A 51,555-nucleotide genomic window follows, 5' to 3' on the forward strand; every position below is an offset into this window, starting at 1 on the left:
GACGACGGCGAAGTGGCGGAGATTGAAGCGCTGATCAAACAGCGTAACGAAGCGCGCGCCGCGAAGGATTGGGCGCTGGCGGATGCCGCTCGCGATCGGTTGAACGAGATGAACATCGTGCTGGAAGACGGCCCGCAGGGCACCACCTGGCGCCGTAAGTAATCCGGCCGCAGGGAAAAACAAAAAAGGCGCTGAATTCAGCGCCTTTTTCTATGGCTGCGGGTTAGGGTTTAACCATGACCTTGCCGCCGTTGAACTCCACGACCTGATCGGCGACGATCTTGCAGCGTTTGCGGGTTTCGACCTTGCCGTCGACTTTCACCCGCCCTTCGGCGATGACTTCTTTGGCGCCGCCGCCGCTTTCACACCAGCCCTGGAACTTCAGCAGATCGCACAGTTCGACGTGGGGATGATTGTCCAGATTGAAAATTTCCATACTGCCTTACTTATTTAGGTTGAACGTCGTGATATTCCTCGCAGGCCTGCAAGGTATTTTGGATCAGTGTAGCAACGGTCATCGGGCCGACGCCACCCGGTACTGGGGTTATGTAGGCGGCGCGCTCGCTGGCGGCGTCGAAATCGACGTCGCCGACCACTTTACCGCTTTCCAGACGGTTGATGCCGACGTCCACCACGATGGCGCCCGGTTTGATCCAGTCGCCCGGAATGAAGCCCGGCTTACCGACCGCCACCACCAGCAGATCGGCGTTCTCGACGTGATGACGCAGATTTTTGGTGAAGCGGTGGGTGACGGTGGTGGTGCAGCCGGCCAGCAGCAGCTCCATGCTCATCGGGCGGCCGACGATGTTGGACGCGCCGACCACCACGGCGTTCAGGCCGTAGGTATCGATGTTATAACGCTCCAGCAGGGTGACGATGCCGCGCGGCGTGCACGGGCGCAGCTTAGGCGCGCGCTGGCACAGGCGGCCGACGTTGTACGGGTGGAAGCCGTCGACGTCTTTGTCCGGGTGGATGCGTTCCAGCACCTTGACGTTATCGATGCCGGCCGGCAGCGGCAGCTGCACCAGAATGCCGTCGATTTCTGCGTCGGCGTTCAGCTGGTCGATCAACGCCAGCAGCTCGGCTTCACTGGTGGCAGCGGGCAGGTCGTAGGAGCGGGAAAGGAAGCCGACTTCATCGCAGGCGCGGCGCTTGCTGGCGACGTAAATTTGCGAAGCCGGATTCTCGCCGACCAACACAACCGCCAGCCCTGGGGCGCGCTTGCCGGCCGCCAGACGTTGTTTCACTTGCTCAGCCACTTCGTTTCTAACCTGCTGCGCAATCGTTTTACCATCAATAATCTTTGCTGACATCAGTGTGGAAATCCATCAATTAAGAAAAGCGGGGATGCCGCTATTCTGGCAGAAGCTGAGCGCGCTGTCAGGCGCAGAATCACCCTCGCCGCCGTTGCCGACGGCGATTTACGCTTTTTTTATATCGGCCTCAGGATCCTCTACGCCATTTTTACCTGCATTTGCATACGCTGGGGCCATACACAGGGCGAAAGAGGGCAGGATCATGAGAGCGATAACCCGGCTTTATCCGTTGCATCATCAACCTGATCAGCAACCGGCGGAGCCTAAACACGTAGGGGAGACGGTGTTCGATTCTTCACGGCATCCGGCGGGCAGTGCGCAACTCACCGCGCTGCATCAGCTCGGCCAGCACCAGGCAGCGCCGTCGTGGCGGGCGCGCCTGAGCGCGCTGTGGCGGAAGCTGTGCGCATGAACGGCAGCGCATGGGGAGGTTGCGCGCTATTGCTGGCTTGGGCGCCGTGGAGCCAGGCATCCTTAAACAGCGCACGCCCTGACTCCGCATTGGGGGAAAGGGGGGAAGCGACCTGCAATATGCAGGTGGTTGAGCATGCCGATTGGGGGGATATTGCCGCAGTGGTACAGTCTACGCGCCTTTGTCTGCGGCGGGGCGGTGGGCGGCAAGAGGCTGAGCGCACACCAGGCGATACCGCGGTCGGCCTGGCGCACCGTAACATAGCGCGGGCGCTGGCGGAAAAAACGCCATAAAGCGCCGTCGCCGCCGTAACGTCATGAAAAGGCATTGACTCGCTAACCTCTGACCGTATAATCGCAACCCGCAACCACAGGTTGCCGCATCTCAATGCGCCCTTAGCTCAGTTGGATAGAGCAACGGCCTTCTAAGCCGTAGGTCATAGGTTCGAATCCTATAGGGCGTGCCATTAAGTATCAATGAGTTACGCTCATTCACCCACTGCAAGATTTTCCAAAAGTGCCAGATTAGTGACATTGCCCGCCAAGACTTCGTCAATTTTTCTCGCATGTTCGGTTAGATGGGTTGGGGATAGGTGGGCATAGCGCTGAACCATTTCTATGCTCTCCCAGCCGCCCATTTCTTGCAGTGCCGAAAGCGGCACACCTGCCTGAACCAACCAACTCGCCCACGTATGCCGCAGATCGTGAAAGCGGAAATCAGTTATTCCCGCTCTCCGTTTCCCAGTGTTCCAAGCTGAGTTATCATCAACCCGCATTTTCCTAACTGCTGGGGTCACTCCGCCGCCAGGTCGTTTCCGTGCTGTCGTATGCACAAAGACGTACCGTGAGTGTTTGCCGATCTGATCGCGTAATGTCCGGCATGCGGTATCGTTCAGTGCAACGCCAATAGCCTTGCCCGCTTTGGCGTTCTCTGGGTGAATCCATGCCACCTTTCTTTGCATATCAACCTGCGACCATTCGAGATCGATGATATTTGAACGGCGTAGGCCAGTTGCCAGAGCAAAAACGACAACGGGCCTAAACTGTTCAGGCATGCACTTGATCAATGTGGCCGCCTCTTCCTTTGTCAGCCACCTGACGCGCTTGCTTGCAGGCTTCCTTACCTTTATCACCGGAGCTTTGCGCAGCCATTTCCATTCATCGGCAGCAATTTTCATCAGCCCCCTCATGAAAGAGAGGTGCTGGCTTCGAGTTGCCGCTGATACTAGTTTAGGCTCGTATGCAGGCACCGGTTTACCTTTTCTCTCTGCCGCGGCCTTTTTCAGTTCCCATCTTTGACGATGTTTCCTGTTGGGCATTTTGGCGACAGCGGCCATAATCCTATCTTCCGTGATGGATGAGAGAGTTTTTCCGGCGAAGTACTGAAGGAAAAACTCTATCTTCGTTCGGTCGTCGTCCAATGACCTTTTCTCTTCTTTCTCAGTTAGCCAGCGAAGACACGCCTCTTCAAAAGTATGCTCCGCTATCTCCCCAAGCTTGTTTACCCGCCAAGCCTCAGCCCTTAGCTGATCGTAGAGCTCTTGCGCTTGGAGCTTGTCCGTCGTGTTAAGGCAACGTCTAATTCTTTTACCACTGCCCGGTTCGACAAAATCGCAGTACCAATTTCCGTAACGTTGTTTGAGGGCCATCTGTTGTTACCTTTCTGTTGATGGCCGTCTGCATTCACGGCCCGATTTTCTGTCTCTCTTGCGTAATATGCAAGGCACTCGGACTTTAAAATCTCCCATCTACCGCCGCCTTTCTTCCCGCTTTTGTTGGCATGAAGCAGCCCCTCTTTAATCAGTGCTCGAAGGGTTCTCGGCGACTTCTTCATGAATGCAGCCGCTTCAGGGAGCGTGAACGGCACATCGTTTATGTTGATTTCTGACATGGTCATCTCTCTGTAAAACGCCCATTCAGCATGCCGATCGTGTAGTTGAATCGCGGCAAAGAAATGCCGAGCAGTTCGACCTGAGCGAAATGCTTCATGATGATAGGGCGGGATAGGGTGTCGAAAGGGATTTTCGGGTGTTGCTTAATCGCGGCGTGGAGTTCGTCGTTACAGCGTTTTGCTACTGATCGGAGTGCGTTTTGCTGAATGCTGCCGGCAGCAATTGCAGGCTGTTTACTGGGCATTGATTCCCCCAATGATCCCAGCCAGGCGCATCGCCACGGCTGAATAGTTCGATTCGTGTCACGTCGCCGTATAGCAGCTCAAGGCGCCGGCGGACTTCCCAGGGTTTCGCGCTGTGCTCGCCGAGGCAACTGAACACAACCTGTTTTACTGAGGCACTTGCGCGCTCGATGCCTTGGCCGCGAACGGCGATCAACACGTCTTCGGAGTTGGCGCGAGTGTAGTTACCGCCATTCATTCGGGTTTCGGCGTTGAGCATGTCGAGTAGGTCGGTGAAGTCGAAGATGGTTTGCTGCAGCAGCGCCTTGTTGAAGCGCAGTTCGGCCTGCTGGTTCAGCTTCACCCAGGTGAACGCTTTCATCGTTCTGACGCTGAATCCCCAAGCCTCTGCCAGTTCGATCGCCTCTTGGCTGTGGTTGCCGGTATACCACATCGCGAGCACGCTATCAGGGGCAGCCATAGCCCATGCCGGCAGGCGCTTCAGGTCTGCCATGCTCATCGTGTTGTAGTGATTGCCGGCGGCGCCATTACTGATTGTGTTGCCGTAACTCCAGGGCGGATCTGCATAGATGAGCTGATAGGTCATTGAGCATTACCCCAGCAGCGAGCAGCCGCGTTGACGCAAAACTCTATGCGGACGTTAACCCAGACGACATCCACCGCCCGCGCCGCATCGATCGCTTGGCGCCATAGGTCTGCAGCATCTGCAAAATGCGCGCGACGTTCTGCCTCGGCCGCCTGATGGGCCAAAGATTTGTATTTGAATGACATGGTTATCTCCGGGTTCAGTAGGCGCGCTGGTGGGCAATAGGGTTGATCAGTTGGTTGAATTGCTGGACAAGAAGAATCATTCTCACCACTTCCGGCGGTTCACTGCGGATGTAGCTATCGGTGATTTTGCCTGGCGTGGTCGGTGGCCTTGCCCTGGCGTATGTGATGTAACTTGGGTCGATAGAGATAACCTTGAAGGCCTTTTTACCTTCAGTGAATTTGCTTTTGGCAACAACCAAGGGAGAGCGTTGGATAGCACTGCGCAGCGACTTTATGTGATTTTCGGTAATTTCGGGGAACTTGGATTTCAGTAAATCGAAATGGCCTACTGCGGTATACCAGCCCCCGTCATCGATGAGGAATTGCAGCATCTCATAATTGGTCATGTCAGATCCTTATCTGGTTGTTGTAGCGCTCATGGCTCATCACTTCCCATGAGCTGCCGTTGTCTTTCGAAAGCATTCGCCAGCAGCGGGCCACTGGCAGCGTCAAATACTTGTGCTGATAGGTTTGGTTGGGTTTCTTTTTGCCCTCCCTGTAGGCGCATAGAACCCCCTCAGCTTTGATGCTGATTCGTTGCGGAATTCGTGGTTTCATTTTTACCGGTGGGTTATTTGGTGATTGGCACCCAGCATGCGGAGCGAATGCCTGGGCGGCGGACTTTCTCAACGGCTTTTTCTTTTTCCAGCTTCATCAAGCGCTGGCGGATGGCTTTGCCTGTCATGCCGTTGTAGCCGGCACAGCGTAGGAGATTTGCGACAGAATCCGGCGTGGATCCGGCAATGCTGAGCCGCGAGATGATTTCGTTATCGTCGGGTATCGTGATCATTCTCACCCTCCGGCGCTGCTGCCAGCAATTCTCGAACTGCGTTGAATGCAGGAGTCACATACTCAACATCTTCAGTGCAAACCGCGTCGATGTTATTTAGTGTGTCGCCCATAAATTCCATAGCATGAAGCGCCAAAGTTAAGGCTTCTCGCACGTTGTCCGGCAACTTGTAACCGCTACTTACAGGTTGAGCCAGCATTGCGGTGCGGCAGGAGTTCCACCCTAGAACATAACTTGCAGCTGGGCCGCAGCGCATGGCTTCAATTGGTGCCGTGATAATGGCATCCGGCACTGCTGGCGCTGGCGGGGCGGTGTAGAGCGGCAATCTATCTTCTCCGCTAAGTTTGTCGCGAATACTCGGCCAAATGCGCCCGCAACTCCGTGTCCCATCAGTTAAATCTTCCAGCATTCTAGCCCCGATATACCCCACCGGCTGCGCCTCCCGGTTAGCCGCCAACTCATCAAAAGCGTCGGCGTTCTGCAGCATGTCCTGCGCGATGCTCACCGATTCCCATTTCGCTTCTACCGCTTTTTCGCGCCAGAACTTAGCGCGCGCTCTCAACTGCTCAGTCGTTAGTGTCATTTAGTTTTCCCCATAGCGAAGTGAGTTGCGAACAAGATAATGCCGATACCGGAGGCGGTGGCCAGACCCAAGCGGAACCACTCGCTGTTAACTATTCCCCAGCCTAGGCCGTAACCCAGCCCCCAGATTGCTACCGTGTAGATGCACGTCCGCAGATTAGGCGTTAGTGTCATGCACCCTCCTTGATCATTAGATATACAATCGCCACTGCCCGCAGTGGGTTTCGGTGCGTAGCGTTCGCTCCAGATTCATGGTTCGCTTGCCATACCGTTTTTCCTGACGGCGCCAGGCCAATTTTGTGTTTCTTCATGACATGGAATAGTTCTTCAGGGCGCCGAAGAGGGAAGAATCCAGTGGTATGCACTGTGTTAATCCAATTCCATGAAAGCTGCGCTCCAGTCTTGTCGATTGGGTTGATGATCGCGCTGTGTTTTGGCTTGAGGTAATAGGCCAGCCTTACGCTGATTTCACCGTCGCTCATCTTGCTGTAATCGACCATCTACTCATCCCCCACAAACTTGAATCCTGCCGCGCTGATGGCTCGCTCAACTGCACGGTCGAACTTCGCAACCTGGAACACGGCATCGAACCAGAACTCGTCATCGCCCTTGTTCGGCAACCGCACCGGCGTAGCCAGCCGCTTTTCTGCCGCTCCCAATGACCGCCCTAAATCTCCGTTTTTCTTCTCCAGAGAATCGATTCTGTCCTGCTGCTGATTGATGTGGTCGTCCTGCGATTGATTGGCGCGTTCCAGCTCGGCGATGCGCTTTTTCAGCTCCTGATTTTCAACGTTCAGCGATGCCGCAGCCTCCCAGTTAACAGCGGATTCGTGTTGTAGGGCGGAGACGTACTCTTGCGAGTAGAGGGCAGCAGGTGCCTCTGGCACAGAATCAACAAGCCAGTCGATCAGCATCGTCGATGAGTCATGCTCATCGTAATACGCCTGTGCCACCGGCTTGCTCAGTTCGCTCAGCTTCTCAGTGCTCATAATGCTTTCTCCCGGGCCTCGGCCTGCTGCACCTTGACGTGCTTTGTGATGTTCCGGCCACAGTCGCAGCAGTAGAACGCTTTACCGCTTCTGATGCCGCTGGTGTGTTGACCTTCCTGAAACTCGCCTGACCAGTCGTAGAACTGCTTGAAGTCCACGATCTCTTTCGTGTGGTAGCCGTTCTCGCCGCCGCAATGCGGGCAGGCGGTTAACCCTGCCGATTTACCCACGCTCCACCTCCCTAGCGCTGTCACCGGAGCGGTGATTCCATCGGTCTGCTGCATCGTCATGATCTCCATTCGGGCCTCTAGCGCCACACGACAAGCAGAGGACTTGCCACCCAGTTGGAAGACTGCAACGGTGCTGCATCTGTACGTTTCGATGCCCGCTCACACCGCAGAACGGGCACGGCTTCAGTTCATATGCTGGCATCACTGGGCGCTCTTTCATTTGGCCTCCCGCAGCTTCTTAGCGAACGAGCGAGCCATTCCCGCGTAAGCGCCTGGGGTGGTGTTGTCCGGCTTGACTGAGCACATAGCCATAGCGGTTTTGTGAAGGTCATCAGCAAACTTCTCCACTCCCTGCGCTTCGAAAGCTGCAATGGCGGAGTCAGTGTCTGGTATGCCTCGCAGAACGCTGCACACGTCGTCAGTGGCGCACGGGTCATCTTCACCACACCTTTCACAGAAGTGCGTAGAGTTTTTGTGGTCGGTAATCGCTCTAACGAGGCAGGCATTCTCCACAGCCAGCGCATTAACTCGAGCAGTCAGCTCTTTGATGGTTTCAGCCATTGTCAGCTTTACCTGCAGCGTTTGGGCGTTGATCTGCCGGCTGCTGGCGAGTTCTGACACCAAGGATTCATAATCGGAGAATTTAACGAACTCACCATGCTCAGCTTCACGGGCGAAAGCCTCAAAGCGAACTGCGTGCATTTTGTAGTCAGGGGTAAAGCGCTTGATGGTAGTCATTCGTCGTCTCCCAACACCCAACGCAGTGCCTGAGCGTAATCACCGCTCGCACCTTCCAGGGCTTTCGTTATTTCTTTTCGGGACTTCATGCGAGGTTTTGCATTGCCGATCACCTGGCGCTGCCGGCGCGCTTTTTCGTGGCCTTTGGTGCCAGCAGTTGCCGCTTCAACCTCTTTCACTTTTTCGCGCTGTTCGTCGGGCGTGAGGTTCGCCAGCTGCCGCGCCTGGGTGACAGTGACGGTGCCAGATTCAACCGCATCTTTAACGGCCTGAGTGGCATCAAGTAGTGCCAGTGTGGCGCGGATCGTCTGCACGCCGACGCCAAACATCAGTGACAAATCGTCTTCATCGTGGCCCCGCGTAAGCGCATCAGCCATTTTTTTAGCGCGTCCCAGCGGCGTATCTGCCTGAAAGATTTCATTAGCACTGATCATTACCTCTGCGACGCTAAACGGCGATCCGCGTCTGACAACTGCCGGCACCAGAAGAGGTTTTTTGCCTTCTTCTCGCAGACGTTTATTTGCTTCAAGAGTGTTTTTAACCCGCTGACGACCTTCAACTACGCATGAGCGGCCTGTTTCTGGGTCTTTCCAGATAACGATCGGCTCAATCACCCCCAACTTCATGATGCTAAGCACCGTTGGTTCATGGAGAGGCAGATGGATGCGTTCGTCGTAAAGCGGGTGCGTTTTATCGGATACCAGATGCAGATTTTCAGGCTCGAACATCAACACGTTGGTTTTACCGCTGGCGCCGTAGGCTTCCGTTGAGTTTTTGGCCATGCATCAACTCCAGACCGCGCCGGCGGTGAGCAGGCACAGGGTAAAAATGAGAAGGTAGAAGAGGTGTTTGCCGTGATGGCGCTTAGGGGCGAAATCGCCCCCGGTCAGGTCGTACTTGTGCTGAATACGAGCGTTGAGGCTTACCATGTTGGCCTCCGCTGCTGAGTGTGCAGGCGGCGCTGCAGTGTTCGGATGTTCTGGCGGACGACGTACACCGGCGCGCAGGTGTCGGCGCAGACGAGGATTCTCACGGCCTTATATCTGCCGTCTTCGTAGCGCTGAATGCTCACTGCTTTTTTCTCTACGTCGCGCGTCTGGCCGCAGTGCTCACAGCGTTGGGTAGTGGTTTGCATAACATGTCCTCTCAATGAAATTCACATGGGCAAAGGCGCTGCCTGAGTTGATGCACGCGCTCGGTTTCCCTACGGTTCCAGCACACTGGAGCAGGGCAGCACCTTTGCTGATGTGAAAAAAAGAGCCCCGGCGAGCGGGGCAAAGGATGTGACAAGGGAAGTGGTACTGAGCAGGCTTGTGATTTCTCACGCACCTGGTGGCGCATCGAACCGGGGCTTTATACTGTGTAGGTTAAAAGAGGAACCGGAACGATACGCCACCAGATAATTGAGATGCCGGCGTTAACCGGCGATCAGAAAACCAACTGCTGACCAGAACGCGACGCAAAGGACAACCACGCCCAGCCAGACTTTTTCGTTGAATGTCATGATTGCCTCAGTGCGCCCCGTAGGGCGCGGTGGGTGTTAATAGCCGCGTTTTGCTTTGCGCGCGTAGAACAGCGCTGCTATGGCTGCAAATCCATCTGCACGAAGTTCACGGTAGAGAACCAGGTCGTAACTTTTCATCGTGTAACCCTCTGCTGTTAGTCGGCCATCTGACGAGCAAACCAGCGTTGCGCGCCTGCTTCGGTTTTGAAACCATCCCAGCTCTTGCTGAACGTCATCGCGGTAAACGTGCCGTCGCCGTTTGGAAAAACGCCGGTCTTTACTGTTTCGTTGTTGCCCGTATCGTGAGTCGTGTTCATCGCTAATCCTCGGATTTACCCCGGCGAACCGGGGTAGCTGTTAGATACTGATCACGCCGGCATCAAATAGGCGCTTTAGCGAGTTACTGATATCAGCTTTAAAACATTCAATTGCTTTCCGGCGCTCTTCGTTTTTGGAAGGACGAGAACGAGGGTTTGCTATTTGCTTCTCAAGCTGAGCGATTTCAGTTTTACGGTGAGCAATGACGTTTTTTGCGAACAAAATCTGCTGCTGGTTCATCGATTCAATCCTCAGTGGTTTTATGCCTGCCGCCCCACACTGGCAGCGGCAGGGTAAAAGCACTCCGTAACCGTTACATTTTCCAGCCCTCCAGTTGCTCGCCTGTTGAATGAGTCAGGCTCTCGGAGTTTGTTTGCATGACTTATCAGCCTCTCGCTGCGTAATCCTCTGCGTAAGCTATCGCCCGCGGGCGACTCACCTACCTGCCTGGTATCCGTACCGGCGCCATTTCAATTTGCCAGGGCGCTGCGGTCAGCCTGTCATGCGGTTCTGATTGTTAAAGAGCGTCCCGGTGGTTTGGGATGACGTTGTTGCTGTTGATGGGTTGAGTTTAATAAACAATAAACTTTATCGTCAAGTAAATGCTAAACATAAAAATGCAGTCAAGCGTTAACTAATTGAGTGTTTAGAGAATTTATTTTTTTGACTTTACTTAAAGGGAAAGACCTAGCGGGAGTGTTGGGTTATTTTGAGTGAAATTTGTACGGAGGTGTGTGGTGGAACCAGATTCATATCCGGCATATGAGAGGCGTGTAAGATAGTGGATGATGTTGGTGTAGAGCGGCAGATAAATGGGAAGGGTGCAGAGTTGTAGGCACAAAAAACCCGGCGCGGTGGCCGGGTTGCTCAGGATTGGGCAAACTTAATTATTATCCCTGACGCTATGCTAATAATGGCGATCATTGATCCAATTATGGTAAGGGCTTGTAATCTAAGGGCGCTGTGTAAATCAGCTTTTGTATTAGCCACCTCAGTTTTTACTGCCGCAACGTCACTTCCTGTCGCATAATTTGATTTGATGACTGCAATATCAATAGCTAGCGTAGATAGCTTGTCTTCAAGTTTTTTTACTCGTTCGAGCATGTCATCGCCTCCACCGTTGCCATCACCATGCTTTGTAGTATGGGGCTGTTCTGGCTCTTTTTCAATCGGAGTCGATTTGTTTGGGAACTGGTACATTTGAGCCACAAATCACCCCTTAACCGGTGGTACGATGAAAAAACATTCTTTTTTATCTACTTGTCTAATCAACGACCTAACGTCATTACCTTCATGAAGCTCTAGCACAACATTATAAACACCAGATTTATCCAGTCGAACCCCACCTAGAAACATTGATGACATAACAATAGTTTGCCCAGGCACAGCTTTACTAAACATCAAAGTATCCATTTGGTTGTCATCCTGATGCTCTTTGTCAAGAACTGACACCCCGTCATAGAAGATATCTAAAGACGTTACATATTCTTTCGAGTCGTCAAAGACGAAACCAGCGGTAACTATAAACGGATAGGATTTTCCAAGTTCGACTCCATCGACAACCAGGTCAGGAGATGGCACGACATTAGCCTTATCTCCTTCTCCAATTAGCGATGGGTACAAAAAAGAAATCATCTCGTTAGCATTTGACATATCAAGCCTGTTTTGATTGTTCGTTACAATTCCAGTTGCAGTTACCCATGACGTGACAAGGCTGGCACTTTCGTGATTCTAGGGCATCGCATACCCACCGATGATGAACCAAGCCAGGAGCACTACAGCCGCCACGATGATGGCGACGGGGAACAGGTATCCGATCTTCATGTTGTTCTCATTCTTGTGATTTTGCATGTCAGCCATGCCGCTTAAAAGCCTGAGATTGGCTAAGCAACACTTTTCCTATGACCTTCAATTTGTTCTCATTTTCTTCAGTGATCACCCAGTCGACATACTCTGGATTATCCGAGTGAACAAGAAGATGATCTGGTAGCATCTGAAGTCTTTTTACATGGAGGTGGTTCTTGTAAAGAAACACATAGATGCCATCCCCACTAAAGTAGTCCTTGCTCACATCTACAAAAATCGCATCACCTAACTCGATCGTGCCGGCCATGCTGTCGCCATCAACGGTGATCATTTTTATCTGTGATGCTTGCTTTCCTCCGAACATCTGTACTGCGTGATCATCGGTATACTCAATGGAACGTATTGTCTGAACCACTTCGCTATTGATCACTCCTGGCCCGGCGCTTGCCTGAACATCAAGAACCTCAATTTTAAAATTTTGGCTTTCCTGTTCGGCAATTCGTTCATCATCGGTGCCGTCTAGAAATCCTGATGGCATTCCATAACTTTGCTCAAGGCGCCTGGCCGCCTTTTCACCAAATGAAGCTTTACCCGTCATAAGTTGTGACAGGTAGCTTTTTTCTTTGGCTGGGATCGTTTTCTCTGAAAACCAAGCCTTCAGGCGCTCACGCCGATTTTCTTTCATGTCCATGCGTCCATTTTGCGTAGCAATCACTAAACAAGCAAATGCTTGACGATTGGTTTAGTGTTTAATAAACTTCATTTAACTTATGAGGTGACCTATGCAACTAAAGCAATACATCGATGAATTAGAGCGTGGAGAAGCCAAGAAACTTGCAGAACGTCTTTTAGTTTCAAGCTCTTACTTGTCTCAAATGGCCTCTGGTCGTTGTTCAATCTCTCCAGCTCGCTGCGTAGAAATTGAAGCCGCTACGGATGGCAAGGTTAGTCGGCGTGATCTTCGACCTGACGATTGGCAGAAGATTTGGCCTGAACTAACCGCCGCATAACTTAGGAAAATTGTAAATGGAATCAGTCGCAACAAGTCGCAATTCAGTGCGCGTCAACTGCAAGCCTGAAGTGCTGGAGAGCTTCTTTCACAAGGAGGCCATTTTACGCGGCAACAAGCCGCTGGCGATGGGGATGGGGATCCACCCTTCGGGGTTGAGCCGTGACAAGGTTCGCATCGTGAAGATGGCGGCGCGGATGGTGTTGGAGCTTGGATTGCCTGAAGGGTGCGTTGCAGCTCCAGGATGCGAGCAAAACGTAGTGCTGACGGGTGATGAGGCAAAAAAGTTGCTTTCGATGCTGGAGCACATCCGGGAACCAAAGACGGAATAGGGGGCTTTATGGCCTGGGACACGTTTGTTTACGACAACATCAAGAAGCAGCTGGTGAAAGAGGGATTCAGCGAAGCGCTGGCTCAGGGGGGGGCATCACACGGGGCAGACCTTTACCGGCGGAAGTCGCAGGCGAGCAGGAAGGGGATGATTTATGACGACTGTCTCACGCTTGCGCGCCAGTACGTACTTGCGAGCTGCACCAAGGAAGAGAAGCCGGAATCAGGGAAGAAGAAAAGCCGAACAGCTGAAACTGCTCGGCCATCACTTTTCTAGAACCTAACCTGAGAGGTCGATTCATTATGGCAAACGTAGCGATCAGTGGCAACAGCCCGAAAATGACGAGTCGTGAAATTGCCGAGCTGACTGGCAAGCAACACGGGCACGTCATGCGCGACATCGAAATCATGCTGGAACAGCTTGGCGAAGGCCTGGATGGGTATATCCAGATTTGGAGACACCCCCAGAACGGCCAGCAATACCGGGAATACGCGCTCGACAGAGAGCATACCGAATGTTTGGTGACCGGATACAGCGCCAGCCTGCGCATGAGGGTGATCAAGCGCCTGCACGAACTGGAAGAGCAAAACTCTCTAGTACCGCAGACGCTGCCTGAAGCGCTGCGTCTGGCTGCTGATATGGCGGAACAGAAGGCAATGCTGGAGCAAAAGGTTCAAGCCGACGCACCGAAGGTGGCATTTGTCGATCACTACGTAGATGCATCGGGTTCAAAAAGCCTGCGCGCCACGGCCAAGGTTTTGAACATGCCGGAGAAAGCGATGATTGACGCGCTGATCCGCGACAAGGTTCTATTCCGCCAGTCCGGGAATCTGCTTCCCCACGCTCTACGCCAGCGCGACGGGCTATTCACCGTCAAAACTGGCACGTCTGATTTTGGTCACGCCTTCACGCAAACCAGGGTAACGCCGCGTGGCATCCATTGGATTGCTGAACGTTACGCCTCAGAGCTGATGGCGAGCTAACTATGAGCCAATCAACCCCACTGGATAGGAAATATGTCGATGACCACGGTAATCCCGTGAAGGTCATCCGGTGGGAGCGTGTAGAGCGTCAGGTGATTTTTATGAGAGAGGGCTACCCGCATGAATGCATGCAACCTCTTGAAAGATTTAAAGAGAAATTTAAGCGAGTAGACATATGAGCGCCTTAATGCAGCTTCTTGATCGGCCCATAGCTTACCAGCCGTCTTTCGTCGGCCTGGGGGTTGGGGTGACCGGCGCCGTTCTGCTGTCGCAGTTGGTTTACTGGCATAACCGAATGGATGCCGGCTGGTTCTACAAAACCCAGAAAGAGATCCGCGATGAAACAGGCCTTACGCGTGAGGAGCAGGAAACGGCACGCCGTCGCCTTATCTCCGCTGGGGTGCTTGAAGAGGATCGCCGTGGTGTACCAGCAAAGCTCTATTTTCGGGTTAAAGCCGATGCTCTTGAGTTGCTTCTTCTGAAGAAAATCAAAGAGAAAACCCAGAATGCGGGAAACCCTCATTCCAGTATGCGGGAATCCCGCATTCAAGAGTGCGGTAATGCCGCAGACAAGAATGCGGAAAACCCTCAGACAAGTTTGCGGGAAAGCAGCGCGCCAGATTGCGGGATTCCCGCAGACATTCATACAGGAGATTACACAGAGATTACTTCAGAGACTACAGCAGAGAAAAAACCTGTACGTCCGCCGGCTGCGCCGACAGACCAACCGCAAGAAGAATCTTTGAAAATCGATTACGACGAAGTGCTACGGATATTCCGCACCACGCTGCCAGAACTGCCAGACGTCCTGAAGATGACCGACGGGCGCCGCAAGGCACTGCGCAAACTCTGGAAGGACTACGAGATGGACATGGAGCGCTGGGGCGCTTACCTGCGGTACATCTCGAAGAAATGCCGCTGGATGCTTGAAGACCGCCCAGACACGAACAGCGGCAAGACCTGGCGCAAAAAGGACTTCGACTACCTGATCACTGAGAAATGCTACCTGAAGGTCAAGGAAGAGCGGGCTGATGATCTCCCGAAAGTACAGCGCCAGGACAGCGCCGCCCGCGAAGAGGCTTATGTCCGCCTGGTATCCCAGCGCCAGCAGCCACGGAACGAGGTTGAGAAGCTTGCGAAGGAGATGGCCGGATCCCTTGGTCGCATGACCGATTACGACGCCCGCCGAGCATGGACGGGGATTTGGGCTCAGGCAGTAGCCAAGGCCAGCGAGAACGATTTAGCGAGGATTGCCTGATGAGAGCGATAGTCAAAGCAGCGGTACAGCGTGATCTGGGTATTGCCCTGATCCCGGTTGACGAAAAGCTGGCATTTCACATGACAGGCCGCGTGATGGTTTCCACGCTGCCGAAAGAGTTCAAAGACGCACCTGAAGGCATCCTGCCGGCGGTGGAGCATGAGATCGCCAACGACCCACGGCTACAGGGTTTTTTCACAGATGAACGCGTCATCAACGCTTGCGGCGGGGTTAATGCGATTGAAGCCTGGGCGACGCAGTTCACGAAATGCCAGTACAGCAAGCACGACCTGCCGGAGACAATTCTGGACACAGAGCGCGTAGGTAATTCGGCCGTTCGCATTTGTCCTGGGTGCTACAAAAAAAGCCTGGGTGTATCGCCGAAACTGGAAAAAATCGCAGACCGCAATACAGCGCGCTGGGTGGTGGCAACGGCAAAACACCGCCTGAAGTCTGAGGGACAGCTGACAATCCCTGAGCTGATGCTGTGGGCCATGCTGTCCGGCGTATTCGACCTGATCCCCGATGACGTTGCGCGCACCGTTACCGACTTACCGGAACCAAAGGTAATCACAGGCACACGCAAGGAGTCCGAAATGGACTGCACGCCAGCGGCCACTGCGATTATTTCCAAGCAGGCGGCTAAGTGTTTCACCGTAGACCCAGCACCACAAAAGGCTTTCATGCTGCGGCCGAAGCTCACCCGCGTAGAGGACAGCAAATATACCCGATGGGTTAAGACTCGCCCCTGCTGCGGTTGCGGCGCCCGAGCTGATGACCCTCATCACATTATCGGCCACGGCCTGGGAGGGATGGGAACCAAGCCCAGCGACTACCTGACAATCCCGCTGTGTCGTACCTGTCACCGCAAACTGCATGACGATCCAGCGGCGTGGGAAGCGGAACATGGTAGCCAAACAGATTTGCTGGCGCAGTTCCTGGATTACTCCATTGGCATCGGGGCGATCGCATGAAAACGTACCCGATCACGCCAATCCCTAAACCACGCATGACACAAAAAGACCGGTGGGCGAAGCGCCCGCCAGTTCTCCGCTACCGGGCATTCTGCGACGAGGTGAAATTGAATCGAATCTCGCTGCCTGAGAGCGGCTATCACGTGACGTTTGTTTTACCCATGCCAGATAGCTGGAGCAAGAAGAGACGCGCTGAGATGGCCGGTAAACCGCATCAGCAGAAGCCAGACAAGGACAATCTGGAGAAGGCATTGCTGGATGCCATTTTTGAGGACGACTGCCGCATCTGGGACGGTCGAGTAACAAAGATTTGGGGCGAAGTAGGCCAAATAATTATAGGGGAAATAGTATGAGATTAGAGTCGATTCCAAAATACTTTGCACCGAAATCACCGACCTTTAGCGACTCACCACGTGCGACGGCTTCTGACTCCTTGACCGGTACTGACGTGATGGCGGCATTCGGGATGTGTCAGGCTCAGGCAGAATTCGGTCTGGATTTGTTCTTGGCAAAACAGGGCATCAGCTCACCTGAGCGCGCGCTGGAACGGTTGAAGGAATACGCGATAAAAGCTGCCGGCGCACACAAGGCCATCCGCAAACACAGTGAAGAGATTCAGCACAGAGCGATCGGCGTCATGGTGGCGTTTGCATTCCAGGATTACTCCCGCAGCGCGGCCAGCGTCAGGACGTGCGAATGCTGCAAGGGAGAGGGCTTTATTGATGCTGAGGTCTTCACCAACAAAGTCCAGTACCCAGACGGTAAGCCACCGAAGTGGGCGAAAATCACAAAAGGCGTGTTCCCGTCGTACTGGGAGGAAGTGAAATCAGTGAGGGAGGTTGTGAAGGTGCTTTGCCCGACCTGCAAGGGAAAGAAGGTGATCAGCAATGCCTGCAGATGTAACGGACGCGGCAAGGTGCTGGACAAGAAGCTGAGCGATAAGACAGGGATCCCGGTGACGAAGGACTGCGACAAGTGCAGTGGTAGAGGGTATGCGCGCCTGCCGGCTGAGCAGGTTAGAAAGGCGCTGGCGCTGGAAGGTTTAGAGATAGCGGAAACCACCTGGCGCCGGGACTACAAGCCCTTCTATGAGCAGCTCGTCACGCAGTGTCACAAAGAGGAAAGCATTGCGGATTCTATGCTGGCGGCGGTCACGGTTTAACAGAATTAAGAAAAATAGCGTCACGTTAAAAGCAAGGTATTGACATTTTGGCGAAAATGGACTAGCTTTATCTCCATGATGTGATATTTCCGCTTGTCACATGCCCAATCAATTAAGGCCCGCCTCTGTGCGGGCTTTTTGCATTTCAGCCCCAGCCAACGGACGACACACACGGCACCCTCTTACCGGCAGCGTTTACGGCTGGTGGCTGATCCCTGTCCATAACCCGAAGCCGGGAAAGAGCCCCGGAAGGGGGAGGTTATGAAAATGCCCTGGAAGAACGAACCCAACATTCTCTCGATGCTGATTGCATTCGGCATGACCCTGCTGGGAGCCATTGCCAGTTACTCATTCAAGGTGCTAAACGGCGAGGCCTTCAGTTGGCGCACGCTGTTTCTACAGCTCTTCGTTTCTATCTTCGCCGGGTTAACCATGGTGATGATCGCCCTGCATTACGACTGGCCGTCAGAAGTGATGGGTGGTGTGTGTGGTATGGCTGGCTGGTCTGGCGCATCACTGATTAAGGCGCTGGAACGTCGATTCTTGAACAAAGCAGGTGATGGCTATGAAAACCAGTAACAACGGACGCAATTTCATCAAGGGTTTTGAGCAGCTTCGCCTGAAGGCATACCCAGACCCCGGCACCGGCGGCAAGCCCTGGACGATTGGTTGGGGCCACACCAAGGGCGTTATACAGGGCGACCGAATTACCCAGGAGCAGGCAGAATCGTTCTTCTCCGAGGATTTGGCTGTGTTTGAGCTGACGGTCAACGGCGCGATTAAACGCCCGATGACGCAGAAACAGTTTGACGCGATGGTCTCGCTGGCGTTCAACATCGGCGGCCCGAACTTCGCGCAATCCACGCTGGTGAAGAAATTCAACATCGGCGACGTGCAAGGCGCAGCGGATGAGTTCCCAAAATGGCGTAAGGCGGCAGGTGAGGTTATGCCGGGCCTAGTGAAGCGTCGTGCGGCAGAACGCGAGATGTTTCTGTCATGAACACCTCATTCAGCTTCCGCGCGATGGCGATCGGCCTGTTGCTGGTGGCGCTGATTGTTGCTGGCCGGCTGGCGTTTTACTTCCACAGCAACGCAGTAAAGGCCGGTGAGCAGGTTAAGCTGCAGGAAAAGACGCTGGCGCAGCAGTCAGGACTGATCTCAACCCTGCAAGCACAAGACCGGAAGAACAGAGCCTTGGCAGCGGAGCAACAACAAAGAGAGCAGCTACTACGCCAGCGCGAGGAAACCTACCAGAGGAAATTGCGTGATGCACTTAAAGGCAGTAAATGTGGGAATAGTCCTATGCCTGCCGCTGTTGTTGAGCTCCTGCAGCAGAACGTCGCCGGCGCTGCAGCAAATCGTCCTGCTGCCCCCTGAGTCTGTGTTTAACCCCTGCGAGCAGCCAGAGCTGCAAGGCAATACCTGGGGCGACGCGGTGAGCTACACGCTGGCGCTGCAAACAGCCCTATCAATCTGCGCCGGCCAGGTGGCCACGCTGAACCAATGGCGTGAAAGTATTGGGAGAGAAAAATGACATGCAATTTGGTCTGTAAAATCAAAATTCGTCGTTGGATCACCCCGGTGCTGGTCATCGCGTGTCTAACAAAATGGGATTGGTTGCTGATGAAATGCATCAGCATGAAGATTAAAACTGTCCCGACTGAGGCATAGCATTACAGGTGGCATTCACTGAGTGCCATGGATAATACACTTGTGATTTTCGGAACTGACCCCATTTACATATTGTTACTCGCAAATGTAGCGGGTTATCTGAATGGAGATCTCTATGTTAGAAAGCTACGTAATTAAGACAACGGAAGAACGCAATCGCCTCCAAGCAGTACAAGCAGCCTTGGAGATTGCTAAAGCGTCTGTTGGGGTTGCGAATGCCGGAACGTCATCTAAAGTTTCCGTGGATTTGAAGGCGGTTGCCGCTGAAATTAGCGGTCTGGCTGATGCAATCCAAGAGGCCGTTGCAAAAAAATAAACTGACCGCCTACGGGCGGTTTTTTATTGTCCATCACAGAGCGCCCTAAAGGACGCTGTGTAATGCGCAAAGCAAAGTCACCGAATCTATCCGGCTCGCTGTGGGGTAGAGGCTGGTGACTTTTTTATTTTGGAGGAATCATGGCAAAACCGGATTGGGGGGCATTGCAGAATCAGTTCCTCACCGAGCACGCCAAGACGAAGATATCCCCCAAGGCATGGTGCGAGGCGAAGGGACTTAACTACACCAGCGCGCGACGCTATATCAAACTGCCTGCGCAGAATGATGCGCAAAGTGCGCAGGAAAAAGTGCGCAGTGCGCAGAGTGCGCAAAACGGCCAAAGCCCTACCGCGCCTAAGCAGGCACCGCAGGAATTCGGTGGCGAAGAGGAAGGCAGCGCCAAAGAAAGCCAAAGCCTTTTAAAACCGCAGCATGAACAATTTGCGCAGAACATTGCGCAGGGCATGCCGCAGAAAGAGGCGGCGATCTGCGCAGGCTATGCGCCCACGAATGCCGAATCGCAAGCGTCCGTGCTCTTACGCCGTCCTGACATCAAGGCCAGGGTAAAGGAGCTGCGCAATGAGGCTGCGCTGCTGGTTTCGTTCAACGCCGGCCACCTGGCGGAGCTGTCATATAAATCTGCGCAGCTGGCGCTAAAAAATCAGAAGTTCGGCCAGGTGGCGCCCAACGTCAAGAACGCTGCGCAGCTTACCGGTATCGACATGAGCTCGAACAAGACCGAGGTTAATGTCGATCTGGCTGGCCTGAGTTACGGCAAGGTCTGCATCGTCACCCCGGCGAACTGCCCGGAGGATGTGTGGGCCTCTCACATGGAAAAGTTGCGTGAGGGAAAGCCGATAGCCCAGTCATAATCGACGGCGTTCTGTATGCCTTTAGTAGTGACTGGGCGACAGATGTCCTTTACGACGCCCCGATCGGCTCCGTGCGCTGGCGTTGGACATTCGGCGGACGTGGTGGCGGTAAATCGGTAGAGATTGCCCGCGCGCTGGTTATCCTTGGCGCCATTGACCCAATGATCATCCTCTGCGCGCGTGAGTTCCAAAACTCTATAGGTGATTCCGTCCTGGCGCTGCTGGAGGCGGAGATTTACGCGCTCGGGCTCAATCATTTCTACTCGGTAAAGAACAACGAGATCACCGGTCGCAACGGCACACGGTTTACGTTCAAAGGCCTGCGCAACAATATCCAGTCCATCAAGTCGATGCACGGCATCAAGATTTGCTGGGTGGAAGAGGCGCAGACGGTATCGCAGGATAGCTGGGACATCCTCAGCCCTACAGTTCGCGCCAACAAGTCCGAAGTGTGGGTGTCATTCAACCCGCGAGAAGAAACCGACCCAACCTACGCAATGATGATCCGGCACCAGGATGATCCGCCTGATGGTGGAGCGATTATCCGCAAGGTCAATTACTGCGATAACGCCTTCTTCCCCGAGGTTCTTCGGCAGGAGATGGAGTATTGCAAACGCATTGACTTTGAAGCCTATGAGCACATTTGGTTGGGGCTGCCAAAGGCTATCAGTGAGGCCGTTATCTTCTCGGGTAAATATCGGGTTGAGGCATTCTCTGATGACCTATGGCTTGAGGCTGATCGCCTGTTCTTCGGCGCTGACTTCGGCTTTGCCAATGACCCGTCAACGCTGGTGCGATGCTTCATTCTTGGCAGGCGCCTCTATATCGAGTATGAGGCCTACGGCGTAGGTGTTGAGCTTGATGACCTGTGGAAGTTCTACGCAGGGAAAGATGGCGCTCCCGCTGACCAATTGAGTCAGTGGAAGGTCGGGGACGATAAAAAGTATCCGGGCATACCTGGCGCCAGAAAGTGGCCTATCCACGGCGACAGCAGCCGACCGGAAACGATCAGCTATTTGTCGCGACAAGGTTTCGTCATCGATGCTGCCGCTAAATGGCCCGGAAGCGTGGAGGACGGGATCGCTTACCTGAAGGGCTTCGAGGAAATCATCATTCATGAGCGATGCAAGCACATGGTGGATGAGGCGAGGCTCTACTCGTACAAGACCGACCGCTTAACCGGGGAAGTGTTGCCTGTCGTTGTGGACAAGCACAACCACCTGTGGGATGCGGTGCGCTACTCGCTGGATGGCTATATCACCAGTGAGGGCGATCTGGGTGTATGGGCCGCGCTAGGCAAGCAGCAGTAACGACAAAATAGCCGTTTGGACTTAAAAAACGGCTATGCAAAATCACCCCTGTTTTATGCACTGTTTATGCAGTCCGTTTTCGGCTATTCCGACGATAAAACCCAGACAAATCATCCACTGAGCACAATCAGCGGGTGAGTGCTGTTTCGTCGGTGCGGTTAACGACCATTATGTTAAATAGTGCCGAAAAACGACAATTTTCAGTGAGGGAAAGATGGCCCGCAAAAACCGCCGAAACGGCGCTAAAAAGCCCGTTGCGACAGCTGACGGGTACAACAACTTTCCCGCCAAGTTAGGCGCACAGACGCAGAATATCCAATCTGCCGGCACCTACACGCCAGGCTACATCACCCGCAACCGCGTGATGCTGGAATTTGCCTATCGGTCATCGTTTCTGGTCGGCGCTGCGGTAGATGCCGTTGCCGATGATATGACCCGTAAAGGCGTCAGCATCACGTCGAAGCTGAAGCCGGGGCAGAAGGGCCAGGTGGAAACCTTCTGGGATTCTGCGGCCATCTGGGACGGACTGAACGACACGCTCAAGTGGTCACGTCTCTACGGCGGCGCGGTGCTGGTGGTGCTGATTGAAGGTCAGGACATGAGCTCACCGCTCATTACCGACCGCATCAAGAAGGGGCAGTTTAAAGGCGTGATGTGCTTTGACCGCTGGCAACTCGACCCATCCTATAACGATCCGGTCACCGAATACGGCCCGGATTTCGGCAAGCCGAAGTTTTACAAGGTGGTGACGAACCAGAAAGGCATTCCGCCCTGGAAGATTCACCACAGCCGACTAATCCGCATGGAAGGTGATTCGCTGCCCTATCAGCAGTCGATTACAGAAAACGGCTGGGGCATGTCGGTGATTGAGCGCATCTTCGAGCGCATTCAGGGGTTCGATACAGCTACCGCCGGCACCACTCAGCTGATCCACAAAGCGCACCTTCGCACCTACAGCATCGAAGGTTTACGAAAAATCCTCGCGACGGGCGGCACGCTGGAAGAAGGCCTGATGAAGCACATGGACATGATCCGTGAGTTCCAGACCATCGAAGGCATGACCATCATGGACAAGAGCGATGAGTTTGCCACGCACAGCTATTCGTTCTCGGGTATTGCTGACGTTATCTTGCGCTTTGCTGAGCAGGTTTCTGGCGCAACGGGCATTCCTCTGGTTCGGTTGTTTGGTCAATCGCCATCAGGATTCAGTACCGGCGACGGTGACCTGGAGAACTACTACAGCCGCATCAACTCGCAGCAGGAACGGCGTCTGCGTCGTCATATTCGCTGGCTGATGGATATTACCTGGCGTTCGCTGTTTGGTTCTGAGTTGCCTGATGACTTCTCCTTCGAGTTCAACAAGCTATGGGAGATGTCCGACATTGACCGCGCCACAATGGCGAACAACGTCGCCAGCGCGCTTGCAACAGCCGTGCGTGACATCGGTATGTCGCCGGCGGCCGCACTCAACGATCTGCGCAACATATCAGACGTGATCGGCATCGGTGGTTCAATCACCGACAAGGATATCGAAGATGCGAAGTCGCAGTATGAGGAGTCTGAATCTGAAACCGGCGCTCCGCCGTCGTTCAGAGATCCAGTATCAGAAAAGCCTACTGGGGATAGTCAGCGAGATAAACAAAATCGTCACTGGATCATACGATGGTTCCCAGGCAAGCGCTAACACGGTAGCCGATCACCTCATCGACTACTCGCAGGTACTGGACGACTGGGCGGCAATGGTCGGTCAGAAAATGTTCCTGCAGGTGGAGCGCGAGGAGTGGACGCAGTGGAAATCGGTATCACAGCAGATTTCCGAAGGGCTTCGGGATGTAGTGGGCAATACGCCGATCGGACAGGTGACACAGGATATTGTCTACCGGCAAATCCAGTTGATGAAGTCCCTGCCGCTGGAAGCCGCCGATCGTGTCCGAGAAATCCAGCAGCGCGCTATACAGGCCACAATTCATGGAGAACGCCCCGACGCGCTGTACGAGATGATCATGCAGTCCGGTGATGTGGCGGCCAGTAGGGCGAAGATGATTGCCCGCACAGAGATAGGCCGCGCCACGGGCGCACTGACGCAGGCCCGCGCGCTGGCCGTTGGCTCTGAAGGATATTGGTGGCGCATTGAGGGCGCCGGTACGCGACCATCGCATAAAAAAATGCGGGATAAGTTCGTGTACTGGCACAACCCGCCGACGCTGGACGGCATGACCGGCCACGCCGGATGCCTGCCGAATTGCAAATGCTGGTCTGAGGTTCACATACCTGGGCCAAGAAAATAACTGGCCGCCGCTGGCGGTTTTTTTGTGCCCGCCATTCAGCAGGTAACCCATGAAATATTTCTTCACGACCCGCCTGGGTGAAACCCGCTTCCAGACGGCAGATGGCGCGCTGCTGTGCAAAGACGTGCCTATCGCGCGTACCGGTGTGCAAACCTACCTGCCTGAGGAGATCGACCTTGAGCCGGGGCTGGATGGACTGGTGCATGTCTACCGCACCGAGGATGAAGTTTTCTCCACCGAGACAATGGCGAGCTTTGAGGGAGTCGCAGTCACGCTTGAGCACCCCGAAGACAGCAACGGCAATATCGTTTTCGTCAATCCGACCAACTTCGCGGAGCTGGCCCACGGACACATCCAGAACGTCCGGCGCGGCACAGGCGACAAATCAGACCTGCTGATCGCTGATGTGCTGGTGAAGCGGCAGGAAGCCATCGACCGGATCAACTCTGGACTGACCGATGTCAGCTGCGGCTACGACGCGCAGTACAAGCAGCTATCGCCCGGTAAGGGCAAGCAATACCAAATCACAGGAAACCATCTTGCCGTCGGCATCGACCGGGGGCGGGCGGGTTCTCGTTGTGCTATCGGGGACTCAGCCCCAACCATCAAAAAGGAGAAGCCTGTAATGTCATGGCTGAAAAAACTGGCTACGGCCATCAAGACGAAAGATGAGGACGCTCTGAGCAAACTCATCGACGAGGCGCCGGAGATTCCATCTGACGGTATGGGCTCTATTCCCGGTCACACCATCAACATCAACGTGCCTTCGCAGGCAACCGCGTTGCCGGCTGAAAGTCGCACGACCACCGACGAAAACCCGGACGACGAAAACAAAACCGGTGATGCTGACGTTCCTGAGTGGGCTACGGCCATTCTGGCGCGCCTGGATAAGCTGGAAGGCAAAACCACCGACGAAAACCCGGACGAAACCAAGACCGGCGACGAAGACGCAGAGGAAGACAAGAAAGTCACCGGCGATGCGGACTTCAAACGCAACATCATCTCTGATGCGGAAATCATTTGTCCTGGCTTCCAGCCGAACGGCGATAAGGGGCTCAAGCGTCAGGTGCTGAACCAGGCACTGCGCACCGGTGACAGCCTGAAGGCGTTTGGTGTGGCTGACTTCAACAAGGCACCAAAGGCCACTGTTGATGCGGTGTTTACTGCTGCCGTGCAGATGAGCAAGGTGAAAAACACAGTAACACCGCCGCCTATCAACAAGCACACCATTGACGGCGCAACGGCCCCAAAACATCTCACGCCAGCCCAGATCAATGAGCTGAACCGTAAATTCTGGAACGAACGTAAATAAGGTAATCATCATGGCTGGAAATGCTTATTTAACCCGTATGCCTATGGGCATTGCCGGGGCTGTGACGCGTCCCCGCGATCTCACCATTGAGCCGGTAACCCTCGATCACCAGAAGCAATTCGCTTCCTACGGTCTGGCCGGTAAGTACGTTAACGACAAGTTTGTGCCGCTTGAGTCCGGCGACACCATCGACAAAGTGAAGGGGGTCCTGGTTCGTCCGTATCCAATCACCTCCTATGCCGATTTGGCTTACCTGGGTGTTAACGCGAACCAGGTGGGCGACAACCTGAAGCGCGGCTATATCTGCGTCAAGGTAACTGCCGGCACCGCGCCTAGCGCCAAGAAAGGCGACCCGATTTATGTTCGCGTCGCTGGTGGTACTGCCGGCAGTCCGGTAGGCACTTTCGTGCTGACACCAGACGCCACCGCCGAGAATACGCCTCAGCTGGTAAGTGCAGAATTAATGGGGCCAGGCGAAGCCGATGGCCGTGTCGAAATTGCCTTCAACATCTGAGGAACACTGAATGTTTACTATTGACCGAGCTACCATCGACTCCTCCGGCGTTTTCCTCGTCGGCGAACTGGAGCGCATGGATCAGACGCTGAACATGCCGCTGACGTCTGTGAAATGGACGCGCGATATGCCGCTGCGCAGCGACATCTCCATCGCTGATGAAGTGTCATCCTTCACCAATACCGATTTCGCCAGCGTCGGCGGCCCTAACCCTACCGGCAAAAACTGGCTGGGTAAGAAGGCTACAGCTATTCCGGGTATTGAACTGGATATTCTGCCAACCCGTAACAACCTGACCCCGTGGGCGCAGGAAGTAGGCTGGACAGTGCTGGAACTGGCATCCGCTCAACAGGTGGGGCGTCCTATCGACGTACAGAAGTACGAAGGTATGAAGCTGAAGTGGAATATGGACACCGACGAACAGGTATACGTCGGCGATTCTGAGCTGGGTGTGTCTGGCCTGCTCAATCTTCCATCCGTAACGCCGATCGCAGCTTCTGCAGCGTGGACGGCAACAACCGATCCTGACGTGATCGTGCAGGACATCAACCTGGTGCTGACCGACGGCTGGGTGCGTTCTGGTTACGCGGTATGCCCGGCAAAAATCGGCCTGGCGCCGGAACTGTTCGGCCTGCTGGCAAGCAAGAAGGTTTCCTCCGCGGGCAACATCTCGGTGCTGGAGTACGTGAAGATCAACACCATCGCTTTCCAGGAGAACGGCGAGCCGCTGGAAATCGTCTCCATGAAGTGGGCTTCCAAACGTGGCGCTGGTGGCGCGCATCGTATCGTCGCATACACCCAGGACGAGAAATTTGTACGCTTCCCAATGGTGCCACTACTGAGCACTCCGCTTGAGTATCGCGGCATGCAACAGCTCACCGTGTACTACGGCAAACTGGGCCAGGTGGAAACGCCTTATTCCAATACCATCGCCTACCTCGACGTGCCGGCGGCCTGATAACTGATGGCGGGGTAACCCGCCTTTCATGGAGCAACGAAATGAAATACATCGTATCTTCGGCCGCGTCTCTCAGCTTTGCTGATGGCAGTCGCCATGAACTGACGCCGGGCATTCACGACAGCTTCCCCGATCACGTTAAAAAGCACTGGGCATTCACCCACCATGCTAAACCGTTGTCTGAATCGGATTTGCAGCAGGAGCAGCAGGACGGCGAATTGTCTCTGCGCGTGGCTTCACTGGAAGACCAGGTTATCGATCTGCAGAAGCAGCTGGAAGTTGAGCAGGGCAAGGTAACCGAGCTGACAGGACAGCGTGACGCGCACGCCAAGACCATTGACGAGCACGTAGCCACTATCGCCGATCTGCAGAAGCAACTGGAAGCGGCAAAGGTGACTGACAATGCCAAAAAACAGCCTACTGCCAACAAATGAGAAATTCCGCGCTGACTTTCCTGAGTTTGCCGACAAGACCCGCTACCCGGACGCTGCTGTAAATTTCTATCTCGGTCAGGCTGACACCATCCTCAATCAAGACGTGCTGGGCGATCAGTTCGTGTATCTCGCTGAGCTTTTCACGGCGCATTACACGGAACTGCGCGGCCGCGCGCTGGCTGGTTCTGGGCTGGGACTGGTGAACAGCAACGGATCGGCCGGTGTGGCGACATCCAAATCGGTCGATAAGGTGAGCGTCAGTTATGACGTGTCTGGGGTAATCAATCCCGATGCCGGCTTCTGGAATAACACCGCCTACGGGCGTGAGTTCTTCTGGTGGTGGTCGATGTTCGGTGCGGGCGGGAGGCAAATCCTGTGAAAAGCGGGCTCAAGGTCAGGAAGGACAATGCCGAAACGGTGCTGTCGTCTTTGCGCTCGCTTTCAAAAATGGATGTGCTGGTGGGCATCCCAGAGGCTAACGCAACGCGGGAAGATGGCGAGAGCCTGAACAACGCGGAGATAGGCTATCTGCAATCTACCGGAGCCACGGTGCAGCTTGGCGGCCAAACCGTCACGCTGCCACCGCGCCCGTTTCTGGATATGGGGATCGAGGACACCAAGCCGCGAACCACTGAGCACCTGAAGGCGGCCGCCGTGGCTGCGCTGAACGGCAAAACAGAGGCGGCGCAGCGGGAGCTTGAAAGCGCTGGACAGATTGCGCGGGATGGCGCCAAGGCGGTCATTGGTGCCGGTGACAGGCTTCACCCTCTCTCTGAGATGACGAAGGCTAACCGGCGTGCCAAAGGCATTCCCGGCGACAAGCCGCTCTATGCTCACGGCTATCTGCTGCGCTCAATCACTTACGTGGTAAGGAGTAAATAATGCCGCTTCTCGACGTGACCGAGGTACTGCTGGATCCTGATTTTGTCGATACGACGTTGGTTTGCCATCGGCAGATTCAGAGCCGGGACGGTGACAACTTCACGACCAACACTCAGCAGGATGCTCCTTTCTCCGGTGTGGTGACCGTTGACCGCTCACTGGAAGCGCGACGTATGGCCGCCGGCCAGAACATCAACGGCGCCATTCTTATCGTGACGCAATTTCGGCTCACACAGGGCCAGCCTGGCCTTGATGCGGATGTCGTGACCTATCGGGGCAGGAAGTACCGCGTGACGTTTGTTGACCCGTACACGGCGTATGGCGCGGGGTTCGTTCAGGCACACTGTGAGCTGATGGAGTTTGACGGAGGATCACCCGTTGAGTAACGACAGCACAGCGCCCGGATACCTGACGCCGGTCAGCGATGGGCCAACCTACGACGAAGCGCTGGAACGCCAGCTTAGTCGGTGGATTCGCGGCGTTACCGGCATGGACAAGGGAGATGTTTACCCGCGCTGGACTGACCCACAACCACAGATACCGAAAAACGGCACCACCTGGTGCGCCTTCGGCATTACCGGCGTACAGGAAGATGCCAACCCCGCGTATATCCAGGGCGATGAAAGATCCGAACAGTGGTCGCACGAAACCATCGATATTCTGGTGTGCTTCTATGGCCCGCAGGGAATGACGGTAGCAACCCGTTTCCGTGATGGCCTGTTTGTCTCGCAGAACAATGACGAGCTGAAAAACATCGATCTGACCCTGCTCGACTGCGGGCGGATATTCAACCTTCCAGAACTCATCAACAACCAGTGGGTGCGACGGTATGACATCGCCGTGCGCCTGCGTCGCAAAGTGATCCGCGAGTACGGCATCAAATCGCTGGTGGAAGCACCGGTTCAATTCTTCGGAGAATAATCTATGTCACAGGGCTTACCTGTATCGAACATCGTCAATGTGACGGTGAATATGGCGCTGCGCGCTGCACAGGGGCGCAATTTCGGCGCGCTGCTGATCGTCGGTGGCTCTGATGTCATTGACGGCAGTCAGCGCATGCGCAGCTATTCAGGCATTACCGACGTCGGCGCAGATTTCGGCATGGAGGCGCCAGAGTACAAGGCCGCTAACCTGTATTTCCAGCAGACGCCGCAGCCGCGCACGCTGTACATCGGCCGCTGGATTAAAGAAGACCAGGCGGCGCTGTTGCGCTGTGCCATCCTGACGCCGGCGCAGCAGGCGATCAGCACCTGGGCCTCGGTGACCGATGGCGCGATGAAAATCAGCATCGACGGCACCAACAAGACGATCACCGCCGTGGACTTCTCAGCAGAAACCAACCTGAATGGCGTGGCCGCGCGGATTGCAGAGAAGCTGACCACAGCTAATGTGACGTGGGACGCAGTGAACAGCCGATTTATCATCACCTCAAAATCGACCGGCGCATCGTCGGCGGTGGGGTATGGTTCGGCTAATACGGCAGGAACGGACATCTCGGCAATGATGGGGGCGGTGCAGAACGCCGGCGCGCTGGCTATCCCGCGTGCGGCTGCTGAAAATATTCAGTCCTGCATCTACAAACTGGCCGACATGTCTACCGGCTGGTATGGCCTGCAGATCGCCGACACGTCCCTGAGCGATGACGATGTGATCAGCGTGGCGGCCTTTATCCAGTCCGATGACGTTTCCCGCATCTTCGGTTACACCACGCAAAACACCGGCGTGCTGGATCTGGATAACGAGAACGACATCGCCAGCAAGCTGAAAAACGCCAAATACGGCCGCACCTTCATTCAGTATTCCAGCGCGAGCCCGTATGCGTCGGCGTCCATCTTCGGGCGTGCGTTTACCGTGAATTTCCTCGGCAACAACACCACGATCACGCTGAAATTCAAGCAGCAGCCAGGCATTGCGGCGGAAACGCTGACACAGACGCAGGCCAAGACGCTGACGGCGAAAAACTGCAACGTGTTCGTCAACTACGACAACGACACGGCGATCATCCAGGAAGGCCTGATGTGCAACGGCGATTTCTTCGATGAGCGCCACGGCCTGGACTGGCTGCAGAACTACGTGCAGAACAACCTCTACAACGTGCTCTATACCAGCACAACCAAAGTGCCGCAGACCGATCCGGGCATCACGCGCTTGCTGACCAGCGTCAACGGCTCGCTTGAGCAGGGCGTCACTAACGGCCTGATGGCGCCGGGTGTATGGAATGGCGACCCAATCGGCAACCTGGCGACCGGTGACACGCTCACCACGGGTTATTACACCTACGCGCCGCCTATCGCCAGCCAGGCACAGGCAGACCGTGAGGCGCGTAAAGCGCCTGTGATCCAGTGCGCTATTAAACTGGCCGGCGCTGTTCACTTCGCCGACGTCATCATCAACGTTAACCGCTAAGGAGCCGGGGAATGTCTACTTACAGCTTTTTGGATTTTTCCGCCTCTATCGTCGGCCCCGGTGGTGCGTTCGATCTGGGTTATGGCTCGGGCAACGCCGAAGAGGGCGTAACTGTCACAATGGTTGAAGCGAAGAACACCATGACCACCGGTGCGGACGGTTCTGTGATGCACAGCTTGCACGCCGGTAAGGGTGGCACGATCACAGTGACGCTGCTCAAGACCTCACCAACCAATGCCAAGCTGAGTGCGTTATATAACGCGCAGTCGCTGTCGTCCGCTACCTGGGGAAATAACGTTATCGTGCTGCGCAACAGCGCCAGCAACGACGTTTGCACCGCGCGCTCGGTCGCGTTTCAGAAGCAACCAGACTGGCAGAACGCCAAAGACGGCGGGACTGTGTCCTGGGTATTTGACGCCGGCCTGGTCGATCAACTGCTCGGCACGTTCTAAGGAGTAATGCATGGAATTTGAAATTAAGGGCCAGCAGTACAGCGCGGCCAAACTTGACGCGTTTGCTCAGCAGGATGTAGCTATCGCGTTGGCGCCGGTTTTATCCGGCCTTATCCCTTTGCTGAAAGACGTCATGGCCGGTAATGGGAAGTCGCTGCAGGAGGATAAAAACCGCCTGTTCGAGGAAATCATCCCGCTGGTGGTGAAAGCCATCGGCCAACTGAGCCGGGAAGGGCGAGCGGAGATCAACCATGCGTGCCTGTCTGTGGTACAGCGCAAGCAGGGTAAGACGTGGTCAAAAATCTACGAGCCAAGTCAGCGCGTGATGATGTTCGATGACCTCAACGGACTGGATCTGGTGAAAATCGTCGGCAACGTGGTTCGGGACTCCCTCGGTGATTTTTTTCCCGCACTCCCCGTGAGCGACAACAGCGAGGCCCAGGAATCAGCTTAGCGCTTGAATCGCTGGCAAAGGAGCGCAGTTATCTGCTGCGCCCGGTACATGCCCGCATGTGCAGCTATGAGTCGCTTAAAGACGGCACGCTGTCACTGGCTGATATTGCGCTGATGAATGAGTCGCTTGATGTCGAGGCGGAAAATAATTACCTGATAAAAAAATGGCAGGCAGAAAATGAACGCTGAAACCATCAAGGACTTCCTGATCTCGCTGGGGTTCGACATCGACGAGGCCGGCGGCCGCAAGTTCGAATCGGTGGTTTCCGGCGTCACGATGAATGCGGTCAAGATGGGCGCTGCGGTCGAAGCGGCCGCGCTGACCGTCGTCGGGTTCACGACCAAAATCGCCAGCGGCCTCGACCGTCTCTATTGGCAGTCTCAGCGCACCGGCGCGACGGCGAACAATATCAGGGCTATCGGATACGCCTTCAGCCAGGCGGGCGGCAGCGTGGAGGGGTTCAACGGCACGCTGGATAACTTGGCGCGCTTCCTCCGTTCGACGCCAGGCGCAGAGGGATTCCTGCGTAATCTGGGCATTCAGACGCGAGATGCGGCCGGCAATCTGCGTGACACTGCCCAACTGGTGACGCTGGTCGGCGACAAGCTGGCGAAAATGCCGTACTACCGCGCCAACCAGTATGCGCAGATCCTCGGCATTGACGAAAGCACGTTGCTGGCAATGCGGCGTGGTGTGAAGGGATTCACTTCTGATTATCAGAGCATGCTGCAGGCGACGGGGTTCGATTCGCAGAAAGCAGCGGAGCAGTCGAACAAGTTCATGACCCAAATGCGCGGTCTTGTGAATCTGTTCGGCATCATGCGCGATAAAATTGGCGGTAATCTTGCCGGCGGCCTGGCCGGGAATCTCGAAAGCTTCCGCAAAAATATCCTGCTCAACTTCCCCAAGATAGAGGGGACGATCACTGCCGTGCTGAAAAAGGTGCTTTCGCTGGCCGATAGCATCATGACGCTGGTTTATCGGGGCGTGCAGGGCGCCGGCGATCTCATGAGGTGGTGGGATCGACTGGATGATACAACCAAGGGGCTGATTAAGGTGCTGGGCGGCCTGCTGTTGGCCTGGCGCATGCTGAATAGCGCATTTCTCACTTCCCCGATCGGCATGGTCACGGCGCTCATTGCTGCGCTTGTAGCGCTCTATGACGATTATCAGGTCTGGAAAGAAGGCGGCGACAGCCTGATTAACTGGGGGAAATGGAAGCCTGAAATCGATGCCGCGATGAAGGGCATGAAAGAGCTTCGGGATTCCATATTCAGCGTCGGGCAAGAAATTGCCAAGCTGCTGAACATCGATCTGAAAAGCTGGTCGCTGAAAGGTGATATTGCCGACTTAACGAAGCAATTCGGCGAGTTCGGCAAGATGATGACGATGATCGGCGATCTCATCAACGCGCTGAAGGATGGGAACTGGAGCGAGGTAGGCAGACTTGGCAAGGCGTTGCTTAGCCAGGGGCAGGGAAATCCTGACGCGTTGCCTGCTGTCACCGACAGCGCGAACAGTGCCGCCGATTGGGTGAAGGACAAAACAGGCTTTGACCCGCGCAGCGTTGGGCAGTGGATACGCGGTCAGTTCTCAGGTGCCAATGAGCCGCGCGGCATCCGTAACAACAATCCCGGCAACCTGAACTACGTCGGCCAGAACGGCGCGATGCTGGAAGATCACGCCACACCCCGCTTTGCTCGCTTCAATTCTGCTTTTGAAGGGTTCGCGGCGCTGGGTAAGCAGATCAAGGCGTACTACAACGGGACGTCAAAGGCCGCAGGTTATCAGAAGCTGCAATCTGTAGAGGACATCATCAGCCGCTTTGCGCCGGCCAGCGAGAACAACACCCAGGCCTATATCAACAAGCTGAGCAAAATGCTCGGCGTTGGTCGGGGTGACTCGCTGAATATTCAGGATCCACAGGTGCTGGCAACGCTGATGAATGGCATCACGCAGATTGAGAACGGCAAAAATCCTTACGCGCCAGAAATGGTGCTGAAGGCGGCTCAATCAGCCGTTGGCGCTGGTGGCTCGAATAGCTCCGTGTTCAACATCAACGTGCAGGGCGGCGGTGATCCACGCGAAACGGCGCGCCTTACCGGTGATGCGGTTGAGGGCGTTTACCGCCGGCAGACACGCAACATGCAAACACAGGTGGGCTGATGGATATTTTATCTGTGCTGTTCTCACAGCAGCGGCGCCGCATCGGAATTATCGTGCCGAGTGTGGCAATCAGCGAGAAGCACATGGACGCGACGGAAATCACCGAGCACCCCGTGGAGCTCGGCGCACCGACAAGTGACCATGCGTATGATCGCCCAGCTGAGGTGACGATGGAGCTGGGGTTTGCCAGCGACGGATCGCTGATAGACGGAATCGACACGACGGAGATTTTTAACGTTAGTACCGGTTTATCGCTGGGCACCAGCCCGGCGGACGTCTATCAGCAGCTGCTGGAGCTGAAAAAAAGCAAAGTGCCTTTTGCCGTGACCACCGGAAAGCGGCAGTATCAGAACATGCTGATCCGCGCTATTGAGGTGCTGACCGATAAAACCAGCGAGAACGTGCTGATGACGACGCTCACCCTTCGCGAACTCATCATCACCGAAACGCAGAAGGTGACGACCACGCCGGCGGAAAACATGCAATCGCCCCAGGACACCGGCGGCGTGAGCAACACAGGGCTGAAAAACCCGACCACACCGGAAAAGCAGCAGAGCATTTTAAAGTCTGCAGGAGGCTTCCTTGGCATTGGTTGAAATCCCCCTTACGCCGGTATCACAGCAGTTCGCTATCCAGCTGGCCGGCGTGCAATACCAGCTCACGCTGATGTGGCGCGACGTAGCCGGATGGGTGTTAGACATCGCCAGCAACGACAAAACGCCGATTATCCAAGGGATCCCGCTGGTGGCCGGTGCCGACCTGCTGGCGCAGTATCGTTATCTGGGGATTGGCGGTCAGCTGTTCGTGATGTCCGATCCGGCTACTCTTGAGCCGCCTACCGTCTCCAATCTTGGTATAGAATGTCACCTGTACTTTTACTATGAATGACAAGGATGGGTATGTGTAAACTTCGTTGGATTATTTTCCTGCTTTCGTTCATCGGTGTGAGTTTTTCCGCTATGGCGCAATATCAGTGCGGGCCAGTGAATTTGCGATCAGACCCTCAAGGCCGATTTTTTGCCAACGGTGAGCGAGTAGGAAATATCATCGAGAAAACCACGGACGAAAACCATTGGACGATACAATTTAGTTTAATGCCTGCCAGTGACGGCCGGTCATATGGATTCAGGCTTGTGAATACAGGCTCGCGTATTTTCCTTAATGTCCAGCTTTTAATTACCTATCTCGACGCCCCGAAGTTCATCAATACTTATGATTGCAAAGAGTTTCATAAGTAACCATTTGCTATGTCAGATAGACGCCGCCGCTACAGGCGGCTTTTTTATGGGTGAAAAATGACTATTAACTGGATGCGAAAATGCAGCCTGATCGTGGCAAACGATACAGGTGACGGTCTGGAACTGTCCGGCTTGAAAATCAGCTTTAGCATCACCCGACCGGATATAAGCTATCCAGCAACAGGAATTTTCAAGATTTATAATCTGAATCGAAATACCAGTAGCCGGATAAGGCAAAAGGAATTCACACAGATTAAGTTTGTCGCCGGCTATCAGGATAACTTCGGGCTGATATTCTCCGGGCAGGTTCAATATACCTATGGAGGGCGCGAGAACCCCACGGATACCTATACAGTGATCCAGGCGGCGGACAGTGACCAGGCGCATAACTTCGCGGTGATGAACACCACGCTCGCAGCCGGGTACACGCAGCAGGACGTACACACCGCACTGATGAAGCCGATCGGGGTTTACGACATCGTCGCAGGCGCTACGCCGGAATTTGCCACCACCAAGGCACCACGCGGTAAACCGATGTTCGGCATGCACAGGGATGAAGTTTCCAGCCTGGCGGCGCAGTGCAAGGCAACATGGCGCTATGAGAACGGGCGCCTGCAGATGGTGCCGGAAAACGCCTATCTGGCCGATGCTATCGTGCTGAACGCGCAGACGGGCCTGATCGGCATGCCTGAACAAACAATTAACGGCGGCATCAACGTGAAATGCCTGATTAACCCGAATATCCAACTCGACACGCTGATCCGCCTCGACAACAAATCGATAAACCAGGTCGGCCTGTCCAACCAAGAGATCGCCACCGGCAGCACGGCGGGCGCCTCCATACAGCAGCCGGCAGTGCTGGACATGGACGGTGACTATATCGTGAAGAACATCGCCTATTACGGCGACACGCGCGGGAATGCCTGGTATCAGGACATGATCTGTATTGCCAAGGGCGGCGCGGGGTTGTTGAGCCAATCCAACGTGAGGGCTATGCCGCTATGATCACCAATAACGAACGCCAGGACTCTCCCGAGCTGGTGCTGAAGGCCGTAGCCGATTCGCTCAGCACCAGCCTACGGGTGGCAATGCCGGGCATCATCCAGTCTTTCGACGCTGGCGCGGTAACTGCCACGATCCAACCGGCAGTAAAAGCCTCTGTGCGGCAATCTGACGGCGCCTTGTCATCGGTGGCGCTGCCGCTGCTGGTAGATGTTCCTGTCGTGTTCCCGCGCGGTGGAGGCGTCACGCTGACGTTTCCCGTGGCCGCCGGCGATGAGTGCCTTGTCGTTTTCGCCGACCGCTGCATCGATTACTGGTGGCAGAACGGCGGGGTGCAGGAACCCGTAGACCAGCGCCAGCACCATCTTGCGGACGCTTTCGCTCTGATCGGCCCGCAGTCGCAAGCGAATAAAATCAGCGGTATCAGCACTACAACCGCGCAGCTGCGCACCGACGACGGCGCCGCATTTGTCGAACTCGACCCAGTCAGTCATGCCGTTAACGTCACCACGTCAGGAAAACTGACCGCCAGCGCCCAGGGGGGCACAGAGATCAATTCCCCAGAAATCGTGCTCAATGGCAACGTGACGATAAACGGCAACCTGTCGCAGGGCATGGGTGCAGACGGCGGCACGGCGACGATGCTGGGGCCGGTGAGCGTGACGAACGACGTCAAGGCTGGCGGCGTCAGCCTGCAGACGCATAAACACGGCGGCGTAGAAACTGGCAGCGGCCAGACAGGAGGCCCGGAGTGAAGTACCGCAAAGAGGACGAGAACGGCGATTACACCTTCGGCCAGGGTGACAACACCTTTTTGGAGAACACCCCGGAGGCAGTCGCACAGGCGGTGAAAACACGCTTTGAGCTGTGGACGGGTGAATGGTTTCTCGATGTGACCGACGGCACGCCTTATCGCGAGACGATACTCGGCAAGCACAAATCAGCCGCATATAACATGGCTGTGCGCGAGCGGATCCTCGGCACGCAGGGCGTGACCGAAATACTCAGATTCACCACGGAATATAACCCCGATACGCGCCGCGTGACGTTCACCGCGACCATCAACACGCTGTACGGCGAAACGACTGTAACCAGCGAGGCATAATGCTCAATCTCGATACGTTAGGGCTTGCGGCCAAGGTGACCGCGAGCGGGATCAGCGCGCCCGATTATCAGACGATACTCAACACGCTGACCGGTTATTTCCAACAGATCTACGGTGACGATGTTTATCTGGAACCTGACAGCAAAGACGGCCAGATGCTGGCTATTTACGCGCTGGGCATCCACGACACGAACAACACAGCGATCGCCGTGTATAACTCATTCAGCCCGGCAACGGCGCAGGGACGCGGTTTGGCCTCCAACGTGAAAATTAACGGCATCTCGGTAACGCCAGCGTCACGCTCCACTGCTGATGTGCGGATCGTGGGACAGGTAGGCACGCTGATCACCAACGGCACAGTGCGCGACAGCAACGGCATCACCTGGTCATTACCTGCCAGTGTAGTGATCGGCATCGATGGTACGGTGACAGTGACCGCGACATGCCAGATTGATGGCGCAGTCGTGGCGCCTGCCGGTAGCATTACCGAGATCGGCACCCCTACGCGAGGCTGGCAGTCGGTAACCAACCCGGCAGCAGCCACGGCTGGGCGAAAAGTGGAGACGGATGCGGAGCTGCGTCAGCGTCAGTCGAAATCCGTGGCTATCCCATCGCTGACGGTGCTGGATGGCATTATGGGTGCCGTAGCGACACTGGACGGCGTAGAGCGCTACCGTGGCTATGAGAACGACACCAGCGTAGAAGATGCCAACGGCTTACCGCCGCACAGCATTTCGCTTGTTGTTGCCGGCGGTGACGCGGCGGCGATCGCTAAAACCATCGCCACAAAGAAAACTCCAGGCGGCGGCACCTACGGCACGACCACTATCGATGTTACCGACAAATACGGCATCGTGCATCCGATCAGCTTCTTCCGCCCTACCAGCGTTGATATTTACGCGCGCGTCGAGATCAAAGCGCTGCAGGGTTACACGTCGGCGGTCGGCGAGGAAATCAGAACGGCTGTCGCGGCATACATCAACGAAATCGAAATCGGCGATCCGGTATACCTGACGCGCCTGTTCCTGCCTGCCAACCTGAACGGCAGCGCGGACAGCGCAACGTTCGACATTACCGACCTGCAGATCGGCACCTCTCCGGGCAGCCTGGCGCCGGCAAACGTCGTGATCGGGTTTAACGCTGTGGCCGCATGCGCGCCGGCGAATGTCGAAGTGGTGGTGATCCCATGAGTGAAACGAAATACCAAAAGCTCATCACGTCCTATCACAAGCACAAGCCGAAATTTTACGATCATATCTCCCTCATCACACAGCCCCTGATCGACGTGCAGAACGCCACAGCGAAGCTGATTGACGATTTCGACCTGGACACCGCCATGGGCGTGCAACTGGATGCCGTCGGCTTGTGGGTAGGGATAGGGCGGAAGATTGCTACGCCGATCACCGGTGTTTACTTCTCGCTGGATGATGAGGAGCTGGGATTTGATGCTGGACTGTGGCGAGGGCGGTTCGATGCTGGTGGCTTCACTGAGCTGGACGATGACACCTATCGAACTATCATCCGGGCGAAGATAGCAGCTAACCATTGGGACGGCACAACGGAGACGCTCAGTGACGTCTACCAGATTATTTTTCCAGACGGAAAAACGAAGATTTTCGCCGTCGATAACTTTGACATGACGATGTCCGTTTACATCACCGGCGAGCGCATTACACCGGTAATGAAAGCAGTAATCGAACTGGGTTATCTGGACATCAAACCGTCAACCGTCCGCATCAAAAATTACACCATTACCACCGAGTCGGGGCCGCTGTTTGGCTTCGATATCGATAATGAATTTATCTCCGGCTTCGATAAGGGCGCCTGGGGAACACTGCTGGGAGCAACACATGGCTAAGAACGAGTTTTTATCCTTCGGCACTGCGGCAAACGCCAATGTTTTACCGAATGCTGACTATCAGGCACTGCCGGCGCGCTCGGCGGGCTTCAGTTCGGGAGTAGCGAAGTCCGAGGAACTCAACACAGTATGGCGCCAGGGCTCGACAATGGCCGCTGTGCTGGGGCAGTTTATCGCCGATAAAACCGGGCAGGATGTGCTGGATGATGGCGATGTGAGTGGCTTGGTAGATAAGCTAAAAGTGGCGATGGGCGGGTGCCTGATTGGCATTCAGCGCTTCACCGCATCAGGCACTTACACGCCAACACCTGGAACGCGATATGTGATTGTCGAGGCCGTTGGTGGTGGTGGCGGCGGTGGTGGGTGTTCTTCTACAAGTAGCGACAATGCCTCTGTAAGCGGGGGTGGTGCTTCAGGGGGGTACATCCGAGGCAAATTTGATATTTCAAGTATCGGTAATTCGGTAGCGATAAATATTGGTGCTGGTGGAGCTGGAGGTATCGGTGGAAATTCTGGCACCGCTGGCGGCGACACTACGTTTGGTTTGTTGGCAACTGCGCCCGGTGGGCTTGGAGGGGTTTCTTCAACGAGCTCTTCATCTTCAGCTTTCATTGCTGTAGGCGGGGCTCCTGGTGCTGCCCCCACAGGTGGGAACTTAATTTCTTCACGAGGCAGTCGAGGGGGGAGCGGCTTGTTCTTTAACTCTTCTACTGGCGCCGTTGGTGGTGATGGCTCCCCCTCTCAATTTGGGGGCGGCGGGGTGGGGTCAGGGAGTTCTGGATCGACTGGGACAGCCGGTAGCGGACATGGAAGCGGTGGCGGTGGCAATGCTCGCCAGCCCTCATCTGCCGCAATCAATGGTTACTCAGGAGCGCCAGGAGTTCTGATTATTTGTGAGTACTCTTAATTGATAATTGTCTTGGTTTCTTATCTACGATTTTCTTTGCAAACCGCATCGCTGGTTTTTCAACAAGAAACCAAGACGCAAATGCCATGATTATTGCCAGTAGAATTGATAACGCTATGTTTAATACCGGCTGAAGGTTTAAATTTTGAGATATAATTTGCTGAACGGGGAATCCCCATAAGTAAACACCATATGATATGTCATGTTTTAAATGCAAACCGACAATTAATTTCATCGATGAAATGTGAAGTGAAATAAGGCATATAGATATACATAGCAATAAAGAGCTGAAGTGCTCATCGTTAAATATGAATTGAGCGGCAAAAAACATAAAAGGAATGTAAATGTTAGTATGAAAATGATTTTTATTTATTGCTAGTAGTGCTCCAAGTGCAAAGCATGGTGCCAATAGATAGATTGCGTTGTTACTTGATCCAGCAAACAAAATCCCTTTGAATGGAGTGATCGGTTCTATGATTACGATGAGGCATAGTAGGGATGATATCAATCTTGAGCTTCCAGCTTTAGTTACATAAAGCAATGCCAAAATAATATATGCCAACACCTCGTAATGAATCGTCCATAAAGAGCCATTAACTCCATAGTTGTTTTTCTCAAAAACACCAGGCAGGGTGTATTGGGTATCTAATAGCAAATTTTTCACGACATAAACTATCGGCTGGCTAGTTTTAAAGTATTCAGCAATAGATATTGTTGTAAATATCGGCCCTATTAAAAGTGCCGTTATTATTACAACAAACGCCAGTCCGGGGAAAACCCTGAGTGAACGAGAGGCAATAAAGTGTATGATTGAGTTTCGCGATAGCAAACTATTAGTTACCAATAGGCCGCTTATAAAGAAAAAAACCTTTACCGCTAGGCCGCCTGTTGTCATGTAACCAAATAAATATTTTACTGGGTCAGTTATTCCCCATTGCGGGTTTAGAGCAAATGAATGATAGGCAATAACCGACAATGAGGCTACTAACCGTATAAGGTCTAAGTTGTTTTTATCTCTTTTTATTAACTCGCTTATAAGAAGTCCGCGCATTTTTATCTCTAAACTAATCCAATTATCGAAGATTTTACCAGTATCTCGGAGAATCATCTATGTCATCTGAAGGATTGCCAGTTGATGGCGTCGTCGGCACAGACATTGTGCTGGGAGCCCGTAGCACACAACAAGCAACAGACGAAGCAAAGAGCAGCCTGTCTGCCGATAGCGCCGCTCAGTCGGCTGATGCCGCGTTTAAGTTCAGCCGCCAGGCTAAAGAGGCTGTTTCAGGCGCTGATGATGCTGCTGAACGAGCCGAGACGGCCGCAGAAAACGCCCAGAGCATCGCAGATGCCAACACCTACTACATCACAGCAGAAGACCCTGACGGGACGATTGCCGGGATTGCTGGGACTCCGCCTGGGAAATCTTTCCGAGTTGGATTGGGGGAAGGTAAGGGATTCAAGTATTACATCAATAATAGTGGCGTGGCGCTGGAAATTGCGGGGGTGGCTGGGGCAAATCTGGTTAATGCCCTGCTGGAAATAATTTCAACTTTTAGCACAAATAATTATGGCGCATTAATTCAGGACGGTATCGGCAACGTATTATTTGAGTTCTTGCTGAATGGCGGAATGGGTTCGAGCGCATTTAATATTTCAAAAGAAGGCTTCTCTTGTGGCGGGTATTCTGTCATGACTAACACCAGCGGTAATATCATTGTTTATGACGGCATCGGTAACGTGCTGATCGACACGTCCATTAATAACAACAAGCCTGATTACTCACTTGAAGTGATGGACATGCAGAACAAGCTGTATGCGCAGTCGCTTAAGAAACCAATCAGCAGCTCTATAGCCGCACCTGTTTATCAATGGAATATCTATATCGGGTACGGTCAAAGCTTTATGAGCGGGTGGCAGGCGTGGAGAGATCAGACACGTGAGCCAATTGAGCCAGGTAACGTTTTAATGCTTGGTGATTCTGTACGCGGAAACTCAATAGATGGCACGTACAATCCCCTTGGTTCGGCGGTGCTAAAAGACTTGGTTTCAGTGACGCAGACAACTGGAAGCCCATCTGTAGCGATGAACGACGCTGATATTGACGTATTGGAGAGGGGTGCAAATAACCCAGGTGAAGAAATCACTGTTGCTGCAGTAAACTTCCAACGCGTTTTGCAGCGAAAGTATCGTGGGATTTTTGTTGATAACGAGAGAAAAATTATTGTTATCAATGCTGCGGTTCCTGGTCGAACCATAAAACAGCTATCGAAAGGTGCTAGTACAGGCCACTTCGAAAACCGTGTTGTACGCGCTTTGCAACTCATAAAAAATAACCTTCCTACCGGTGACACAGCCGCACTAGTAACGTTTATGTATAGTGGCAATGAGTACGACTACGACGCAAGCAAACCAGAATCAACGCCGAATAAGGATGAGTGGAAGCAAAAGTTTCTTACTTTGATCAATGACGTTGAAGATGCCGGGCGCTCCATATTTGGTCGCGGAGATAAACTGGCGGTGTTCACAGAGCAAACTGGTGGCTGGTGGACTTTCGATAGCACCAATCAATCCATCGGTCAGGCTCACATCGAACTTGACGAAGAACACGAAAACATCACTTTGTGCAAGCCGTCCTATTTTGAGACTGATAAAGCATCCCATCGTGATAATAATGGCATTCGTTGGGCAGCTATGTTCTTCGGTAAAGCGATGCACATGGTGCTAGACCGGCGCCAAGCATTTTTCTCAAACAAAATTATTTGGGCAAAATGCTATGGAACTACTTTGTTGTTTGGGTACCGGGTTTGGGAGCCGCCATTACAGTTTAAGCCAACGTACTACTTAACCAATGAAGCTGCTGGCGGTGTTATTTTTGCTAATAAAGGTTTCTTAGCTAAAGACGATGCTGGCGATTTGACAATTTATAATGTCAGGGTTGCAGCCGATACGATCATAAGTGCTGAACTAAATCGTGTACCTGTTGGGCAACTAAAAATAACTTATGCCCCGAAGACTACGTATGACGGTCAGGGTAATGTCTGCGATTCTGATGATTCCGAATCCCTGTATTCATATAAATTCACTGAGTCAAAATATCCAGAAACAAACATCCCAGCACTGGTGGATAAACCCTATCCGCAAAACAACTTTGCTTTAGCGCAAATCATTTACCCGGAGATTATTTCATGACCACAGGAATTTCAGTTCGCGTACCAGAGGCAGATTGGGGATCAACACGCGCATGGTTTAAGCCGCCCCTTGATGAAACTCTCGGCGGCTGGGGGTATATCAATCTCTTCGGCACTTCGGAGAAACTAGAACAGAATCTGTCTCGCAACATGCCAGGCGGTATCGTTACTGGCGCCCCGGTGCGCAATACCAACAGCGCACTTTTCCGCTTTAAGCAAAACTTCATTGATACTCAAGTGGCTCAGGTGTATGCAATGACGTTCTTCGCTATTGCTAAAACGTCGCGGACTCTTGCAAACCAGAAGATCGGGAACGAATTCATTATCTCGAATAATCTGAGCAATGGACCAGATGGTGGCACTAACGGGACATCGCTGTATTTTTCTGATCATGGTGACGATGGGAAAATGAACGTCACGCTCGCGGTAACGCAAACATCGCAACCGCCAGGAACGCCGGGAACAGGCACAACTACGCAGCTATCAATCAGCATCCCAATCACGGACAAGCCGATCGTTATCATCGGCAGTTATTCGGCAGCTGAGAATATCATGCGTGTTATGGCGAATGGCCAGGCGACGCAGGCGACGCTGCCAATCAACTCAGCAACGTCAATTCAGCGAGGGGCGCCACTACGCGTAGGTTCAATTGGACAGAACTCTGGGTCGCCTGGCACGCGTGATATCGAAGTGTTTGCAGCTGCACTGCTTACAAGGAAGATTGCGGCGGCGGAAGAAACGACGCTAACAGAGTGGGGTTATCACTATCTTGATGTGAAAGCCGTGCCTCGTTGAAGTATGAGCCGGGAGGGAACCCGGCTATTTGTACAGCGTGGCAAAATCGAATGCGAGCGCCGCATCAACGGCTTTGCCCTGGGTTTCAAACGGAACATCCGAGACGAGCGGCCAGTGACCTTTGTGCCAAACATAAAGCCAGTGCTGGCCCTCTTCGTCTTCACGAATCGCGAACATCGGAGGGCTGTTCTGCTGTGGTTCTGGGTATCTGTCGTTTTCGTTGAGAATGAAGATCTGCCGGCCGGCGAGTGTGATGCTGCCCATTTGACTGCTCCGCTGATGGGTATGCAGTAATGGTAGCTGGTGGTGGGATTGATGGGTAGGAATGGTGTCATATTGGTGACGTCACTACGGTGCCATTAAGGCGTCACTAATATGTCATCACTTGCCAATTCGTGTCACTGTGAATGCAGAACGGCCTTTAATTACAATGGGTTAATCTTTATGTCACTTTCTTCTAAGCCGTAGGTCATAGGTTCGAATCCTATAGGGCGTGCCATTACTTCCTTGATTTTCTTCCCCCCGACTTGTTCCCTCAAAAATTCGACTGCGTAATCCATACTCTCGTTGGCTCGCCATTGAGCGCCATGCTATGTTCGTTCGCTAACTTTTAGTCAGTGGCAGAGAGCAACATGCAAAGCTTATTCGTTTACGGCACCCTGGGGCCGGGCAGACCCAACGCGCACATTATGGAAGCCATCGGCGGCAGCTGGGAAGAAGGCAGCGTCGGCGGATCGCTGCTTAACGAAGGCTGGGGCGCCGAGATGGGCTACCCAGGCATCGTGTTGGATAACAGCGGCAATCGCGTGAACGGTTTTCTGTTCCGTTCAGCTAATCTCGTCAACCACTGGCCGACTCTCGATGCGTTCGAAGGTGAGGGGTATGAACGGGTGGCGGTCAGCGTCTCCACCGCCGGCGGCGAAACCGTCGATTCGTTTATCTACATGTTGAAGAAATGAGATGAAGCCGCCTCGCCGAGTGAGTGCGAGGCGCTTGACCCGCCGGCAATTGAACTTTCGTTTATTTTGCCGCGCTACAATAGGCGAAAATTTCCCCATGGAGCCTATCGTGCGCAAATCCAGATTCCTGCTCGTGACCTTGCTGTGCCTGTGCGCCGCCGCCGTGCTGTACGTCATGGCTTACCGGGCGTTGGGGCATTACCTCAGCGACGGGGAGAAAGCCTACCCGGATATCAGCGTTGAAATCCGCTGAGGGCCGTGCGGCGCCGCGGTGATTGCACCGACTTTTTCGCACTGATTTACCCGCCATTTACCCGCCGTCGGCAATGATGACGCTGCGTCTCCACACGGTGTGGTTCTCTTGGGCGGAATGCCGTTATGTCACTGCAGCAGGTATCGAATGTTTCTTTGAGCAACAACGGCTTAAAGGGCATCGGTTACAAACATTACGCGTTGGCGATCGTGGCGTTTTCGGCGATCGTGCGATTTATTTCCTTATCAGATCGGTATTTTTGGTGCGATGAAGCCTCCAGCGTACTGACCAGCCGCTATGACGTGGGCGCTTTGCTGTACCACGCTTCTTTCGATGTTCACCCGCCGCTTTATTACCTGTTGCTGCATGGCTGGATGGCGCTGTTTGGCGACGGCATCATGGCGGCCCGCTCGCTGAGCCTGGTGTTCGGCGTAATGACGGTGGCGCTGGCGATGCGTTTTACCCGTTGGTTGACCAATGAGCGGGCGGCGCTGATAGCGGGGTGGCTGATGGCAATCATGCCGATGGCGGTGCGTTACAGCCAGGAGGCGCGCATGTACGCGCTGATGGGGATGCTGGCGATCGCCGCCGCCATGGCGTTGGCGAAGTGGCTGAAAACGCCGGATAACCACCGTTACCTGGCGCTGTATGCGTTATTGATGACGCTGAGCTTTTATACCCACTACTTCACGATTTTTACGCTGATCGCTCACTGGCTGGTGCTGCTGGCGCTGTCGTGCCGCCGCGAAGGCGTACGTTACATCAAGCAGCCGGCGTGGTGGCTGGCCAATGTGGCGATCGGGGTGGCCTACATTCCCTGGCTGCTGGTGCTGTTCAATCTGCTGGCGCATATCGCCGAGCTGCGGGTCGGCGGCGACGTCGGTTGGATCCCCCAGGTTTCCTGGGGCGATCTGCCGGCGATGTATTGGCGTTTTCTCACTGGGCATGATGGCAGCAATTATCCGACGGTCATTCTCTGGCTGCTGCCGGCGATGTTTATCGCCTTATGTTCATTGCTACTGTGGCGGCGGGAGACGCCGAGAACATTCTCGCTGCTGCTGCTCGGCGGCATTCTGATCCCGGTGACGTTGGTATTCGCCATTTCCTGGCGCTCGCCGCTGTTTGTCGATCGCTACCTCTATTCGGCCGCGCTCGGCATTCCGCTGGTGTTGGGCGTGCTGATCGCCGGCACGAAAAGCCGGGTGCGCGGGATTTCTTTGCTGCTGTTCTTCAGTTTGCTGTTCGGCTGCGGCGTGCGTAACGATTACCCGGTCGAGAAAGATGAGTTCAAAGTGATGGTGCACTACATCAACAGTCTCTATCAGCCTAACGATGCGGTGGTGGTCAGCAACATGTTCAACTACCTGAGCTATGTGTATTACAACAAGCAGGGCTATCGCGCCCTGTTGTATACCCCGGCCAGGCCCAACGGCATTTCGGGCAAGCCCAATGCCTATGGTTTCGGCACCTTTTTCCACGATCGGGCGGCGCAGACTTACGTCGATAATCTCAGCGCGTTAGCGAAAGGCCATCGCCGGGTCTGGCTGGTCAGCGGCGGCGATTTCAATCAGGACTTCGGCCGTTCGCCGCCGGGATGGGTCAATACCGGCACCTTCAAAAGCGGCGGTTTCGAATCGCGCCTGTTCGTGGTGCGTTGAGCAAAATGTCATATTTCCCATTCGGCGTTACATCTGGCCGAGCAAACTTACGCGGGGATGACAGTTCTATACATTGGGATTGGTACTGTAGCTCTACCCGATGATGTTGTGTGTTATCCATTCCCTGTAGTGTATTACCCCATCCCTGTTAAGTTTATCCCGCCTTGTGCGGGATTTTTTTTATCTGCGCATACCCGGCGGTGCGTAACGCGATTTTTTTGAATAACACCGTCAGTTTTATTCGGTATTCAGCCGCTGCGCGCTTGATTAGATTGAACGCGAGAGGGGGCGCCGTCGGTGCCTTTGTGCAATGAGTGGAGAATTTCTATGGCGAAGACAGTAGTGGTGTTTCATTCCGGCTACGGCCATACCGAGCGTTTGGCGAAAGTCGTGGCGGAAGGTGCGGGGGCGGAACTGATCGCCATCGATCAGAACGGTGACATCAGCGACGAAGCCTGGCAGACGTTGGATGAGGCGGACGCCATCATCTTTGGCTCGCCGACCTATATGGGCGGCCCGTCCTGGCAGTTCAAGAAATTCGCCGACGCGAGCTCCAAAGCCTGGTTCGGCCGCAAGTGGCAGGACAAAGTGTTCGGCGGCTTTACCAACAGCGCCAGCCTGAACGGCGACAAGCAGGTCACGTTGATCGCGCTGCAGACGCTGGCTTCGCAACATGGCGGCCTGTGGGTCAGTCTGGGGCTGCTGCCGGCCAACACCAAATCGGCGCAGCGTACCGACGTCAATAACCTGGGCGGTTCGGTGGGGCTGCTGGTGCAGACCCCGGCGGATGCCGGCGTGGATGAGATGCTGTCGGGCGATCTGGCGACCGCCAAGCTCTATGGCCAGCGCGTAGCGGGCTTTGCCGCCAAACTGGCGTAAGGCCTTGCCGTGTAGATGGGGTGGCGGTGCGGTTGAACGGATGCCGCGTTCATTTTCTCTGCACAATTGGCGTGTAGGCTGCGAAATGTTATTAGCCTGCTTGGGCTAACACTGCATTTCGTACAAATATTCCCGGTTCCTAGGCCGGGTTTTTTGTTGCTAAGGTCTGCTTAAGCTTTCACCGCTATACTGCGTGGCAACACGGGCATGCAAGGCATGGCCGTGTTGTAACTGTCGATTTGCTGTTGTTCAAGCAAGCCCGCTTCATGCGGGCTTTTTTTGGGTTGTTATTGCACGGGCGGCCCAGTTGCAGGAAAATAATCGCGCAGTTATTCAAACATCATTCAACGACCAATAACCACAAGCTTATTAATGTAATTGACGCCGTCGGCGACCTATTACGCTATGCGCTATGCTGACAGCAGAGTGCCATTATTTGCTGACGCTACGCGGGTGTGCCCGCCGCAGCCGAACGGGGCTAAGAAAAGTCTGTTAATTAAATGTTAACGTTTTTTATTATTGATTTGTCTGGCTTTTTTGGTTGAAATCCGGGTTGACTATCCCTCACTGGCCGGGCGAGAGAGTATGCACATTATTATTCTGGTTATTAGCAAAATATGGGCAAGGCGATGAACGCCAGAATAAACGCCAGGCATGGCCTGCCGCTAACGGTTCAGCTGATCAATCTTTTCATGCTGGCTTTTTTGCTTTCCCTGGTGGGTATTCTTAGCCGGCCGATTGGCTCGCTTTCCTTATTTTGGCCAGTGAATGCGATTCTGCTCGGTCTGCTGCTGCGCAAACCCATTTACGGCACGCCGCTCGGCTGGCTTACCACCTATCTGGGCATGGTCGCCGCCGATCTCAGCACCGGCGAAGGTTGGTCTCTGGCGCTGTGGCTGAACGCCTGCAACATGTCGCTGATCGCCGTCGGTTACGGCATCATGCTGATGCTGCCACAATCTCAACGGCGCATGGGCAAGCCCCAGGCGATACTCTATATGTTCAGCGCCAGTTTGGCCGGCGCGGCGGTGGCGTCGACGCTGTCGGTGCTGCGTAATGATAGCCTCTATAACAACACGGTGGTGATCGCCTGGCTGGCTTGGTTCAGTGAGCAATTCTCGACGACCTTGCTGCTGTTGCCGGTGCTGATGGCGGCGCCGCGGCTGAAGCAACTGCTGCGCATGCAGGTACGTTGGCGCCTGAAAGGCTGCCTGCCGTTGCTGGCGTTGCTGCTGTCGCTGGCGTTTAGCGTCTATATCGGCGGGCCGGGCGCCATCGCCTTCCCGATCCCGGCGCTGCTGTGGTGCGCGGTACGCTACCCGCTGTTCCCCGTGACGTTGCTGACGTTGTTGACCGGCATGACCGAGATCAGCAGCATTTCTGCCAACCTGGTGCTTTATGAAACGCCGAACAACCACAACGCCTTCCTCGATACCCTGATGTCCGCCCGATTGGGCATCGCCATGCTGGTGATGGGGCCGCTGATCCTCGCCAGCTCCATCGCCGCCAACCGCAAGCTGATGCGGCGTCTGGAGCACAGTGCCAACCACGATTTTCTGACCGGGGTGCTGGCGCGCAGCGCGATGACCCGCAAAGCGGGCGAGTTGCTGGAGCATAAACACCGTTCCAAAGAGGCGGTGTCGCTGCTGCTGATCGACATCGATCATTTCAAGCAGATCAACGATACGCACGGCCACAGCGCCGGCGATCAGGTTTTGGCGTCGTTCGCGCACATCGTGCGGCGCGAGCTGCGTCACGATCAGCTGTTCGGCCGCTTGGGCGGGGAAGAGTTTGCTATCATGCTGCCGCGCGCGCTGGCGGCGCAGGGCGTGGCGCTGGGGGAACATTTGCGCCGGCTGGTGGAGCAGACGGAGCTGCAGGCGGAAGGCAAGCAGACGTTGAAAATCACCATCAGCGTCGGCGTCGCCAGCCTGGCGATGAATGAGGTGAAATCGTTGGAACAGCTGATGAATATGGCGGATATCGCGCTGTATCGCGCCAAATCGCAGGGGCGTAATCGGGTGGAGTCGTTCAACGTGATCAACGGCAACAGCGTCGAGCATATCCTGTTCCGTTAACCGTTTTCAGCCTTGCCTGGGCTCGAAGCGGGTTTCGCAATTAGGGCAAATCAGTATCACATCTTGCAGCATTGCTGCGCATTTTTGCCGGGTAACATAGCCGCATTTAGGGCAGACGATTTGGGTGGAGCGGTTGATAAAACCTTTGACGCTGCTGGAATCGGACATATCAATGGCCTGTGTCAGGTGAAAACTCACGCTAACACAGGCAACGACAAATTTCGTTGGTTATTTTCCGTACGCAGATACTTACAGGCTTTTCAGCGCCTTGATGGTTTCATCCATATCGATCTCGTGCTCGGAGAAGGTATGGGTGGTGTTCTGGAAGGTGGTAATGGTCAGCATGCGCAGCGTTTGCATGGTCTGCGCCTGATCTTCGGACTGTGGGCGAATGCGGTTCATCAGCAGGCCAACCGACAGCACGGTGTTCTCTTTATCCACGTCGGCTTTGACCGGCACTTCCTTGGTGAAGGTATTAAAAGACTTGATGCTGGTGATCTTGATTCTTTCATTGGCGATGATGATGTATTTGCTGGGCGCCAACACTTTTACCGCATAAGCCGACGGGCCTTTGGTGTTGTTGGTTGGCTCGAAGGTGACCGCCGCGTTTTTCTTAATCAGCTCCGGGTTCTGCACTTTAATCACGTGAAAATAACGATTTTCTCCGTTCTCGTCGGTAATAAAGCCGAAGCCTTTGTCTTCAAAAAAAGTCGTTATCTTGCCGTTCATCGCTATTCTCACAAAAGGGTTCAATACAGCGCTTATGATAGCGCGGAATGCCTTGCAGCGACAGATTGCGCGGGCGGCATTTAGTCATGCGATAACGGCATTTAGCGGCTTCCTGGCCACATGCTATGTTCATGCTGACTTCATTCAATGCGAAAAAGGAATATCGATGGGCATCAAACGTCTCAATCACGCCGTGCTGTATGTCAGCGATGTGCGGCAGAGCGCCGACTTTTATCATCAGGTCTTGGGCTTCAAGCTGAAGCCGTCCGACAGCCCCGATCGCGCGGTATTTACCCAGGCCGCCGATTCGGAAAACGATCACGATTTGGCGCTGTTCAGCAAGAATCTGGGCCAGCAGCGCGCCGGGGTGTTTCGTGCCAACAACGAGCCGCCGGCGGAGCATGAGCCACCGGCCGGGCTGTACCATCTGGCCTGGGAAGTGGACAGTCTGGAAGAGCTGGAGCGCATTCGTCACCAGTTGGCCGAACGCGGTATTCTCGGGCTGGAAGAGGATCATGGCGTGCACAAAAGCATTTATGGTCACGATCCGGACGGGCTGCTGTTCGAGGTGACCTGGTTTATTCCGCCGGCGTTGCTGACCGACGAGGATAAAAACCAGCAGGGGATCCGCCCGCTGGATTTCGCCGCCGAGAAGCGGCGTTTCGCCGGCCTATAAGCGGCTCAGGTGTGGGGCGCCACGGCGCCCCGACGATCACAGCACTTTGTTGAGGAAGTTAACGGTGCGCGGATGCTGCGGTTGGGACAGCACCTGCCTGGCGTCGCCCTGTTCGACGATCTGCCCGTCGACCATAAACACCACCCGATCCGCCGCTTCGCGTGCAAAGCCGATTTCATGCGTGACCACCACCAGCGTGACACCCAGATCCGCCAACCCCTTAATCACGTCCAGCACTTCGCCGACCAGCTCGGGATCGAGCGCGGAGGTCGGTTCATCGAACAGGATCACCTTCGGGTTCAGCGCCAGCGCGCGCGCGATGGCGATGCGTTGTTGTTGGCCGCCGGATAGGTGGCGCGGGTAGGCATCCGCCTTGTGGCGCAGCCCGACGGTATCCAGCAGCTCATAGGCGACCGCCTTCGCCCGCTCGCGGGAGTGAATTTTGTGCACCACCGGCGCTTCGATGATGTTTTCCAGCACCGTCAGGTGCGGGAACAGATTGAAATTCTGGAACACATAGCCGACGTTGATGCGCTGCCGGAGGATGGCCTTTTCCTTCAGCTCGTACAGCCGGTTGCCCTTGCGGCGGTAGCCGACGTAGTCGCCGTCGATGCGGATAAAGCCCTCGTCGACGCGCTCCAGGTGGTTGATCGCCCGCAGCAGCGTCGATTTGCCGGAGCCGGAAGGGCCGAGGATCACGGTAACGGTGCCCGGCTGCAGCGTCAGGCTGACGTCGTCCAGCGCCTTGTGTTTGCCGAAGAACTTGCTGACGTTGCTGATTTCGATCAGGCCGCGTGCCGGCACCGGGGTGAGATTGCGTACCGGCTGCTCGGGCAAGGCATAATAATCA

General features: G+C 54.6%; 79 protein-coding genes, 1 tRNA gene and 1 pseudogene (2 of these 81 only partly in view). 52 read left to right on the forward strand and 29 right to left on the reverse strand.

Going from position 1 to position 51,555, the window contains the following annotated elements:
• Window positions 1-162, forward strand: the 3' end of a protein-coding gene (gene cysS, locus WA302_RS01470) for a cysteine--tRNA ligase (RefSeq protein WP_025301817.1). 1,224 nt of this gene lie to the left of the window's left edge; the window shows 162 of its 1,386 coding nt (coding positions 1,225-1,386); its start codon lies beyond the left edge, outside the window; the stop codon is at window positions 160-162.
• Window positions 163-223: 61 nt separating this feature from the next.
• Here the strand turns inward: cysS and ybcJ are convergent, their stop codons facing one another.
• Together ybcJ and folD are read right to left on the reverse strand one after the other, a co-directional pair.
• On the reverse strand, window positions 224-436 hold the full coding sequence (gene ybcJ / locus WA302_RS01475; RefSeq protein ID WP_025301818.1) for a ribosome-associated protein YbcJ: 213 nt from the start codon (window positions 434-436) through the stop codon (window positions 224-226).
• Between the two features lie 10 nt (window positions 437-446).
• Window positions 447-1,313, reverse strand: coding sequence for a bifunctional methylenetetrahydrofolate dehydrogenase/methenyltetrahydrofolate cyclohydrolase FolD (gene folD, locus WA302_RS01480; protein WP_016928798.1), 867 nt, complete (start codon window positions 1,311-1,313; stop codon window positions 447-449).
• 205 nt (window positions 1,314-1,518) lie between these two features.
• On the opposite strand from folD, the gene WA302_RS01485 reads away from it, so the two are divergent.
• The 3 genes from WA302_RS01485 to WA302_RS01495 all read left to right on the forward strand — a co-directional run bounded on the left by WA302_RS01485 (window position 1,519) and on the right by WA302_RS01495 (window position 2,194).
• The gene (locus tag WA302_RS01485) at window positions 1,519-1,728 is read left to right on the forward strand and encodes a hypothetical protein (RefSeq protein ID WP_025301819.1); all 210 of its coding nucleotides are present in this window, start codon (window positions 1,519-1,521) and stop codon (window positions 1,726-1,728) included.
• The gene (locus WA302_RS01490) at window positions 1,725-2,021 is read left to right on the forward strand and encodes a hypothetical protein (protein ID WP_043135724.1); all 297 of its coding nucleotides are present in this window, start codon (window positions 1,725-1,727) and stop codon (window positions 2,019-2,021) included. Before WA302_RS01485 ends, WA302_RS01490 begins: the two co-directional genes overlap by 4 nt.
• Before the next feature lie 96 nt (window positions 2,022-2,117).
• A tRNA-Arg gene (locus WA302_RS01495) sits at window positions 2,118-2,194 on the forward strand.
• A 21-nt stretch (window positions 2,195-2,215) separates the two neighbouring features.
• Here WA302_RS01495 and WA302_RS01500 read toward each other — a convergent pair.
• From WA302_RS01500 to WA302_RS01590, 22 genes and pseudogenes are all read right to left on the reverse strand, one after another.
• A complete protein-coding gene (locus tag WA302_RS01500) occupies window positions 2,216-3,376 on the reverse strand; it encodes a tyrosine-type recombinase/integrase (protein ID WP_336062417.1) in 1,161 nt (386 codons plus the stop codon).
• Window positions 3,377-3,453: 77 nt separating this feature from the next.
• Window positions 3,454-3,624: pseudogene (locus WA302_RS25275) on the reverse strand (helix-turn-helix domain-containing protein); the annotation flags it as partial.
• Window positions 3,625-3,799: 175 nt separating this feature from the next.
• A complete protein-coding gene (locus WA302_RS01505) occupies window positions 3,800-4,447 on the reverse strand; it encodes an MT-A70 family methyltransferase (protein WP_336062418.1) in 648 nt (215 codons plus the stop codon).
• Complete coding sequence (locus WA302_RS01510; RefSeq protein WP_041033738.1) at window positions 4,444-4,632, reverse strand: ANR family transcriptional regulator; 189 nt, start codon at window positions 4,630-4,632, stop codon at window positions 4,444-4,446. Before WA302_RS01510 ends, WA302_RS01505 begins: the two co-directional genes overlap by 4 nt.
• A 14-nt stretch (window positions 4,633-4,646) precedes the next feature.
• Window positions 4,647-5,018 carry a hypothetical protein gene (locus WA302_RS01515; protein ID WP_336062421.1) on the reverse strand — a complete coding sequence of 124 codons (372 nt, stop codon included), beginning with the start codon at window positions 5,016-5,018 and terminating at the stop codon, window positions 4,647-4,649.
• Between the two features lies 1 nt (window position 5,019).
• Entirely contained in the window at window positions 5,020-5,229 is a 210-nt protein-coding gene (locus tag WA302_RS25280) for a ParE family toxin-like protein (protein WP_443018036.1), read from the reverse strand.
• A gap of 13 nt (window positions 5,230-5,242) precedes the next feature.
• Complete coding sequence (locus tag WA302_RS01520) at window positions 5,243-5,461, reverse strand: hypothetical protein (protein ID WP_336062423.1); 219 nt, start codon at window positions 5,459-5,461, stop codon at window positions 5,243-5,245.
• Window positions 5,439-6,044, reverse strand: a complete 606-nt coding sequence (locus WA302_RS01525) for a hypothetical protein (RefSeq protein WP_336062424.1) — start codon at window positions 6,042-6,044, stop codon at window positions 5,439-5,441. The genes WA302_RS01520 and WA302_RS01525 overlap by 23 nt, the downstream gene beginning before the upstream one ends.
• A 169-nt stretch (window positions 6,045-6,213) precedes the next feature.
• A complete protein-coding gene (locus WA302_RS01530) occupies window positions 6,214-6,543 on the reverse strand; it encodes a hypothetical protein (protein WP_336062426.1) in 330 nt (109 codons plus the stop codon).
• Entirely contained in the window at window positions 6,544-7,032 is a 489-nt protein-coding gene (locus WA302_RS01535; protein WP_336062428.1) for a hypothetical protein, read from the reverse strand.
• Entirely contained in the window at window positions 7,029-7,331 is a 303-nt protein-coding gene (locus WA302_RS01540) for a molecular chaperone DnaJ (RefSeq protein ID WP_336062430.1), read from the reverse strand. The genes WA302_RS01535 and WA302_RS01540 overlap by 4 nt, the downstream gene beginning before the upstream one ends.
• A complete protein-coding gene (locus WA302_RS25285) occupies window positions 7,255-7,482 on the reverse strand; it encodes a Lar family restriction alleviation protein (protein ID WP_443018037.1) in 228 nt (75 codons plus the stop codon). Before WA302_RS25285 ends, WA302_RS01540 begins: the two co-directional genes overlap by 77 nt.
• Complete coding sequence (locus WA302_RS01545; protein ID WP_336062431.1) at window positions 7,479-8,000, reverse strand: hypothetical protein; 522 nt, start codon at window positions 7,998-8,000, stop codon at window positions 7,479-7,481. The genes WA302_RS25285 and WA302_RS01545 overlap by 4 nt, the downstream gene beginning before the upstream one ends.
• Window positions 7,997-8,782 (reverse strand): ParB/RepB/Spo0J family partition protein, encoded by a 786-nt coding sequence (locus WA302_RS01550; protein WP_336062433.1) that lies wholly within the window; start codon window positions 8,780-8,782, stop codon window positions 7,997-7,999. Before WA302_RS01550 ends, WA302_RS01545 begins: the two co-directional genes overlap by 4 nt.
• Before the next feature lie 3 nt (window positions 8,783-8,785).
• Window positions 8,786-8,929: a hypothetical protein gene (locus WA302_RS01555; protein ID WP_154582428.1), complete on the reverse strand. Its 144-nt coding sequence runs from the start codon at window positions 8,927-8,929 to the stop codon at window positions 8,786-8,788.
• Entirely contained in the window at window positions 8,923-9,135 is a 213-nt protein-coding gene (locus WA302_RS01560; RefSeq protein WP_060417760.1) for a hypothetical protein, read from the reverse strand. Before WA302_RS01560 ends, WA302_RS01555 begins: the two co-directional genes overlap by 7 nt.
• A gap of 524 nt (window positions 9,136-9,659) precedes the next feature.
• The gene (locus tag WA302_RS01565; protein WP_336062441.1) at window positions 9,660-9,821 is read right to left on the reverse strand and encodes a DUF1391 family protein; all 162 of its coding nucleotides are present in this window, start codon (window positions 9,819-9,821) and stop codon (window positions 9,660-9,662) included.
• Window positions 9,822-9,861: 40 nt separating this feature from the next.
• Window positions 9,862-10,062, reverse strand: a complete 201-nt coding sequence (locus tag WA302_RS01570) for a hypothetical protein (protein WP_046687497.1) — start codon at window positions 10,060-10,062, stop codon at window positions 9,862-9,864.
• A gap of 627 nt (window positions 10,063-10,689) precedes the next feature.
• A complete protein-coding gene (locus tag WA302_RS01575; protein WP_443018038.1) occupies window positions 10,690-11,031 on the reverse strand; it encodes a hypothetical protein in 342 nt (113 codons plus the stop codon).
• A 3-nt stretch (window positions 11,032-11,034) separates the two neighbouring features.
• On the reverse strand, window positions 11,035-11,475 hold the full coding sequence (locus WA302_RS01580) for a hypothetical protein (RefSeq protein ID WP_336062445.1): 441 nt from the start codon (window positions 11,473-11,475) through the stop codon (window positions 11,035-11,037).
• A 78-nt stretch (window positions 11,476-11,553) separates the two neighbouring features.
• Window positions 11,554-11,682 carry a YoaK family small membrane protein gene (locus WA302_RS01585; protein ID WP_443018039.1) on the reverse strand — a complete coding sequence of 43 codons (129 nt, stop codon included), beginning with the start codon at window positions 11,680-11,682 and terminating at the stop codon, window positions 11,554-11,556.
• Window positions 11,675-12,313, reverse strand: coding sequence for a S24 family peptidase (locus tag WA302_RS01590; protein WP_336062447.1), 639 nt, complete (start codon window positions 12,311-12,313; stop codon window positions 11,675-11,677). The genes WA302_RS01585 and WA302_RS01590 overlap by 8 nt, the downstream gene beginning before the upstream one ends.
• Window positions 12,314-12,410: 97 nt before the next feature.
• Between WA302_RS01590 and WA302_RS01595 the strand changes: the two genes are divergently transcribed.
• The 40 genes from WA302_RS01595 (at window position 12,411) to WA302_RS01795 (ending at window position 39,490) form a co-directional block, all read left to right on the forward strand.
• Entirely contained in the window at window positions 12,411-12,638 is a 228-nt protein-coding gene (locus WA302_RS01595) for a transcriptional regulator (protein WP_085337264.1), read from the forward strand.
• A 16-nt stretch (window positions 12,639-12,654) separates the two neighbouring features.
• On the forward strand, window positions 12,655-12,969 hold the full coding sequence (locus WA302_RS01600) for a hypothetical protein (RefSeq protein WP_121976181.1): 315 nt from the start codon (window positions 12,655-12,657) through the stop codon (window positions 12,967-12,969).
• An 8-nt stretch (window positions 12,970-12,977) separates the two neighbouring features.
• Window positions 12,978-13,244: a hypothetical protein gene (locus WA302_RS01605; protein ID WP_336062450.1), complete on the forward strand. Its 267-nt coding sequence runs from the start codon at window positions 12,978-12,980 to the stop codon at window positions 13,242-13,244.
• Window positions 13,245-13,270: 26 nt separating this feature from the next.
• Window positions 13,271-13,951, forward strand: a complete 681-nt coding sequence (locus tag WA302_RS01610) for a phage regulatory protein/antirepressor Ant (RefSeq protein WP_336062452.1) — start codon at window positions 13,271-13,273, stop codon at window positions 13,949-13,951.
• A 2-nt stretch (window positions 13,952-13,953) separates the two neighbouring features.
• Complete coding sequence (locus WA302_RS01615) at window positions 13,954-14,130, forward strand: DUF4222 domain-containing protein (RefSeq protein ID WP_065426409.1); 177 nt, start codon at window positions 13,954-13,956, stop codon at window positions 14,128-14,130.
• An 8-nt stretch (window positions 14,131-14,138) separates the two neighbouring features.
• Window positions 14,139-15,209 carry a hypothetical protein gene (locus WA302_RS01620; protein WP_336062455.1) on the forward strand — a complete coding sequence of 357 codons (1,071 nt, stop codon included), beginning with the start codon at window positions 14,139-14,141 and terminating at the stop codon, window positions 15,207-15,209.
• Window positions 15,209-16,183: a DUF968 domain-containing protein gene (locus WA302_RS01625; protein ID WP_336062457.1), complete on the forward strand. Its 975-nt coding sequence runs from the start codon at window positions 15,209-15,211 to the stop codon at window positions 16,181-16,183. The genes WA302_RS01620 and WA302_RS01625 overlap by 1 nt, the downstream gene beginning before the upstream one ends.
• Window positions 16,180-16,536, forward strand: coding sequence for a RusA family crossover junction endodeoxyribonuclease (locus WA302_RS01630; RefSeq protein ID WP_336062459.1), 357 nt, complete (start codon window positions 16,180-16,182; stop codon window positions 16,534-16,536). Before WA302_RS01625 ends, WA302_RS01630 begins: the two co-directional genes overlap by 4 nt.
• Window positions 16,533-17,345: an antitermination protein Q gene (locus tag WA302_RS01635; RefSeq protein ID WP_336062460.1), complete on the forward strand. Its 813-nt coding sequence runs from the start codon at window positions 16,533-16,535 to the stop codon at window positions 17,343-17,345. The genes WA302_RS01630 and WA302_RS01635 overlap by 4 nt, the downstream gene beginning before the upstream one ends.
• A 261-nt stretch (window positions 17,346-17,606) precedes the next feature.
• Window positions 17,607-17,924, forward strand: coding sequence for a phage holin family protein (locus WA302_RS01640; protein ID WP_060441685.1), 318 nt, complete (start codon window positions 17,607-17,609; stop codon window positions 17,922-17,924).
• On the forward strand, window positions 17,911-18,345 hold the full coding sequence (locus WA302_RS01645; protein ID WP_336062463.1) for a lysozyme: 435 nt from the start codon (window positions 17,911-17,913) through the stop codon (window positions 18,343-18,345). The genes WA302_RS01640 and WA302_RS01645 overlap by 14 nt, the downstream gene beginning before the upstream one ends.
• Entirely contained in the window at window positions 18,342-18,722 is a 381-nt protein-coding gene (locus tag WA302_RS01650; protein WP_336062465.1) for a hypothetical protein, read from the forward strand. The genes WA302_RS01645 and WA302_RS01650 overlap by 4 nt, the downstream gene beginning before the upstream one ends.
• Window positions 18,613-18,879 (forward strand): Rz1-like lysis system protein LysC, encoded by a 267-nt coding sequence (gene lysC, locus WA302_RS25290; RefSeq protein ID WP_443018040.1) that lies wholly within the window; start codon window positions 18,613-18,615, stop codon window positions 18,877-18,879. Before WA302_RS01650 ends, lysC begins: the two co-directional genes overlap by 110 nt.
• A gap of 252 nt (window positions 18,880-19,131) precedes the next feature.
• Window positions 19,132-19,332, forward strand: a complete 201-nt coding sequence (locus tag WA302_RS01660) for a hypothetical protein (RefSeq protein WP_336062467.1) — start codon at window positions 19,132-19,134, stop codon at window positions 19,330-19,332.
• A gap of 140 nt (window positions 19,333-19,472) precedes the next feature.
• Entirely contained in the window at window positions 19,473-20,204 is a 732-nt protein-coding gene (locus WA302_RS25295) for a terminase small subunit (RefSeq protein ID WP_443018041.1), read from the forward strand.
• A gap of 71 nt (window positions 20,205-20,275) precedes the next feature.
• On the forward strand, window positions 20,276-21,514 hold the full coding sequence (locus WA302_RS01675; RefSeq protein ID WP_241168844.1) for a PBSX family phage terminase large subunit: 1,239 nt from the start codon (window positions 20,276-20,278) through the stop codon (window positions 21,512-21,514).
• Between the two features lie 214 nt (window positions 21,515-21,728).
• Window positions 21,729-23,198: a DUF1073 domain-containing protein gene (locus tag WA302_RS01680; RefSeq protein ID WP_336062469.1), complete on the forward strand. Its 1,470-nt coding sequence runs from the start codon at window positions 21,729-21,731 to the stop codon at window positions 23,196-23,198.
• A 55-nt stretch (window positions 23,199-23,253) separates the two neighbouring features.
• Window positions 23,254-23,802 (forward strand): phage minor head protein, encoded by a 549-nt coding sequence (locus WA302_RS01685; protein WP_197804498.1) that lies wholly within the window; start codon window positions 23,254-23,256, stop codon window positions 23,800-23,802.
• A 49-nt stretch (window positions 23,803-23,851) separates the two neighbouring features.
• Window positions 23,852-25,114, forward strand: a complete 1,263-nt coding sequence (locus WA302_RS01690) for a DUF2213 domain-containing protein (RefSeq protein WP_336062471.1) — start codon at window positions 23,852-23,854, stop codon at window positions 25,112-25,114.
• 10 nt (window positions 25,115-25,124) lie between these two features.
• Window positions 25,125-25,628: a structural cement protein Gp24 gene (locus WA302_RS01695; protein WP_336062473.1), complete on the forward strand. Its 504-nt coding sequence runs from the start codon at window positions 25,125-25,127 to the stop codon at window positions 25,626-25,628.
• 10 nt (window positions 25,629-25,638) lie between these two features.
• A complete protein-coding gene (locus WA302_RS01700; RefSeq protein ID WP_201884206.1) occupies window positions 25,639-26,586 on the forward strand; it encodes a DUF2184 domain-containing protein in 948 nt (315 codons plus the stop codon).
• Between the two features lie 41 nt (window positions 26,587-26,627).
• Window positions 26,628-27,020 (forward strand): STY1053 family phage-associated protein, encoded by a 393-nt coding sequence (locus tag WA302_RS01705; RefSeq protein WP_336062477.1) that lies wholly within the window; start codon window positions 26,628-26,630, stop codon window positions 27,018-27,020.
• Window positions 26,989-27,399, forward strand: a complete 411-nt coding sequence (locus tag WA302_RS01710) for a DUF4054 domain-containing protein (RefSeq protein ID WP_151391813.1) — start codon at window positions 26,989-26,991, stop codon at window positions 27,397-27,399. The genes WA302_RS01705 and WA302_RS01710 overlap by 32 nt, the downstream gene beginning before the upstream one ends.
• Window positions 27,396-27,902 carry a hypothetical protein gene (locus WA302_RS01715; protein ID WP_336062480.1) on the forward strand — a complete coding sequence of 169 codons (507 nt, stop codon included), beginning with the start codon at window positions 27,396-27,398 and terminating at the stop codon, window positions 27,900-27,902. The genes WA302_RS01710 and WA302_RS01715 overlap by 4 nt, the downstream gene beginning before the upstream one ends.
• On the forward strand, window positions 27,902-28,288 hold the full coding sequence (locus WA302_RS01720; RefSeq protein ID WP_336062482.1) for a head-tail adaptor: 387 nt from the start codon (window positions 27,902-27,904) through the stop codon (window positions 28,286-28,288). The genes WA302_RS01715 and WA302_RS01720 overlap by 1 nt, the downstream gene beginning before the upstream one ends.
• Window positions 28,281-28,823, forward strand: coding sequence for a phage neck terminator protein (locus WA302_RS01725; RefSeq protein ID WP_443018042.1), 543 nt, complete (start codon window positions 28,281-28,283; stop codon window positions 28,821-28,823). The genes WA302_RS01720 and WA302_RS01725 overlap by 8 nt, the downstream gene beginning before the upstream one ends.
• Window positions 28,824-28,826: 3 nt before the next feature.
• Window positions 28,827-30,308, forward strand: a complete 1,482-nt coding sequence (locus tag WA302_RS01730) for a DUF3383 domain-containing protein (RefSeq protein WP_336062483.1) — start codon at window positions 28,827-28,829, stop codon at window positions 30,306-30,308.
• Window positions 30,309-30,319: 11 nt separating this feature from the next.
• Window positions 30,320-30,760 (forward strand): DUF3277 family protein, encoded by a 441-nt coding sequence (locus tag WA302_RS01735; RefSeq protein WP_197800887.1) that lies wholly within the window; start codon window positions 30,320-30,322, stop codon window positions 30,758-30,760.
• A gap of 10 nt (window positions 30,761-30,770) precedes the next feature.
• Window positions 30,771-31,214: a phage tail assembly chaperone gene (locus tag WA302_RS01740; RefSeq protein WP_336062485.1), complete on the forward strand. Its 444-nt coding sequence runs from the start codon at window positions 30,771-30,773 to the stop codon at window positions 31,212-31,214.
• Window positions 31,215-31,270: 56 nt separating this feature from the next.
• The gene (locus WA302_RS01745; RefSeq protein ID WP_373681455.1) at window positions 31,271-31,402 is read left to right on the forward strand and encodes a DUF6889 family protein; all 132 of its coding nucleotides are present in this window, start codon (window positions 31,271-31,273) and stop codon (window positions 31,400-31,402) included.
• Window positions 31,392-33,380, forward strand: a complete 1,989-nt coding sequence (locus tag WA302_RS01750) for a lytic transglycosylase (protein WP_336062487.1) — start codon at window positions 31,392-31,394, stop codon at window positions 33,378-33,380. Before WA302_RS01745 ends, WA302_RS01750 begins: the two co-directional genes overlap by 11 nt.
• Window positions 33,380-33,976, forward strand: coding sequence for a phage baseplate protein (locus WA302_RS01755; RefSeq protein WP_336062489.1), 597 nt, complete (start codon window positions 33,380-33,382; stop codon window positions 33,974-33,976). Before WA302_RS01750 ends, WA302_RS01755 begins: the two co-directional genes overlap by 1 nt.
• Window positions 33,963-34,268, forward strand: coding sequence for a phage baseplate plug family protein (locus tag WA302_RS01760; protein WP_099032755.1), 306 nt, complete (start codon window positions 33,963-33,965; stop codon window positions 34,266-34,268). The genes WA302_RS01755 and WA302_RS01760 overlap by 14 nt, the downstream gene beginning before the upstream one ends.
• Window positions 34,269-34,279: 11 nt before the next feature.
• On the forward strand, window positions 34,280-34,618 hold the full coding sequence (locus WA302_RS01765) for a hypothetical protein (RefSeq protein WP_060559283.1): 339 nt from the start codon (window positions 34,280-34,282) through the stop codon (window positions 34,616-34,618).
• Between the two features lie 57 nt (window positions 34,619-34,675).
• Complete coding sequence (locus tag WA302_RS01770; RefSeq protein WP_336062493.1) at window positions 34,676-35,623, forward strand: phage protein; 948 nt, start codon at window positions 34,676-34,678, stop codon at window positions 35,621-35,623.
• On the forward strand, window positions 35,620-36,375 hold the full coding sequence (locus WA302_RS01775) for a Gp138 family membrane-puncturing spike protein (RefSeq protein WP_336062495.1): 756 nt from the start codon (window positions 35,620-35,622) through the stop codon (window positions 36,373-36,375). The genes WA302_RS01770 and WA302_RS01775 overlap by 4 nt, the downstream gene beginning before the upstream one ends.
• The gene (locus WA302_RS01780) at window positions 36,372-36,725 is read left to right on the forward strand and encodes a hypothetical protein (RefSeq protein WP_336062497.1); all 354 of its coding nucleotides are present in this window, start codon (window positions 36,372-36,374) and stop codon (window positions 36,723-36,725) included. Before WA302_RS01775 ends, WA302_RS01780 begins: the two co-directional genes overlap by 4 nt.
• A complete protein-coding gene (locus WA302_RS01785; protein ID WP_336063435.1) occupies window positions 36,722-37,915 on the forward strand; it encodes a baseplate J/gp47 family protein in 1,194 nt (397 codons plus the stop codon). The genes WA302_RS01780 and WA302_RS01785 overlap by 4 nt, the downstream gene beginning before the upstream one ends.
• Window positions 37,912-38,583: a DUF2612 domain-containing protein gene (locus WA302_RS01790; RefSeq protein WP_336062499.1), complete on the forward strand. Its 672-nt coding sequence runs from the start codon at window positions 37,912-37,914 to the stop codon at window positions 38,581-38,583. The genes WA302_RS01785 and WA302_RS01790 overlap by 4 nt, the downstream gene beginning before the upstream one ends.
• On the forward strand, window positions 38,576-39,490 hold the full coding sequence (locus tag WA302_RS01795; RefSeq protein WP_336062501.1) for a glycine-rich domain-containing protein: 915 nt from the start codon (window positions 38,576-38,578) through the stop codon (window positions 39,488-39,490). The genes WA302_RS01790 and WA302_RS01795 overlap by 8 nt, the downstream gene beginning before the upstream one ends.
• Here WA302_RS01795 and WA302_RS01800 read toward each other — a convergent pair.
• Window positions 39,471-40,598 carry an acyltransferase family protein gene (locus tag WA302_RS01800; RefSeq protein ID WP_336062502.1) on the reverse strand — a complete coding sequence of 376 codons (1,128 nt, stop codon included), beginning with the start codon at window positions 40,596-40,598 and terminating at the stop codon, window positions 39,471-39,473. The two genes, WA302_RS01795 and WA302_RS01800, sit on opposite strands and share 20 nt — an antisense overlap.
• A gap of 2 nt (window positions 40,599-40,600) precedes the next feature.
• On the opposite strand from WA302_RS01800, the gene WA302_RS01805 reads away from it, so the two are divergent.
• Both WA302_RS01805 and WA302_RS01810 read left to right on the forward strand, forming a co-directional pair.
• Window positions 40,601-42,679 carry a hypothetical protein gene (locus WA302_RS01805; RefSeq protein ID WP_336062503.1) on the forward strand — a complete coding sequence of 693 codons (2,079 nt, stop codon included), beginning with the start codon at window positions 40,601-40,603 and terminating at the stop codon, window positions 42,677-42,679.
• A complete protein-coding gene (locus WA302_RS01810; protein ID WP_336062505.1) occupies window positions 42,676-43,473 on the forward strand; it encodes a hypothetical protein in 798 nt (265 codons plus the stop codon). The genes WA302_RS01805 and WA302_RS01810 overlap by 4 nt, the downstream gene beginning before the upstream one ends.
• A 24-nt stretch (window positions 43,474-43,497) precedes the next feature.
• Here the strand turns inward: WA302_RS01810 and WA302_RS01815 are convergent, their stop codons facing one another.
• Complete coding sequence (locus tag WA302_RS01815) at window positions 43,498-43,737, reverse strand: hypothetical protein (protein WP_336062506.1); 240 nt, start codon at window positions 43,735-43,737, stop codon at window positions 43,498-43,500.
• A 368-nt stretch (window positions 43,738-44,105) separates the two neighbouring features.
• Here WA302_RS01815 and WA302_RS01820 point away from each other — a divergent pair, with 368 nt between their 5' ends.
• The 5 genes from WA302_RS01820 to WA302_RS01840 all read left to right on the forward strand — a co-directional run bounded on the left by WA302_RS01820 (window position 44,106) and on the right by WA302_RS01840 (window position 49,300).
• Window positions 44,106-44,432, forward strand: a complete 327-nt coding sequence (locus tag WA302_RS01820; protein ID WP_049206185.1) for a gamma-glutamylcyclotransferase family protein — start codon at window positions 44,106-44,108, stop codon at window positions 44,430-44,432.
• Between the two features lie 109 nt (window positions 44,433-44,541).
• Window positions 44,542-44,685 (forward strand): hypothetical protein, encoded by a 144-nt coding sequence (locus WA302_RS01825; RefSeq protein WP_016928795.1) that lies wholly within the window; start codon window positions 44,542-44,544, stop codon window positions 44,683-44,685.
• Window positions 44,686-44,810: 125 nt separating this feature from the next.
• Window positions 44,811-46,343, forward strand: coding sequence for a glycosyltransferase family 39 protein (locus WA302_RS01830; protein ID WP_043135729.1), 1,533 nt, complete (start codon window positions 44,811-44,813; stop codon window positions 46,341-46,343).
• A 327-nt stretch (window positions 46,344-46,670) separates the two neighbouring features.
• Entirely contained in the window at window positions 46,671-47,222 is a 552-nt protein-coding gene (locus WA302_RS01835) for a flavodoxin family protein (protein WP_004940045.1), read from the forward strand.
• A 629-nt stretch (window positions 47,223-47,851) separates the two neighbouring features.
• Window positions 47,852-49,300, forward strand: a complete 1,449-nt coding sequence (locus tag WA302_RS01840) for a GGDEF domain-containing protein (RefSeq protein WP_038628979.1) — start codon at window positions 47,852-47,854, stop codon at window positions 49,298-49,300.
• 6 nt (window positions 49,301-49,306) lie between these two features.
• Here WA302_RS01840 and WA302_RS01845 read toward each other — a convergent pair whose 3' ends face one another.
• Window positions 49,307-49,468: a YnfU family zinc-binding protein gene (locus tag WA302_RS01845; RefSeq protein WP_015376921.1), complete on the reverse strand. Its 162-nt coding sequence runs from the start codon at window positions 49,466-49,468 to the stop codon at window positions 49,307-49,309.
• A gap of 81 nt (window positions 49,469-49,549) precedes the next feature.
• The gene (locus tag WA302_RS01850) at window positions 49,550-50,029 is read right to left on the reverse strand and encodes a cold-shock protein (protein WP_025301823.1); all 480 of its coding nucleotides are present in this window, start codon (window positions 50,027-50,029) and stop codon (window positions 49,550-49,552) included.
• Window positions 50,030-50,195: 166 nt separating this feature from the next.
• Here WA302_RS01850 and WA302_RS01855 point away from each other — a divergent pair, with 166 nt between their 5' ends.
• Window positions 50,196-50,705, forward strand: a complete 510-nt coding sequence (locus WA302_RS01855) for a VOC family protein (RefSeq protein ID WP_043135732.1) — start codon at window positions 50,196-50,198, stop codon at window positions 50,703-50,705.
• 36 nt (window positions 50,706-50,741) lie between these two features.
• Here the strand turns inward: WA302_RS01855 and WA302_RS01860 are convergent, their stop codons facing one another.
• A protein-coding gene (locus WA302_RS01860) for an amino acid ABC transporter ATP-binding protein (protein ID WP_025301825.1) crosses the window boundary here: on the reverse strand, window positions 50,742-51,555 show its 3' portion. 14 nt of this gene lie beyond the right edge of the window; the window shows 814 of its 828 coding nt (coding positions 15-828); its start codon lies off the right edge, out of view; its stop codon occupies window positions 50,742-50,744.

Source organism: Serratia sp. 201, from assembly GCF_037027545.1.
Lineage (GTDB): Bacteria > Pseudomonadota > Gammaproteobacteria > Enterobacterales > Enterobacteriaceae > Serratia > Serratia bockelmannii.

Bases quoted from the DNA above. Each gene is read 5' to 3' on its own strand.
- ybcJ (WP_025301818.1), bottom strand. From the start codon at position 436: ATGGAAATTTTCAATCTGGACAATCATCCCCACGTCGAACTGTGCGAT.
- folD (WP_016928798.1), bottom strand. From the start codon at position 1,313: ATGTCAGCAAAGATTATTGATGGTAAAACGATTGCGCAGCAGGTTAGA.
- WA302_RS01485 (WP_025301819.1), top strand. From the start codon at position 1,519: ATGAGAGCGATAACCCGGCTTTATCCGTTGCATCATCAACCTGATCAG.
- WA302_RS01490 (WP_043135724.1), top strand. From the start codon at position 1,725: ATGAACGGCAGCGCATGGGGAGGTTGCGCGCTATTGCTGGCTTGGGCG.
- WA302_RS01500 (WP_336062417.1), bottom strand. From the start codon at position 3,376: ATGGCCCTCAAACAACGTTACGGAAATTGGTACTGCGATTTTGTCGAA.
- WA302_RS01505 (WP_336062418.1), bottom strand. From the start codon at position 4,447: ATGACCTATCAGCTCATCTATGCAGATCCGCCCTGGAGTTACGGCAAC.
- WA302_RS01510 (WP_041033738.1), bottom strand. From the start codon at position 4,632: ATGTCATTCAAATACAAATCTTTGGCCCATCAGGCGGCCGAGGCAGAA.
- WA302_RS01515 (WP_336062421.1), bottom strand. From the start codon at position 5,018: ATGACCAATTATGAGATGCTGCAATTCCTCATCGATGACGGGGGCTGG.
- WA302_RS25280 (WP_443018036.1), bottom strand. From the start codon at position 5,229: ATGAAACCACGAATTCCGCAACGAATCAGCATCAAAGCTGAGGGGGTT.
- WA302_RS01520 (WP_336062423.1), bottom strand. From the start codon at position 5,461: ATGATCACGATACCCGACGATAACGAAATCATCTCGCGGCTCAGCATT.
- WA302_RS01525 (WP_336062424.1), bottom strand. From the start codon at position 6,044: ATGACACTAACGACTGAGCAGTTGAGAGCGCGCGCTAAGTTCTGGCGC.
- WA302_RS01530 (WP_336062426.1), bottom strand. From the start codon at position 6,543: ATGGTCGATTACAGCAAGATGAGCGACGGTGAAATCAGCGTAAGGCTG.
- WA302_RS01535 (WP_336062428.1), bottom strand. From the start codon at position 7,032: ATGAGCACTGAGAAGCTGAGCGAACTGAGCAAGCCGGTGGCACAGGCG.
- WA302_RS01540 (WP_336062430.1), bottom strand. From the start codon at position 7,331: ATGGAGATCATGACGATGCAGCAGACCGATGGAATCACCGCTCCGGTG.
- WA302_RS25285 (WP_443018037.1), bottom strand. From the start codon at position 7,482: ATGAAAGAGCGCCCAGTGATGCCAGCATATGAACTGAAGCCGTGCCCG.
- WA302_RS01545 (WP_336062431.1), bottom strand. From the start codon at position 8,000: ATGACTACCATCAAGCGCTTTACCCCTGACTACAAAATGCACGCAGTT.
- WA302_RS01550 (WP_336062433.1), bottom strand. From the start codon at position 8,782: ATGGCCAAAAACTCAACGGAAGCCTACGGCGCCAGCGGTAAAACCAAC.
- WA302_RS01555 (WP_154582428.1), bottom strand. From the start codon at position 8,929: ATGGTAAGCCTCAACGCTCGTATTCAGCACAAGTACGACCTGACCGGG.
- WA302_RS01560 (WP_060417760.1), bottom strand. From the start codon at position 9,135: ATGCAAACCACTACCCAACGCTGTGAGCACTGCGGCCAGACGCGCGAC.
- WA302_RS01565 (WP_336062441.1), bottom strand. From the start codon at position 9,821: ATGAACACGACTCACGATACGGGCAACAACGAAACAGTAAAGACCGGC.
- WA302_RS01570 (WP_046687497.1), bottom strand. From the start codon at position 10,062: ATGAACCAGCAGCAGATTTTGTTCGCAAAAAACGTCATTGCTCACCGT.
- WA302_RS01580 (WP_336062445.1), bottom strand. From the start codon at position 11,475: ATGTCAAATGCTAACGAGATGATTTCTTTTTTGTACCCATCGCTAATT.
- WA302_RS01585 (WP_443018039.1), bottom strand. From the start codon at position 11,682: ATGGCTGACATGCAAAATCACAAGAATGAGAACAACATGAAGATCGGA.
- WA302_RS01590 (WP_336062447.1), bottom strand. From the start codon at position 12,313: ATGAAAGAAAATCGGCGTGAGCGCCTGAAGGCTTGGTTTTCAGAGAAA.
- WA302_RS01595 (WP_085337264.1), top strand. From the start codon at position 12,411: ATGCAACTAAAGCAATACATCGATGAATTAGAGCGTGGAGAAGCCAAG.
- WA302_RS01600 (WP_121976181.1), top strand. From the start codon at position 12,655: ATGGAATCAGTCGCAACAAGTCGCAATTCAGTGCGCGTCAACTGCAAG.
- WA302_RS01605 (WP_336062450.1), top strand. From the start codon at position 12,978: ATGGCCTGGGACACGTTTGTTTACGACAACATCAAGAAGCAGCTGGTG.
- WA302_RS01610 (WP_336062452.1), top strand. From the start codon at position 13,271: ATGGCAAACGTAGCGATCAGTGGCAACAGCCCGAAAATGACGAGTCGT.
- WA302_RS01615 (WP_065426409.1), top strand. From the start codon at position 13,954: ATGAGCCAATCAACCCCACTGGATAGGAAATATGTCGATGACCACGGT.
- WA302_RS01620 (WP_336062455.1), top strand. From the start codon at position 14,139: ATGCAGCTTCTTGATCGGCCCATAGCTTACCAGCCGTCTTTCGTCGGC.
- WA302_RS01625 (WP_336062457.1), top strand. From the start codon at position 15,209: ATGAGAGCGATAGTCAAAGCAGCGGTACAGCGTGATCTGGGTATTGCC.
- WA302_RS01630 (WP_336062459.1), top strand. From the start codon at position 16,180: ATGAAAACGTACCCGATCACGCCAATCCCTAAACCACGCATGACACAA.
- WA302_RS01635 (WP_336062460.1), top strand. From the start codon at position 16,533: ATGAGATTAGAGTCGATTCCAAAATACTTTGCACCGAAATCACCGACC.
- WA302_RS01640 (WP_060441685.1), top strand. From the start codon at position 17,607: ATGAAAATGCCCTGGAAGAACGAACCCAACATTCTCTCGATGCTGATT.
- WA302_RS01645 (WP_336062463.1), top strand. From the start codon at position 17,911: ATGAAAACCAGTAACAACGGACGCAATTTCATCAAGGGTTTTGAGCAG.
- WA302_RS01650 (WP_336062465.1), top strand. From the start codon at position 18,342: ATGAACACCTCATTCAGCTTCCGCGCGATGGCGATCGGCCTGTTGCTG.
- lysC (WP_443018040.1), top strand. From the start codon at position 18,613: ATGCACTTAAAGGCAGTAAATGTGGGAATAGTCCTATGCCTGCCGCTG.
- WA302_RS01660 (WP_336062467.1), top strand. From the start codon at position 19,132: ATGTTAGAAAGCTACGTAATTAAGACAACGGAAGAACGCAATCGCCTC.
- WA302_RS25295 (WP_443018041.1), top strand. From the start codon at position 19,473: ATGGCAAAACCGGATTGGGGGGCATTGCAGAATCAGTTCCTCACCGAG.
- WA302_RS01680 (WP_336062469.1), top strand. From the start codon at position 21,729: ATGGCCCGCAAAAACCGCCGAAACGGCGCTAAAAAGCCCGTTGCGACA.
- WA302_RS01685 (WP_197804498.1), top strand. From the start codon at position 23,254: ATGGTCGGTCAGAAAATGTTCCTGCAGGTGGAGCGCGAGGAGTGGACG.
- WA302_RS01690 (WP_336062471.1), top strand. From the start codon at position 23,852: ATGAAATATTTCTTCACGACCCGCCTGGGTGAAACCCGCTTCCAGACG.
- WA302_RS01695 (WP_336062473.1), top strand. From the start codon at position 25,125: ATGGCTGGAAATGCTTATTTAACCCGTATGCCTATGGGCATTGCCGGG.
- WA302_RS01700 (WP_201884206.1), top strand. From the start codon at position 25,639: ATGTTTACTATTGACCGAGCTACCATCGACTCCTCCGGCGTTTTCCTC.
- WA302_RS01705 (WP_336062477.1), top strand. From the start codon at position 26,628: ATGAAATACATCGTATCTTCGGCCGCGTCTCTCAGCTTTGCTGATGGC.
- WA302_RS01710 (WP_151391813.1), top strand. From the start codon at position 26,989: ATGCCAAAAAACAGCCTACTGCCAACAAATGAGAAATTCCGCGCTGAC.
- WA302_RS01720 (WP_336062482.1), top strand. From the start codon at position 27,902: ATGCCGCTTCTCGACGTGACCGAGGTACTGCTGGATCCTGATTTTGTC.
- WA302_RS01730 (WP_336062483.1), top strand. From the start codon at position 28,827: ATGTCACAGGGCTTACCTGTATCGAACATCGTCAATGTGACGGTGAAT.
- WA302_RS01735 (WP_197800887.1), top strand. From the start codon at position 30,320: ATGTCTACTTACAGCTTTTTGGATTTTTCCGCCTCTATCGTCGGCCCC.
- WA302_RS01740 (WP_336062485.1), top strand. From the start codon at position 30,771: ATGGAATTTGAAATTAAGGGCCAGCAGTACAGCGCGGCCAAACTTGAC.
- WA302_RS01745 (WP_373681455.1), top strand. From the start codon at position 31,271: ATGTGCAGCTATGAGTCGCTTAAAGACGGCACGCTGTCACTGGCTGAT.
- WA302_RS01750 (WP_336062487.1), top strand. From the start codon at position 31,392: ATGAACGCTGAAACCATCAAGGACTTCCTGATCTCGCTGGGGTTCGAC.
- WA302_RS01755 (WP_336062489.1), top strand. From the start codon at position 33,380: ATGGATATTTTATCTGTGCTGTTCTCACAGCAGCGGCGCCGCATCGGA.
- WA302_RS01765 (WP_060559283.1), top strand. From the start codon at position 34,280: ATGTGTAAACTTCGTTGGATTATTTTCCTGCTTTCGTTCATCGGTGTG.
- WA302_RS01770 (WP_336062493.1), top strand. From the start codon at position 34,676: ATGACTATTAACTGGATGCGAAAATGCAGCCTGATCGTGGCAAACGAT.
- WA302_RS01775 (WP_336062495.1), top strand. From the start codon at position 35,620: ATGATCACCAATAACGAACGCCAGGACTCTCCCGAGCTGGTGCTGAAG.
- WA302_RS01790 (WP_336062499.1), top strand. From the start codon at position 37,912: ATGAGTGAAACGAAATACCAAAAGCTCATCACGTCCTATCACAAGCAC.
- WA302_RS01795 (WP_336062501.1), top strand. From the start codon at position 38,576: ATGGCTAAGAACGAGTTTTTATCCTTCGGCACTGCGGCAAACGCCAAT.
- WA302_RS01800 (WP_336062502.1), bottom strand. From the start codon at position 40,598: ATGATTCTCCGAGATACTGGTAAAATCTTCGATAATTGGATTAGTTTA.
- WA302_RS01805 (WP_336062503.1), top strand. From the start codon at position 40,601: ATGTCATCTGAAGGATTGCCAGTTGATGGCGTCGTCGGCACAGACATT.
- WA302_RS01810 (WP_336062505.1), top strand. From the start codon at position 42,676: ATGACCACAGGAATTTCAGTTCGCGTACCAGAGGCAGATTGGGGATCA.
- WA302_RS01815 (WP_336062506.1), bottom strand. From the start codon at position 43,737: ATGGGCAGCATCACACTCGCCGGCCGGCAGATCTTCATTCTCAACGAA.
- WA302_RS01820 (WP_049206185.1), top strand. From the start codon at position 44,106: ATGCAAAGCTTATTCGTTTACGGCACCCTGGGGCCGGGCAGACCCAAC.
- WA302_RS01830 (WP_043135729.1), top strand. From the start codon at position 44,811: ATGTCACTGCAGCAGGTATCGAATGTTTCTTTGAGCAACAACGGCTTA.
- WA302_RS01835 (WP_004940045.1), top strand. From the start codon at position 46,671: ATGGCGAAGACAGTAGTGGTGTTTCATTCCGGCTACGGCCATACCGAG.
- WA302_RS01840 (WP_038628979.1), top strand. From the start codon at position 47,852: ATGAACGCCAGAATAAACGCCAGGCATGGCCTGCCGCTAACGGTTCAG.
- WA302_RS01845 (WP_015376921.1), bottom strand. From the start codon at position 49,468: ATGTCCGATTCCAGCAGCGTCAAAGGTTTTATCAACCGCTCCACCCAA.
- WA302_RS01850 (WP_025301823.1), bottom strand. From the start codon at position 50,029: ATGAACGGCAAGATAACGACTTTTTTTGAAGACAAAGGCTTCGGCTTT.
- WA302_RS01855 (WP_043135732.1), top strand. From the start codon at position 50,196: ATGGGCATCAAACGTCTCAATCACGCCGTGCTGTATGTCAGCGATGTG.